The 56,038-nt window shown below is 67.9% G+C and carries 53 protein-coding genes, 1 tRNA gene and 1 pseudogene (1 of these 55 cut by a window edge); 26 read left to right on the forward strand and 29 right to left on the reverse strand.

What is annotated here, in order from left to right:
- A protein-coding gene (locus H6900_00560; GenBank protein ID MCC0071757.1) for a glutamate--cysteine ligase crosses the window boundary here: on the forward strand, positions 1 to 720 show its 3' portion. 651 nt of this gene lie to the left of the window's left edge; only the last 720 of its 1,371 coding nucleotides appear in the window; its start codon lies off the left edge, out of view; it ends in the stop codon at positions 718 to 720.
- 43 nt (positions 721 to 763) lie between these two features.
- On the opposite strand, the gene H6900_00565 is transcribed toward H6900_00560, so the two are convergent.
- Positions 764 to 1,132, reverse strand: coding sequence for a DUF805 domain-containing protein (locus H6900_00565; protein MCC0071758.1), 369 nt, complete (start codon positions 1,130 to 1,132; stop codon positions 764 to 766).
- A 187-nt stretch (positions 1,133 to 1,319) separates the two neighbouring features.
- On the reverse strand, positions 1,320 to 2,879 hold the full coding sequence (locus H6900_00570; protein MCC0071759.1) for a DEAD/DEAH box helicase: 1,560 nt from the start codon (positions 2,877 to 2,879) through the stop codon (positions 1,320 to 1,322).
- Positions 2,880 to 3,202: 323 nt separating this feature from the next.
- On the opposite strand from H6900_00570, the gene H6900_00575 reads away from it, so the two are divergent.
- From H6900_00575 to H6900_00585, 3 genes are all read left to right on the forward strand, one after another.
- Complete coding sequence (locus tag H6900_00575) at positions 3,203 to 4,087, forward strand: sensor domain-containing diguanylate cyclase (GenBank protein MCC0071760.1); 885 nt, start codon at positions 3,203 to 3,205, stop codon at positions 4,085 to 4,087.
- A 210-nt stretch (positions 4,088 to 4,297) separates the two neighbouring features.
- Positions 4,298 to 4,480: a hypothetical protein gene (locus tag H6900_00580; protein ID MCC0071761.1), complete on the forward strand. Its 183-nt coding sequence runs from the start codon at positions 4,298 to 4,300 to the stop codon at positions 4,478 to 4,480.
- A gap of 49 nt (positions 4,481 to 4,529) precedes the next feature.
- Positions 4,530 to 6,128, forward strand: a complete 1,599-nt coding sequence (locus H6900_00585) for a peptide chain release factor 3 (GenBank protein ID MCC0071762.1) — start codon at positions 4,530 to 4,532, stop codon at positions 6,126 to 6,128.
- 446 nt (positions 6,129 to 6,574) lie between these two features.
- Here H6900_00585 and dapE read toward each other — a convergent pair whose 3' ends face one another.
- A complete protein-coding gene (dapE, locus tag H6900_00590) occupies positions 6,575 to 7,720 on the reverse strand; it encodes a succinyl-diaminopimelate desuccinylase (GenBank protein ID MCC0071763.1) in 1,146 nt (381 codons plus the stop codon).
- 251 nt (positions 7,721 to 7,971) lie between these two features.
- Between dapE and H6900_00595 the strand changes: the two genes are divergently transcribed.
- Positions 7,972 to 10,170, forward strand: a complete 2,199-nt coding sequence (locus tag H6900_00595) for a response regulator (GenBank protein ID MCC0071764.1) — start codon at positions 7,972 to 7,974, stop codon at positions 10,168 to 10,170.
- Between the two features lie 638 nt (positions 10,171 to 10,808).
- On the opposite strand, the gene H6900_00600 is transcribed toward H6900_00595, so the two are convergent.
- Positions 10,809 to 11,624 carry an LOG family protein gene (locus tag H6900_00600; protein ID MCC0071765.1) on the reverse strand — a complete coding sequence of 272 codons (816 nt, stop codon included), beginning with the start codon at positions 11,622 to 11,624 and terminating at the stop codon, positions 10,809 to 10,811.
- 85 nt (positions 11,625 to 11,709) lie between these two features.
- On the opposite strand from H6900_00600, the gene H6900_00605 reads away from it, so the two are divergent.
- From H6900_00605 to H6900_00620, 4 genes are all read left to right on the forward strand, one after another.
- Complete coding sequence (locus H6900_00605; GenBank protein MCC0071766.1) at positions 11,710 to 12,621, forward strand: threonine/serine dehydratase; 912 nt, start codon at positions 11,710 to 11,712, stop codon at positions 12,619 to 12,621.
- Positions 12,622 to 12,698: 77 nt separating this feature from the next.
- Complete coding sequence (gene dapD, locus H6900_00610) at positions 12,699 to 13,526, forward strand: 2,3,4,5-tetrahydropyridine-2,6-dicarboxylate N-succinyltransferase (GenBank protein MCC0071767.1); 828 nt, start codon at positions 12,699 to 12,701, stop codon at positions 13,524 to 13,526.
- Positions 13,527 to 13,603: 77 nt separating this feature from the next.
- On the forward strand, positions 13,604 to 14,332 hold the full coding sequence (locus tag H6900_00615; protein ID MCC0071768.1) for an SGNH/GDSL hydrolase family protein: 729 nt from the start codon (positions 13,604 to 13,606) through the stop codon (positions 14,330 to 14,332).
- A complete protein-coding gene (locus H6900_00620; GenBank protein ID MCC0071769.1) occupies positions 14,310 to 14,636 on the forward strand; it encodes a hypothetical protein in 327 nt (108 codons plus the stop codon). Before H6900_00615 ends, H6900_00620 begins: the two co-directional genes overlap by 23 nt.
- Positions 14,637 to 14,690: 54 nt before the next feature.
- Here the strand turns inward: H6900_00620 and H6900_00625 are convergent, their stop codons facing one another.
- The 3 genes from H6900_00625 to H6900_00635 all read right to left on the reverse strand — a co-directional run bounded on the left by H6900_00625 (position 14,691) and on the right by H6900_00635 (position 17,716).
- Positions 14,691 to 16,223 carry a tripartite tricarboxylate transporter permease gene (locus H6900_00625; protein MCC0071770.1) on the reverse strand — a complete coding sequence of 511 codons (1,533 nt, stop codon included), beginning with the start codon at positions 16,221 to 16,223 and terminating at the stop codon, positions 14,691 to 14,693.
- Between the two features lie 13 nt (positions 16,224 to 16,236).
- Entirely contained in the window at positions 16,237 to 16,668 is a 432-nt protein-coding gene (locus H6900_00630) for a tripartite tricarboxylate transporter TctB family protein (GenBank protein ID MCC0071771.1), read from the reverse strand.
- Positions 16,669 to 16,732: 64 nt separating this feature from the next.
- Complete coding sequence (locus H6900_00635) at positions 16,733 to 17,716, reverse strand: tripartite tricarboxylate transporter substrate binding protein (protein ID MCC0071772.1); 984 nt, start codon at positions 17,714 to 17,716, stop codon at positions 16,733 to 16,735.
- A gap of 127 nt (positions 17,717 to 17,843) precedes the next feature.
- Between H6900_00635 and H6900_00640 the strand changes: the two genes are divergently transcribed.
- From H6900_00640 to H6900_00695, 12 genes and pseudogenes are all read left to right on the forward strand, one after another.
- On the forward strand, positions 17,844 to 18,512 hold the full coding sequence (locus tag H6900_00640; protein ID MCC0071773.1) for a response regulator transcription factor: 669 nt from the start codon (positions 17,844 to 17,846) through the stop codon (positions 18,510 to 18,512).
- Entirely contained in the window at positions 18,505 to 19,890 is a 1,386-nt protein-coding gene (locus tag H6900_00645) for a sensor histidine kinase N-terminal domain-containing protein (protein ID MCC0071774.1), read from the forward strand. Before H6900_00640 ends, H6900_00645 begins: the two co-directional genes overlap by 8 nt.
- Positions 19,887 to 20,939, forward strand: a complete 1,053-nt coding sequence (locus H6900_00650; GenBank protein MCC0071775.1) for an ABC transporter substrate-binding protein — start codon at positions 19,887 to 19,889, stop codon at positions 20,937 to 20,939. The genes H6900_00645 and H6900_00650 overlap by 4 nt, the downstream gene beginning before the upstream one ends.
- 124 nt (positions 20,940 to 21,063) lie before the next feature.
- Entirely contained in the window at positions 21,064 to 21,732 is a 669-nt protein-coding gene (locus H6900_00655; GenBank protein MCC0071776.1) for a dienelactone hydrolase family protein, read from the forward strand.
- 303 nt (positions 21,733 to 22,035) lie between these two features.
- Positions 22,036 to 23,232: an integrase arm-type DNA-binding domain-containing protein gene (locus tag H6900_00660; protein MCC0071777.1), complete on the forward strand. Its 1,197-nt coding sequence runs from the start codon at positions 22,036 to 22,038 to the stop codon at positions 23,230 to 23,232.
- A 543-nt stretch (positions 23,233 to 23,775) separates the two neighbouring features.
- A complete protein-coding gene (locus tag H6900_00665; GenBank protein MCC0071778.1) occupies positions 23,776 to 23,958 on the forward strand; it encodes an AlpA family transcriptional regulator in 183 nt (60 codons plus the stop codon).
- Entirely contained in the window at positions 23,955 to 24,851 is an 897-nt protein-coding gene (locus tag H6900_00670) for a toprim domain-containing protein (GenBank protein ID MCC0071779.1), read from the forward strand. Before H6900_00665 ends, H6900_00670 begins: the two co-directional genes overlap by 4 nt.
- Positions 24,848 to 26,365 (forward strand): DUF3987 domain-containing protein, encoded by a 1,518-nt coding sequence (locus tag H6900_00675; protein MCC0071780.1) that lies wholly within the window; start codon positions 24,848 to 24,850, stop codon positions 26,363 to 26,365. Before H6900_00670 ends, H6900_00675 begins: the two co-directional genes overlap by 4 nt.
- A gap of 420 nt (positions 26,366 to 26,785) precedes the next feature.
- A pseudogene (locus tag H6900_00680) lies at positions 26,786 to 26,896 on the forward strand (helix-turn-helix transcriptional regulator).
- Positions 26,897 to 27,406: 510 nt separating this feature from the next.
- Positions 27,407 to 29,188 (forward strand): site-specific DNA-methyltransferase, encoded by a 1,782-nt coding sequence (locus tag H6900_00685; GenBank protein MCC0071781.1) that lies wholly within the window; start codon positions 27,407 to 27,409, stop codon positions 29,186 to 29,188.
- Positions 29,188 to 31,830 (forward strand): DEAD/DEAH box helicase family protein, encoded by a 2,643-nt coding sequence (locus tag H6900_00690; protein MCC0071782.1) that lies wholly within the window; start codon positions 29,188 to 29,190, stop codon positions 31,828 to 31,830. The genes H6900_00685 and H6900_00690 overlap by 1 nt, the downstream gene beginning before the upstream one ends.
- Before the next feature lie 122 nt (positions 31,831 to 31,952).
- A complete protein-coding gene (locus H6900_00695; GenBank protein MCC0071783.1) occupies positions 31,953 to 32,240 on the forward strand; it encodes a hypothetical protein in 288 nt (95 codons plus the stop codon).
- Between the two features lie 198 nt (positions 32,241 to 32,438).
- Here H6900_00695 and H6900_00700 read toward each other — a convergent pair.
- A tRNA-Ala gene (locus H6900_00700) sits at positions 32,439 to 32,514 on the reverse strand.
- A gap of 201 nt (positions 32,515 to 32,715) precedes the next feature.
- A complete protein-coding gene (locus H6900_00705) occupies positions 32,716 to 33,042 on the reverse strand; it encodes a TIGR02300 family protein (GenBank protein ID MCC0071784.1) in 327 nt (108 codons plus the stop codon).
- 126 nt (positions 33,043 to 33,168) lie between these two features.
- Here H6900_00705 and H6900_00710 point away from each other — a divergent pair, with 126 nt between their 5' ends.
- On the forward strand, positions 33,169 to 33,873 hold the full coding sequence (locus H6900_00710) for a M48 family metallopeptidase (protein ID MCC0071785.1): 705 nt from the start codon (positions 33,169 to 33,171) through the stop codon (positions 33,871 to 33,873).
- 32 nt (positions 33,874 to 33,905) lie between these two features.
- A complete protein-coding gene (locus tag H6900_00715; protein ID MCC0071786.1) occupies positions 33,906 to 34,562 on the forward strand; it encodes a GntR family transcriptional regulator in 657 nt (218 codons plus the stop codon).
- A 176-nt stretch (positions 34,563 to 34,738) separates the two neighbouring features.
- Here H6900_00715 and ugpC read toward each other — a convergent pair whose 3' ends face one another.
- From ugpC to pncB, 14 genes are all read right to left on the reverse strand, one after another.
- Positions 34,739 to 35,779, reverse strand: a complete 1,041-nt coding sequence (gene ugpC / locus H6900_00720) for a sn-glycerol-3-phosphate ABC transporter ATP-binding protein UgpC (protein MCC0071787.1) — start codon at positions 35,777 to 35,779, stop codon at positions 34,739 to 34,741.
- Between the two features lies 1 nt (position 35,780).
- On the reverse strand, positions 35,781 to 36,629 hold the full coding sequence (gene ugpE, locus H6900_00725) for a sn-glycerol-3-phosphate ABC transporter permease UgpE (protein MCC0071788.1): 849 nt from the start codon (positions 36,627 to 36,629) through the stop codon (positions 35,781 to 35,783).
- Between the two features lie 10 nt (positions 36,630 to 36,639).
- Complete coding sequence (gene ugpA / locus H6900_00730; GenBank protein MCC0071789.1) at positions 36,640 to 37,524, reverse strand: sn-glycerol-3-phosphate ABC transporter permease UgpA; 885 nt, start codon at positions 37,522 to 37,524, stop codon at positions 36,640 to 36,642.
- Positions 37,525 to 37,593: 69 nt separating this feature from the next.
- On the reverse strand, positions 37,594 to 38,916 hold the full coding sequence (ugpB, locus tag H6900_00735; protein ID MCC0071790.1) for a sn-glycerol-3-phosphate ABC transporter substrate-binding protein UgpB: 1,323 nt from the start codon (positions 38,914 to 38,916) through the stop codon (positions 37,594 to 37,596).
- A 209-nt stretch (positions 38,917 to 39,125) separates the two neighbouring features.
- Complete coding sequence (locus H6900_00740) at positions 39,126 to 39,935, reverse strand: polysaccharide deacetylase family protein (protein ID MCC0071791.1); 810 nt, start codon at positions 39,933 to 39,935, stop codon at positions 39,126 to 39,128.
- A 258-nt stretch (positions 39,936 to 40,193) separates the two neighbouring features.
- Positions 40,194 to 41,495 (reverse strand): FAD-binding oxidoreductase, encoded by a 1,302-nt coding sequence (locus tag H6900_00745; protein MCC0071792.1) that lies wholly within the window; start codon positions 41,493 to 41,495, stop codon positions 40,194 to 40,196.
- Between the two features lie 16 nt (positions 41,496 to 41,511).
- Positions 41,512 to 42,906 carry an aspartate aminotransferase family protein gene (locus tag H6900_00750; GenBank protein ID MCC0071793.1) on the reverse strand — a complete coding sequence of 465 codons (1,395 nt, stop codon included), beginning with the start codon at positions 42,904 to 42,906 and terminating at the stop codon, positions 41,512 to 41,514.
- Positions 42,907 to 43,002: 96 nt separating this feature from the next.
- Positions 43,003 to 43,755, reverse strand: coding sequence for a GntR family transcriptional regulator (locus tag H6900_00755; protein ID MCC0071794.1), 753 nt, complete (start codon positions 43,753 to 43,755; stop codon positions 43,003 to 43,005).
- A gap of 67 nt (positions 43,756 to 43,822) precedes the next feature.
- Positions 43,823 to 45,220, reverse strand: a complete 1,398-nt coding sequence (locus H6900_00760; protein MCC0071795.1) for a DHA2 family efflux MFS transporter permease subunit — start codon at positions 45,218 to 45,220, stop codon at positions 43,823 to 43,825.
- 129 nt (positions 45,221 to 45,349) lie between these two features.
- Entirely contained in the window at positions 45,350 to 45,724 is a 375-nt protein-coding gene (locus H6900_00765) for a hypothetical protein (protein MCC0071796.1), read from the reverse strand.
- Positions 45,725 to 45,728: 4 nt separating this feature from the next.
- The gene (locus tag H6900_00770; GenBank protein ID MCC0071797.1) at positions 45,729 to 45,914 is read right to left on the reverse strand and encodes a Trm112 family protein; all 186 of its coding nucleotides are present in this window, start codon (positions 45,912 to 45,914) and stop codon (positions 45,729 to 45,731) included.
- Positions 45,911 to 46,567, reverse strand: a complete 657-nt coding sequence (locus tag H6900_00775) for an LON peptidase substrate-binding domain-containing protein (protein MCC0071798.1) — start codon at positions 46,565 to 46,567, stop codon at positions 45,911 to 45,913. Before H6900_00775 ends, H6900_00770 begins: the two co-directional genes overlap by 4 nt.
- A 28-nt stretch (positions 46,568 to 46,595) precedes the next feature.
- Positions 46,596 to 47,513 carry a thioredoxin gene (gene trxA, locus H6900_00780; protein ID MCC0071799.1) on the reverse strand — a complete coding sequence of 306 codons (918 nt, stop codon included), beginning with the start codon at positions 47,511 to 47,513 and terminating at the stop codon, positions 46,596 to 46,598.
- A gap of 105 nt (positions 47,514 to 47,618) precedes the next feature.
- Positions 47,619 to 48,911: a nicotinate phosphoribosyltransferase gene (pncB, locus tag H6900_00785; protein ID MCC0071800.1), complete on the reverse strand. Its 1,293-nt coding sequence runs from the start codon at positions 48,909 to 48,911 to the stop codon at positions 47,619 to 47,621.
- Positions 48,912 to 49,002: 91 nt separating this feature from the next.
- On the opposite strand from pncB, the gene H6900_00790 reads away from it, so the two are divergent.
- Complete coding sequence (locus H6900_00790) at positions 49,003 to 49,974, forward strand: NAD(P)-dependent glycerol-3-phosphate dehydrogenase (protein MCC0071801.1); 972 nt, start codon at positions 49,003 to 49,005, stop codon at positions 49,972 to 49,974.
- Here the strand turns inward: H6900_00790 and H6900_00795 are convergent.
- The 3 genes from H6900_00795 to H6900_00805 are packed head-to-tail and all read right to left on the reverse strand — an operon-like array spanning position 49,955 to position 52,000.
- Positions 49,955 to 50,767 (reverse strand): metal ABC transporter permease, encoded by an 813-nt coding sequence (locus tag H6900_00795; GenBank protein ID MCC0071802.1) that lies wholly within the window; start codon positions 50,765 to 50,767, stop codon positions 49,955 to 49,957. The genes H6900_00790 and H6900_00795 overlap by 20 nt on opposite strands.
- Positions 50,760 to 51,521, reverse strand: coding sequence for a metal ABC transporter ATP-binding protein (locus tag H6900_00800; protein MCC0071803.1), 762 nt, complete (start codon positions 51,519 to 51,521; stop codon positions 50,760 to 50,762). The genes H6900_00795 and H6900_00800 overlap by 8 nt, the downstream gene beginning before the upstream one ends.
- Entirely contained in the window at positions 51,518 to 52,000 is a 483-nt protein-coding gene (locus tag H6900_00805; protein ID MCC0071804.1) for a transcriptional repressor, read from the reverse strand. Before H6900_00805 ends, H6900_00800 begins: the two co-directional genes overlap by 4 nt.
- An 80-nt stretch (positions 52,001 to 52,080) precedes the next feature.
- Here H6900_00805 and H6900_00810 point away from each other — a divergent pair, with 80 nt between their 5' ends.
- Positions 52,081 to 53,022, forward strand: coding sequence for a zinc ABC transporter substrate-binding protein (locus H6900_00810; GenBank protein MCC0071805.1), 942 nt, complete (start codon positions 52,081 to 52,083; stop codon positions 53,020 to 53,022).
- 31 nt (positions 53,023 to 53,053) lie between these two features.
- On the forward strand, positions 53,054 to 53,719 hold the full coding sequence (locus tag H6900_00815; protein ID MCC0071806.1) for an SOS response-associated peptidase: 666 nt from the start codon (positions 53,054 to 53,056) through the stop codon (positions 53,717 to 53,719).
- Between the two features lie 94 nt (positions 53,720 to 53,813).
- On the opposite strand, the gene H6900_00820 is transcribed toward H6900_00815, so the two are convergent.
- The 3 genes from H6900_00820 to H6900_00830 form a co-directional block, all read right to left on the reverse strand.
- On the reverse strand, positions 53,814 to 54,464 hold the full coding sequence (locus tag H6900_00820; GenBank protein MCC0071807.1) for a YggS family pyridoxal phosphate-dependent enzyme: 651 nt from the start codon (positions 54,462 to 54,464) through the stop codon (positions 53,814 to 53,816).
- A gap of 52 nt (positions 54,465 to 54,516) precedes the next feature.
- Positions 54,517 to 54,798, reverse strand: a complete 282-nt coding sequence (locus H6900_00825) for a hypothetical protein (protein MCC0071808.1) — start codon at positions 54,796 to 54,798, stop codon at positions 54,517 to 54,519.
- A 155-nt stretch (positions 54,799 to 54,953) separates the two neighbouring features.
- The gene (locus tag H6900_00830; GenBank protein MCC0071809.1) at positions 54,954 to 55,880 is read right to left on the reverse strand and encodes a porin; all 927 of its coding nucleotides are present in this window, start codon (positions 55,878 to 55,880) and stop codon (positions 54,954 to 54,956) included.
- Positions 55,881 to 56,038: the final 158 nt, after the last annotated feature.

Below are 56,038 nucleotides of genomic sequence, written 5' to 3' on the forward strand. Positions count from 1 at the left end.
AAGCCGAACGGCCACAAGTCCTGGCGCTCGCGCATCTGGCGCGATCTGGACCCGGCGCGCACCGGCACCCTGCCCTTCGCCTTCGAGGACGGCATGGGGTTCGAACGCTATGTGGATTACGCGCTCGATGTGCCGATGTATTTCGTCTATCGCGACGGCAAGTATATCAACGCTCTCGGCCAGTCGTTCCGCGATTTCCTGAACGGTCGGCTGCCCGCGTTGCCGGGCGAGGTGCCGACCCTCAGCGACTGGGCCGATCACCTGACCACCATCTTCCCCGAGGCACGGCTGAAGAAATACCTGGAAATGCGCGGCGCCGACGCCGGCCAGTGGCGCAGGCTCTGCGCGCTGCCGGCGCTGTGGGTCGGGATGCTCTATGACCAGACGGCGCTGGATGCGGCCTGGGACCTGTGCAAGCACTGGGACGCCGAAACCCGCGAGGCCCTGCGCGTCGCGGCCAGTGTGGACGGGCTACAGGCCGAAACCCACGGCGTGCGGATGCTGGACCTCGCGCGCGAGGCGGTGGCAATCGCCGAAACCGGGCTCAAGGCCCGGGCCCGTCCGGGTGCGGGCGGGCTGCTGCCCGACGAGACCCACTTCCTGAACGCGTTGAAGGAAAGCGTCGAGACCGGCATGGCCCCGGCGGACGAACTTTTGCAGCATTACCGCGATGACTGGCACAGCGATCTGACCCGGATCTACCAGCAATTTGCCTATTGAACCGGGTCCGGGCGGCGACCGCGCCGCCCGGCACCCTGACGGGTCACATGCGCTTGGGGTTCGGACCGAACATGTTGTCACCCGGCTCGCTGTCGCGGATGTAGAAGAACAGCAGCACCACAAATCCCAGCAACGGGATCAGCATCAGCAACAGCCACCACCCCGAATAGCCGATGTCGTGCAACCGGCGCACGCTGACCGCCAGCGACGGCACGAAGGTGGCCAGCGAAAACAGCCCGCCCAGCACGCCGATGTTGCCGTGCCCGCCGAACAGCATGGAATCGACCAGCCCCAGAACCAGATTCGCGATGATGATGGCCAGCACATACCACCAGAACTCCGAGCGCTGCGCGCGCCCCGAAAAGGTGGCGTATTTCTGAAAGCAGGTCTGAACCGCGGTTTGAAAGTCCATGACAAAAGGTCCCTTGGTGGAAAAAACAAACGAACCGCGCCAAGTGTATTTTGACGCGGCCAAATAGCAACGGGATTTTCACGCCCGCCGGGTCACGCCCCCCGACTGCGGCGCAACGAAAAAGGCCGCGACGGGGGAAACCGTCGCGGCCTTTTCCATGGCGTGGCGGAACAGCGCCCGGGGCGGATCAGCCCGCCTTGGCGCGGAATTCCCGCATCAGGAAATCGGGGACATGATCGCCCATGCCGACCACGGGCTGATCGTCGCGCGGGCCGCGTTCGCGGCGGCCCCGACCGCGCTTGTCGTCGCGCTTGTCGTCGCGCCGGTCGTTCTGGCGGTCGTTCTGGCGGTCGTCGCGCGCCTCGTCTCGCTGGGGCGCGGGGGCTTCGACCGGGGCGGCCTCGACCACGGCGACCACGGCGACTTCGGCCGCCTCGATCGCCGGGGTTTCGACGGGCTTCTCGCGCCGGCGGCTTCCACGCTCGCCGCGGTCCCCCCGTTCGCCCCGTTCGCTGCGCTCACCGCGCTTGCGGTCACCGCGCGCCGGTCTCTCGGTTCGCTCGGGCCGCGACGCGGCCTCGGCGGCGGCTTCGGCGAAGCCTTCGGGCGCCACACCGCGCGGCAGTTGCCGTTGCAGCAGGTGCTCGATCGCGGCCAGATACTTGTCGTCCGAGGGCGTCGAGATGGTGAAGGCCTTGCCCTTGCGCCCGGCGCGCCCGGTGCGGCCGATGCGGTGCACATAGTCCTCGGAATGGGACGGCACGTCAAAGTTGAAGACGTGGCTCACGGCCGGAATGTCCAGGCCGCGCGCCGCCACATCCGAGGCGACCAGCAGCCGGACCGTGCCGTCACGGAACCCGTCCAGCGTGCGGGTGCGCACCGACTGGTCCAGGTCGCCATGGATGGGCGATGCGTCGAACCCGTGCTTTTTCAGCGACTTGGCCACCACGTCCACATCAATCTTGCGGTTGCAGAAGATGATGGCGTTGGTGCAGGCGTCACCTTCAGAGGCGATGAGCGCGCGCAGCATGGCGCGTTTCTCGCTGAAGGCGCGGTCGCGGCGCGTCGGCGTCAGCTCGATCAGTTGCTGTTCGATCGTCTCGGCGGTGGTCGCCTGGCGCGCGACCTCGACCCGGGCCGGGTTCGACAGGAACATGTTGGTGATGCGCTCGATCTCGGGCGCCATGGTGGCCGAAAAGAACAACGTCTGCCGGGTGAAGGGCGTCAATTGGAAGATCCGCTCGATATCGGGGATGAACCCCATGTCGAGCATCCGGTCGGCTTCGTCCACGACCATCACCTCGACCCCGGTCAGCAAAAGCTTGCCGCGCTCGAAATGGTCGAGCAGGCGACCCGGGGTGGCGATCAGCACATCGACACCGCGGTCGATCAGCTTGTCCTGTTCGGCAAAGGACACACCGCCGATCAGCAACGCCTTGGTCAGCTTGGTGTGCTTGGCGTAGACATCGAAATTCTCGGCGACCTGCGCGGCCAGTTCGCGCGTCGGCGCCAGAACCAGCGACCGCGGCATCCGCGCCCGCGCCCGTCCGCGCGACAGGCGCGTGATCAGCGGCAGCGTGAACGAGGCCGTCTTGCCCGTGCCCGTCTGGGCAATGCCCAGAACGTCGCGGCCGGTCAGGGCCTCGGGTATGGCCTGGGCCTGGATCGGTGTGGGGGTTTCATAGCCGGCTTCGGCGATGGCTTTCAGGACCTTGGGGTCCAGCTTCAAATCGGAAAAAGTGGTCATTCGCGTCCGTGATTTGCGGCGTCGGGCCGCAATAAAATGATGGGACGCCCTGTTTTCGCGCCCCGCGGCGATCGGCCTTGTCCGTGCGACTCGCACAGGCTGGTAGGGGCGCCCTAGCGCATTTCCCGACAACGGTCAATCTGGATAGGGGGTTTCGCCCCTTTCCCGGGGCGATTCCGCGCGAATTGGGGCGAAACCGTGACCGGCGGCGCCGCGGTGCCTTGGTTAATCCGCAATTAACCTTCATTTCGCCCCACCGCGTCCCAAAGCCGACCGCAATCGGGCGCCAGAACAGGATCATCCAATCCACAGGACACCCTGTCATGAATGCCCGCGCCGACTTCCAGAGTGAAAGCCTGATCGTCCAGCCCGCGGCCGAGGCCCTCGATATGTTCCACACCCCGATCCAGGCCGTTCTGCCTGCGCCTGCCCAGTTCGACGCGGTCACGAACCTGATCAAATCGGTCTTTCAGGTGCCCGCCGTCGCGGTCGCCCTGCATGGATCGCACGCCACCGCCGAAGGCGGCGTCTACCGCGCGTTCCTGGAAATCCCCCTCATCAAGGAGGACGCGGTGATCGGCGCGCTGCGCATCCTAGACACCTGCGACCGCACGTTCACGGACCACGACTGCCAGTTGCTGGAAGGCTTCGCCAAACTGGTCGTCGATCAGGTGGACCTGTGGTCCGAGGCCAGCCGCGACGTGCTGACCGGCGCAATGACGCGCCGTGCCTTCACCGATTCCCTGCGCAAGACCTTTGCCGCCCGCGCCCGGGCCGGCAACAAGGCGTCGCTGGTGTTCTTCGATCTGGACCACTTCAAGCGCATCAACGACACGCTGGGGCACCCGGCCGGCGATGCGGTGCTGAAGACCGTGGCGCGCACCGTGCTGCGCGAACTCAGGGTCGAGGACAGCTTTGGCCGCATCGGCGGCGAGGAATTCGCGATCATGGTGGCCAACGCCGATGCCGCGACCGCCACGGATGTCGCCGAGCGCGTGCGCCGTGCCATCGAACGCGCCGCCATTCCCGGCTATGACCAGTTGTCCGTGACCGCCAGTTTCGGCGTGGTCGAAGCGACCCATGCCATGCTGGATGTCGAGGACTGGACCGACCGGGCCGACGCGCAGCTCTATGCCGCCAAGAATTCGGGCCGCAACCGCGTCTGCGTCGAGGAAACCAGCTTTCCCCGCGTCGCCGCGTTGAACTGACCGGCGCGGCGGCGCCCCATACCCAGGGTCTTCGGGCCGGGCCTCGTGGTTGCGGGCGCCCGGCCCGTTTCGCATGTTTGGGCGGATTTCCCCACCCCCGCCTTGCGTTCGCCGGTCCGCACACTAAGTCGTGAGGTCAGGATTGAACCCTTTCTTCACGGGACGCGACCCATGGTCACTGCGATGCACAAACTGCGATCGGACCCCGCCATGACCCGCGCCCTGCTTGCCCTCGCCCTTCTGTTCGCCCTGTCGCTGCCTGGGTCGATGGCCCTGGCCTCGGTCCCGTCGTGCCACGACCGGGCCAGCGTCTGCGTCATGCCGCTGCGCATGATGTCGCCCCCGCCCCCGCGCCCGGTGGACCTGGGCCGGCACCCGGGCGAGCGGGTCTGAGCCGCGCGCGCCAGTGGACAGCCTGCGCGCTTTGGGCTATCCGCGCGCCATGCTGGACAACCGCCCCACCCTTCCGCCCGAAATCGCCCGTCGCCGGACCTTTGCGATCATCTCGCACCCCGACGCGGGCAAGACCACGTTGACCGAAAAGTTCCTGCTGTTCGGGGGCGCGATCCAGATGGCCGGGCAAGTCCGTGCCAAGGGCGAGGCCCGGCGCACGCGCTCGGACTTCATGCAGATGGAAAAGGACCGCGGCATCTCGGTCTCGGCCTCGGCCATGTCCTTCGATTTCGACCGATTCCGCTTCAATCTGGTGGACACGCCCGGTCACTCGGATTTCTCGGAAGACACCTATCGCACGCTGACCGCCGTGGACGCCGCCATCATGGTGATCGACGGCGCAAAGGGCGTGGAAAGCCAGACGCAGAAACTGTTCGAGGTCTGCCGCCTGCGCGACCTGCCGATCCTGACCTTCTGCAACAAGATGGACCGCGAGGCCCGCGATACGTTCGAGATCATCGACGAAATTCAGGAAAACCTGGCGATCGACGTGACCCCCGCAAGCTGGCCCATCGGCCAGGGCCGCGATTTCCTGGGCTGCTACGACATCTTGCACGATCGGCTGGAACTGATGGACCGCGCCGATCGCAACAAGGTGGGTGAAAGCATCGAGATCCAGGGGCTGGACGACCCGAAACTGGCGCAGCACATTCCGGCGGCCATGCTGGACACGCTCAAGGAAGAGCTGGAAATGGCGCGCGCGCTGCTGCCCGCCTTCGACGGCGAGCAGGTGCTGAACGGCTCGATGACGCCGATCTGGTTCGGATCGGCGATCAACTCGTTCGGGGTGCGCGAACTGATGCGGGGCATGGCCGAATTCGGCCCGCCCCCGCAACCCCTGAAGACCGACAGGCGCCAGGTCTCGGCCGACGAGGACAAGGTCACGGGCTTCGTGTTCAAGGTGCAGGCCAACATGGACCCCAAGCACCGCGACCGCGTGGCCTTCGTGCGACTGGCCAGCGGGCATTTCCTGCGCGGCATGAAGCTCACCCATGTGCGGGCCGGAAAGCCGATGGCGGTGACGAACCCGGTGCTGTTCCTGGCCGCCGACCGCGAATTGACGGAAGAGGCCTGGGCCGGCGATATCATCGGCATCCCGAACCATGGACAACTCAGGATCGGCGACACGCTCACCGAAGGCGAGATGCTGAAATTCACGGGCATCCCCAGCTTCGCCCCGGAACTGCTGCAATCTGTGCGCGCCGGCGACCCGATGAAAGCCAAGCACCTGGAAAAGGCGCTCATGCAATTCGCCGAGGAAGGCGCGGCCAAGGTGTTCAAGCCGATGATCGGCTCGGGCTTCATCGTCGGCGTGGTCGGCGCTTTGCAATTCGAGGTGCTGGCCTCGCGGATCGAACTGGAATACGGCCTGCCGGTGCGCTTCGAGGGCTCGCAATTCACCTCGGCGCGCTGGATCGCCGGCGACAAGGCCGCGGTCGAGGCGGTGGTCAACGCCAACAAGGGCCACATCGCGACGGATCACGATGGCGACATGGTCTATCTGACCCGCTTGCAGTGGGACATCGACCGCATCCAGCGCGACCACCCGGGCGTCAGGTTGACCGCGACCAAGGAAATGATGGTCTGAGGGAGGGGTTTCGCCCTCGGCCGGCAGCCTTCCAGGCCGCAGCCCTCGGGCGACCGGGCGCGGCGCTGACGCGCCGCGCGCAGGGGGCTTTGCGCCCCCTCTTCGCTGCGCGAATTCACCCCCGCAGGATATTTGGGGCACAAAGAAGGGCGAAACGGCGTGCCCCGATCAGGAACACGCCGCCTTCTTCGCGCACGGCCATCGGCTTCCCAGCCTGTTCCGTTCCACAACTGGACACCAACAAGGTTGACAAAGTCTGAATCGGCCCGCCCCTTCTTTGTGCCAAAAATATCCTGGGGGTGAGGCCGTCAGGCCGAGGGGGCAAGGCCCCCTCACGCGCGCCAGCGCAAGAGGGGGGGACTCGCGCGCAGGCGCGGCGGCGGGCGGGGGCTCGATGCCCACGCCCGCCGCCCCTCCTCGCCGCAGGCCGCGCCGACGGGTCGGGCTCATGCGGCGAAATAGCGCTCCAGGATCCGCCGGTAGACGGCCTTGAGCTGGTGCACATGGGCGACCTCGACCATTTCGTCGGTCTTGTGCATCGTCGCGCCCACCAGCCCGAACTCCACCACCGGGCAGTGATCCTTGATGAAGCGCGCATCCGACGTTCCCCCCGATGTGGACAGCACCGGCCGGTGGTCGCATTCGGCCTCGACCGCATCGGCGACGAGGTCGGTGAACCAGCCCGGCTCGGTGACGAAACTCTCGCCCGAGACCTTGACCGAGACGGCGATATCGACCCCGGTCTCGACCTGCACGCGGGCGGCTTCGGCATGGATCCAGGCGGTCAGGCTGGCACCGCTATGCAGGTTGTTGAAGCGGATGTTCAGCGCCGCGCGCGCCTGGGCCGGGATCACGTTCGAGGCCGTATTGCCCGTGTCGATCGTCGTCAGCGCCAGGGTGGACGGGTCAAACAGCGCCGTTCCCTGGTCCAGGTCGTGGCGCGCCAGGCGGTCCAGCAGCGTCACCAGCGCCGGCAAGGGGTTGCGCGCGCGGTGCGGATAGGCGCTGTGGCCCTGCACCCCCTGCGCCGTGATCCGCGCGGTCATCGATCCGCGCCGCCCGTTCTTCATCATCTCGCCCATGATCGACGGGCAGGTCGGCTCGCCCACCAGACAATGCGTCATGCGCTCGCCCTGACGGGTCATCCAGTCCAGCAATGCGACCGTGCCGTCGGTGGCGTCGCCTTCCTCGTCGCCGGTGATGGCCAGGATCACCGCGCCGTCGGGTGGCGTTTCGCGCACGAAATCCACTGCGGCGGCGGCAAAGGCCGCGACCCCCGATTTCATGTCGCAGGCCCCCCGGCCCCAGATGCGCCCCTCGGCCACCGTGCCCGAGAACGGCGCAAAGCGCCAGTCGGCGGCATCGCCGGGCGGCACGACATCGGTGTGCCCGTTGAAACCGAAGCTGCGATTGGCCCCCTTTGCGCCCCAGCGTGCGAACAGGTTGGCGGTGCCGTTGCGATCGACGCGCGTGCAGTCGAAACCCGCCGCTTCGAGCTCGGCCTGCAACAGGGTCAGGGCCCCGCCCTCGGCGGGCGTCACCGACGGGCAGCGGATCAGGCGGGCGGTCAGGTCTGCGGGATCGAGGGGCATCGCGGGGTCCTTGGCTGCGGTTGCAAGGGTGCTACTGGAACGCTGGCCCGCAGGCAAGCGCGGGGGCCGCACGGCGGCAATTGACGCGCCGCCGCACGCGGGGCAAACTGCACGTTCAGGTTGAGACCCGATATGCGACCGCAGGCTTGCAGGCAGGAACACTTCCTTAACGAGTTTTGGGCAAACGGGTAAGGAACACCGAAGCGGTCGCCGCAAGGCGCGCGCGGCGCCGGACGGAACGGGTGGGCAGGATGAACGACGACAACATCAGCAACGAGACCCGCCTGACACGCATCCAGGCGCTGGTGGTCGATATCCTCAACGATCTGCTGCGCGCGCCCATCGACAAGACCGACCAGTCGGTGCAGCGCGCGATCTCGCGACTGGGCGAATACTGCGTGCGCGACCGTTCGTATGTCTTTGTCCACGACGGGTTGCTGACGAACAACACGCATGAATGGTGCGCCCAGGGGATCGACCCGGCCATCGACCAGTTGCAGGGCCTTCCGATCGAGCTCTATGGCCCGATCGCCGACGCGCTCGATCGGTGCGAGCCGTTCCATGTGCCCGACGTCTCGGCACTGGAGGAGGGCTCGCCCTCGCGCGAGATCCTGGAGTCGCAGGCGATCCGTTCGATCCTGCTGGTTCCCATGCACTCCGAGGGGCAGACCTATGGCTTCGTCGGCTTCGACGGGGTCCGCAACACGCACGCCTTCCTGCCCGGCGAGGTCTATCTGCTGCAATCCGTCGCCGACGTCATCTGTTCGGTGCTGATCCGGCGCGACAAGGACCTCGCGGTGCGCGCCGCGCAGGCCGAACTGGCAGAGGAGCGCGCCTTCCTGGCCTCGATCCTGGCGACCTCGGCGATGGGGATCATCGTGCTGGATTCCGACGGGGTGGTGCGCTTTGCCAACGACGCGGCGGAATCCATCATCGGCGCCACGCGCGAACAGATGATCGGCGCCGCCCACGATTCCCCGACCTGGGCCTATACGCGCGAGGATGGCACGCCCTACGCCCCGGGCGAGACGCCCTTCGACCGCACCCGTGCCACGGGCCAGCCGACCCCGCAGGAACGCTTCGCGCTGCCCTGCCCCGATGGCCTGCGCTATTGTTCGGTCCATGCCGCACCCGTGCTGGGCAGCGACGGCGGCGTGGCCCAGGTTGTCTATGCCCTGCTCGATGTGACCGACCAGGTCGCGGCCGAGCGCGAGAAGCAGGAAGCCCTGGAAGAAGCGCATCGCGCCAACGCCGCGAAATCGAACTTCCTGGCCAAGATGAGCCACGAGATGCGCACGCCGCTCAATGGCGTTCTGGGCGTGGCCGAGGTGCTGGAACGTCTGGTCAGCGATCCGGATCAACGGCGCATGGTCAAGGTGATGCACGATTCCGGCACCTTGTTGCTGAGCATCATCAACGACCTGCTGGACATGTCCAAGATCGAGGCCGACCTGCTCGAGATCGAGGCCGTGCCCTTTGTCCCTGCCGATCTGGCCCAGCGCGTGGAATCGGTCCACACGCTCAAGGCCTCGGAAAAGCAGCTGTCCTTTGCCGTCACCGTGCAGGGCGACGGCCAGGGCGCGCGGCTGGGCGATCCCCACCGCATCCTGCAAATCCTGCACAACGTCATCTCGAACGCGTTGAAATTCACCGAAACGGGCGCCGTCACGGTCGAGCTCGACTGCCGCGACCCCGGTCATATCGGCATGTCGATCCGCGACACCGGCATCGGCATGACCGAGGCCCAGCTTGCCCAGGTGTTCGAGGAATTCGGCCAGGCCGACAGTTCCATCGCGCGCCGTTTCGGCGGCACCGGGCTGGGAATGCCCATCGTCCGCCGCCTGGTCGAGATGATGGGCGGCACCGTCGCGCTGGACACCCGCCTGGGACAGGGCACCCGGGTGACGATCGACCTGCCGGTCGGCCGGACGGATCTGCCGGAAATCCGCATCGCACCGCCCGATCCGGGCGCGTCCACCGCGGATCTGCACGGGCTGAGGGTGCTGGCCGCCGACGACAACCGCACCAACCGCATGATCCTGGGCGCCATGATGGGGCAGATGGGGATCGCCGCGGTGCTCGCCCAGGACGGGACCGAGGCGCTGGCGGCCTATGAACGCGAGGCGTTCGATGTGGTGATCCTGGACATCTCGATGCCCGACGTGGACGGCGTGACCGTGCTGCGCGAGATCCGCGAACGCGAATCCCGCCGGGCCTCTGCCTCGGGGCCCAGGGCGTCCGTGCCGCCGTTGCCGATTCTGGCCTTCACCGCCAACGCCATGTCGCATCAGGTCGAGGCCTATCTCCAGGCCGGGTTCGACGATTGCCTGACCAAGCCCCTGCAACTGGACCGGCTGCAAGGCGCGCTGTCGAAACTGATCGCCGAACGCGGCCGTCGCAGCCAGCCCGCCCGGGGCGGGGTCATTCCGTTGCGCGCGACCCTCGGCTGACCCGCGCGCGATGCGCCGGAACCGTGGCCAGGGCGGCAACCGCCCGGGCCGTGACCTGTCGCGTGGCCCATCGCGCGGATCGCCCCCGAACGGCCGCCTGGGCGGCTGCCCGAGGGGCGGCTTCCGGGGTGCATTTGGTGGCCCAGGCGGGGGGCCATCCGGCTGGGCAAGGCCCCACCGCGCACCGGCCCGTGCGGTGAGGCGGCAACCGCGCCCACCGCGCTCCTGCCATGCGGTTGGGCTGCACCCGCGCCCGCCACGCACTTGCCGGGCGGTTGGGCGGCACCCTCGCCCACCGCGCACCCGCCGGGCGGTGCGGTGTCATCCGCGTCCACCGCGCACCTGCCGGGCGGTGAGGCGACAACCGCGCCCACCGCGCTCTTGCCGGGCGGTGGGGCGGCGCCCCAGGCGGTCGCCGGGGATGCGCCCGTGCCCAGAGGTCACGGCCGGCCCATTGTCGAGGCCCACCCCCGGCCCGCCGTCGCGCGGTCGTCCCCCTACACGCCCGGCCGACGCGGCTGCGCCCCGCGCCTTGCCCGGCCGATGCACGCCCGGGAATGGCGCGGCGACGGCGCGCCCGTCACGGCCCCCCGGCGGCGCGGCGGCCCCGTCCTTGCCATTGCGCCGCCAGGGGGGGATCAGCCCTCGGGCCAGTTGAGAATGGCTTCCAGCGCCTCGTCCGCCGTTTCGACGATGCGGAACAGCGACAGATCCTCGTCCGAGATGGTCCCCGCGTCCGCCAGCATCTGCCAGTCCACCACCCGTTCCCAGAACGCCTTGCCGAACAGGATGAACGGAATGCGCCGCATCCGCCCGGTCTGAATCAACGTCAGCGTTTCGAACATCTCGTCCAGGGTGCCGAATCCGCCGGGAAACACCGCGACGGCGCGGGCGCGCATCAGGAAATGCATCTTGCGCAGCGCAAAATAGTGAAAGTTGAAGCTGAGTTCCGGTGTCACCCAGGCGTTCGGCGCCTGTTCGTGCGGCAACACGATGTTCAGACCGATCGACTTGCCCCCGGCCTCGGCCGCGCCGCGGTTGCCGGCCTCCATCACGCCGGGGCCGCCGCCGGTCGTCACCACCCATTCGCTGCCGCCGCGCTCGAGCGAGATCTCGGTGATGCGGCACGCGAACCGCCGGGCCTCGTCATAAAAGCGCGACAGGTCGGCCAGCATCGGCGTGCGCGCGGCCCCTTTGCGTTCGGGCGCGGGAATGCGCGCGCCGCCGAACAGCACCACGGTCGAGGTCACGCCCGCCTCGTTCATCGCCATTTCGGGCTTCAGCAATTCCAGTTGCAGCCGCACCGGGCGCAGAGCGTCCTGACACAGGAAATCCGGGTCCGCAAAGGCCAGCCGATAGGTCGGCGACAGGGTCTGCGGCGTCTCGGGGATCTTGCGCGCGGCGGCGATGTCCTGCTGGCTGTGGCGAAAGGCATGGGTGCGGGTGTCGGTCATGCGGCGGCTCCTTTCGAGGGTCGGGCCCCTTGACTATCCTTCCTGAGGGCGCGAGGCCAGTCACACAGCCGACAGGAGGGGACGAATGAACTGGCAGGCAGAGATCGAGGCGGCGGCAAAGCGGATCGCGGGGCATGTCCGGCGCACCCCGGTCGCTGAACTGACGCTTGCGGGCCACACGGTCGCGATCAAGCTCGAGCACATGCAGCACACGGGCACGTTCAAGGCGCGCGGTGCCTTCAACGCGCTGATCCAGGGGCCGGTGCCGGCGGGCGGTGTGGTGGCGGCCTCGGGCGGGAACCACGGCGCGGCGGTCGCCCATGCGGCAGCGCGGCTGGGCATCCCCGCGCAGATCTTCGTCCCGGAAATCGCCGGCCCGTCCAAGATCGCATTGATCGAACGCACGGGCGCCACGCTGACGGTCGTTCCCGGCGCCTATGCCGACGCCCTCGACGCCGCGCTCGCGCATGAGGCTCGAACCGGTGCAATGCAGGTTCATGCCTATGATTCCGTGGCCACCCTGGCCGGTCAGGGCACCTGCCTGCGCGAATGGGAGGACCAGGGCCTCGATGCGGACACGGTGCTGATCGCGGTCGGCGGCGGCGGCCTGCTGGGCGGGTCGATGGCCTGGCTGAACGGCCGCCGGCGCGTCGTCGCGGTCGAACCCGAAACCTCCTGCGCGTTGAATGCGGCGCTTGCGGCGGGCGGGCCCGTCGATGTCGAGGTCTCGGGCATCGCCGCCAACGCGCTGGGCGCCCGGCGGATCGGCGGCCTGTGCCTGGACCTGGCCCGGCAGACCGGCACGACCAGCGTTCTGGTCCCTGACAGCGCCATTGCCGAGGCACAGCGCATCCTGTGGCGCGAGGCCCGGGTCCTGGTGGAGCCGGCGGGGGCGACCGCCCTGGCCGCGCTCATCGCCGGGGCCTATGTCCCGGCGCCGGGCGAGTCCCTGGCCGTGCTGTTGTGCGGGGCGAATGTCGCACCCGAGCCGGTCTGACCCCTGACCTGTTGCCGGACCGTCACACAGGCAGTATAGCCCCGGGGCAACACCCCTCTGCGATCGGAGAGACCGCCATGTCGAAAGCAAAGCTGGAAGCCGCCATCGAAGCCGCGTGGGACAAGCGCGACACGATCACCCCCGACACCCGGGGCGAGGCCCGCCATGCGATCGAGGAAACGCTCGATGCGCTGGACAGCGGCAAGCTGCGCGTGGCCGAACGGCAGGACAACGGCGACTGGCATGTGAACCAGTGGGCGAAAAAGGCCGTCCTGCTGGGCTTTCGCCTGAAGGACATGGAAAAGCACGAGGGTGGTCCGCAGGGCGGCACCTGGTGGGACAAGGTGGATTCGAAATTCGCCGACTGGAAAAAGAAGGACTGGCAAGAGGCCGGCTTTCGCGCCGTGCCCAACTGCATCGTGCGCAAGTCCGCCTATATCGCGCCCGGCGTGGTCCTGATGCCCAGCTTCGTGAACCTGGGCGCCTATGTCGATTCGGGCACCATGGTCGATACCTGGGCGACCGTCGGTTCGTGCGCGCAGATCGGCAAGAACGTGCACCTGTCGGGCGGCGTCGGCATCGGCGGCGTGCTGGAACCGATGCAGGCCGGCCCCACGATCATCGAGGACAACTGTTTCATCGGGGCGCGCTCGGAAGTGGTCGAAGGCTGCATCATTCGCGAGGGCTCGGTCCTGGGGATGGGCGTGTTCATCGGCAAATCGACCAAGATCGTCGATCGCGAGACCGGCGAAGTCATGTATGGCGAGGTCCCGGCGGGATCGGTTGTCGTCGCAGGCTCGATGCCGTCGAAGAACGGTGTGAACCTGTATTGCGCGGTGATCGTGAAACGGGTGGACGCGCAGACCCGGTCCAAGACCTCGATCAACGAACTGCTGCGCGACTGACGCCTGCCGCGCCGCGCGCGATCTGGGGGGCCGGCCCGGCGGGCTGGCCCCTTTTCCCGTCCGAAAGCCCCCCTGCGATGCTGGCCAGCCTGCCCGTCCGACTGATCCTTGCACCGGCGCTGATGGCGCAGGCCGTGGCGGTGCGGCGGCGCGCGCTGGTCCTGCCCGAGCCCGAGGGCCCGCGCGCCGGGTTGTCCGGCAGCGGGCCGGTCCTGCGGTTGCTGATCGCGGGGGACAGTTCCGCCGCCGGGGTCGGCGTGGCGCATCAGCAGCAGGCGCTGTCGGGCCAATTGGTCGCCGCGCTGGCGCCGTGGTTTACCGTGGCCTGGCGGCTCGAGGCTCAGACCGGCGACACCAGCGCGGACACGCTGTCCCGGCTGCGGGCGCGACCCGCCGAACGCTTCGACATCGCCGTCACCGCGCTGGGGGTGAACGATGTCACCCACCAGGTGCCGCTGCGCCGGTTCCGCGCCCGGCAGGCGGCACTGGCCGCGCTGTTGCGCGATCGCTTCGGGGTGCGCGCGCACTGGCGCGCGGGGCTGCCGCCGATGCACCGCTTTCCCGTGCTGCCGCGCCCGCTGCGCGACGTTCTGGGCGCGCAGGCGCGGGCCTTTGACCGGGTGCTTGCCCAGACCTCGGGTCCCGGGCTGCATCACCTGCCGTTTGACGAAACCCGGCTTGACCCGGCGATGATGGCGGGCGATGGCTTTCATCCCGGCGCCCCGCTCTATACCCTTTGGGCGCAGGACCTGGCTGCCGCGATCACCGCCCAAGGAGTGCCCGATGACCGAGAAACCCAAGCGTAGGCAACAGGTCTATACCCTTCTGGTCCAGGTCGGTCGAAAAGAGGGGGACGGGCTGCCCGATGGCAGCACCGGGGCGGGGCTGTTGTGCTATGCCTCGGGCGTGGACGAGGCCGAGGCGGTGCGCGAGACGGTGGCGATCCTGAAGCAGGCCGATCTGGCGCCGCTGGATGTCACGGGGTATGGCACGCTGGACGAACGGCTGGCTCAGGGCGACGAGATCGACCCCGAGGAACGCGCCCTGATGCAACGCGCACTGGACGAGAACGCGGTCATCGTCGCCCAGATGACCCCCTTCGACGATTGACGCGGCGGTCGGGACCCACCCACCGCCGCCGCGCCGCCTGACCGTTCCGGGCCCTCAATCGACGGTCGCGCCCTCGGCATCGCGGCGCATTTTGGCACGCAGCGCCTTGCCGACGACGATCGGCAGCAGGAACCCGATCACCGCCACCGCCCACAGCCCGATCGCCAGCGGCGAGCCGAGAAGCGTTCCCCAGTCGCCATTCGAAATGGTGATCGCGCGTCGCAGGTTGTTTTCCATCGTGTTGCCCAGCAGCGTGCCCAGGATGATCGGCACCAGCGGCACGTCGAGCTTGCGCAGCACCCAGCCGAGCAGCCCGAAGCCGATCATCAGCAGCAGGTCAAAGCTGGACCCGGAAATGCCGTAGATGCCGACGAAGCTGACCATCGCGACAAAGGGCATCAGCAGGCGCGGCGGCACCATCAGCACCCGGGTGAACAGGCCGACCATCGGGATGTTCAGCGCCAGCAGCACGAAGTTGGCGATGAACAGCGCCGCAATCAGGCCCCAGACGACATCGGGGTTCTGCGCGAACAGCAGCGGGCCGGGGGTGATGTTCAGCGACAGCAGCACAGCCAGCAGCACAGCCGTGGTGCCCGATCCCGGCACGCCCAGCGCCAGCATCGGCACCAGCGCCCCGCCGGCGGCGGCGTTGTTGCCGGCCTCGGGCGCGGCGACACCGCGCGGATCGCCGGTGCCAAAGGTGCCCTTGCGATCGACCAGCTTCTTTTCCACCGCATAGGACAGGAACGACCCCAACGAGGCCCCCGCCCCCGGCAGCACGCCCGCGACAAAGCCGACCACCGACGCGCGCAGCATGGTCGGCGCGGTCTGCTTGAGCATCGCCACCGGCGGGGTGATGCGACCGATGCGGATCTTCGCGTTGTCCGCGCTGGCCGCGCCGTGGCGGTGCTCCAGGAAAATGAACACTTCGGACAGCGCGAACAGGCCGACGATCGCCACCAGAAAGTCGATGCCGTCGTAGAGATGCACCTCGCCGAAGGTCAGGCGCGGCACCCCGGTCTGGGTATCGACGCCGATCACCGACAGCCCAAGGCCCAGCATCGCCGCGAAAGCCGATTTCGCCTGGTTGGTCGAGGCGACGCCCCCCAGCGTGGCAAAGGCCAGCGCAAAGAGGGCAAAGTATTCGGCCGGGCCGAACAGCAGCGCAAAGCGCACCAGTTGCGGCGCCAGCAGGATCAGGCCCCAGGTGGCGATGAAGGCCCCGACAAACGAGGCCACGCCCGACAGCGAAAGGGCCTCGCCGGCCAGGCCCTTTTTCGCCATCGGATACCCATCGAGGCAGGTCATCATCGCCGGTTCGTCCCCGGGGATGTTCAGCAGGATCGAACTGATCCGCCCGCCATACATCGCCCCATAGTAGACCGAGGTCAGCAGGATCATGGACGCGGTCGGCCCCAGCCCCAGGCTGAAGGCCAGCGGGATCAGGATGGCGACACCGTTCGACGGGCCCAGGCCCGGAAGCGCGCCCATGATGGTGCCCAGAAAACAGCCCAGCAGGGCCAGGAGAAGGTTCTGCCAGGTCAGCGCGATGGCGAACCCGTCGGCAAGGGAACTGAAGGTGTCCATGGCGGGTGCCTCGTCAGAAACCGAACGGGCCGCGCGCCAGCGACAGACCGAACAACAAGTGGAAAACGACGTAGATGCCGATCGAAATGCCGATCCCCGCGATCACCGACTGCACGACCGTGCTGCCCAGTCGCCAGCTGAGATAGGCGGCGGCCAGCGCCGTCGCAAAGACGAACCCCACCTTGGGCAGGAATTCGGCGTAAAGGATCATCACCACGGCGGCGGCGGCGATCTCGGCCAGACGGCCCGGCGCGGGCCACTGCGGCGCGCTGTCGGGGCGCAGCAGGATGACCAGCGACGCCAGCCCCAGGATCGCCGCGACGATCAGCGGAAACGCCTTTGGCCCGACCGTGTCGGACAGGAAGCTTTCCTGTATCTGCAAGGTCGCCCAGGCATAGAAGATGGCCAGCCCCAGGCCGAAGGCCCCGAAGATGCGGTCGCTCATGATCCCCTCCCCTCGAAAGACGGGACCGGGCGGCGTGGGGCCGCCCGGCCCGGATCGTGTCTCGTTACTGAATGATGCCGATCTCGCGCGAGATCCGCTGGATCTGCGCGACCGAATCCGCCACGAACGCCTGGAACTCGGCCCCTTGCAGGTTCAGCGGTGCCAGGCCGTTCGCCAGCATGACCTCTTGCCACGCGGGCGAGGCATAGAGATCGCCGATCATCCGAACCCAGCCCTCATAGGCGGCATCCGACATGTGGCCCGGACCGTAGAACCCGCGCCAGTTGGCGCCGATCGCGTCCACGCCCTGCTCGCGCGCGGTGGGATACTGGGCAAACGCGCCGTCCAGCCGTTCCGGCGACAGCACCGCGATCACCCGGATATCGCCCGATTCGACGAAGCCGCGCGCTTCGCTGAGGTCGCCGGTGAAGGCCTGCACCGATCCCGCCAGCAACTGGGTCACCGCCTCGCCACCGCCGTCAAAGGCGATGTAGCGGACCGCGCGCACGTCATCGATGCCAAAGGCCGAGGCGGCGATCAGCACCTTCAGGTGGTCCCAGCCACCCACCGCCGAACCGCCCGCAACGGCGATCGTCTCGGGGTGGTCGCGCATCTGCGTCAGCAGTTCGGGCAGGGTCTGGATCGGGCTGTCGGCGGCCACCGCGATCACGCCGTAATCGGCCCCGATGGACGCGATCCAGCGCACCTGGTCCATCGTGTTGCCCGGGAATGCGCCCTGCGCCAAGCGGGTCGCCGTCGCCGACGAGGCCGCGACGATCAGGTTGTCGTCGGAATCGCGTTCGTTCACGACCTGCGCATACGCCACGCCGCCGCCGCCGCCGGCCAGGTTCGCCACCTGCATCGTGGCCTGGATCATGCCCAGTTCCTGCAACATGCGGCCGACCTGGCGGCAGGTGAAATCCCAGCCGCCGCCGGGGTTGGCGGGGGCAATGCATTCGGGGTTGGACGGGGCAAAGCCCTGTGCCAGGGCCGGGCCGGCCACCAGGCCCAGGCCCAGCGCGGCAACCGCCGCGCGGATCATCGTCATCGTCATATCGTCTTCCTCCATCGCCGGTTCTGCGCCCCGTGCGGGCGCCAACGCGCCGCAAACAGTTACCCGTTGAACCTGTCACCAAACTGTCAGACACTTCACGGGCGGCAGGACTGGGGGAAAAATGCGCGTGCTCTTGGTGGACGATGCCCGGGACCTTGCGGATGCCACCCAGACCCGGCTGCGCCAGAACGGCATTGCCTGCGATGTCGCCGAGACCGTCGCAGAGGCCGGCGACCACCTGTCGGTGCAGCGTTACGACGCGGTGATCCTGGACATCAACCTGCCGGACGGCAGCGGAACCGCGCTGTTGCGCGCGATGCGGCGCGAGGGGCGGAGCGAACCCGTCATCATGCTGACCGCGCAATTCTCGGTCGATGACAAGCTGTCGGCCTTTGGCCTGGGCGCCGACGACTATCTGGTCAAACCCTTCGATCACCGCGAGTTGGAGGCCCGGCTGCATGTCCTGCACCGACGCGACGCCAGCGACCGGTCCGGAGCGATCGTTCTGGGCAGCCTGAGCTTCAACCCGACCGCCGGCACCGCCACCCTGGCTGGCCAGCCGCTGGACCTGACGCGGCGCGAATTCTCGTTGCTGGGGACGCTCTTGCGCGGGCGCGGTCAGGTCTTTTCCAAGGAACGCCTGATCGAGGATCTCTACGCCTTCACCGACGCCGACGTGGGGGTGAACGCGATCGAACTCTACGTCGCGCGTCTGCGCAAGAAGCTGACCGGCAGCGGGGTCGAGATCCGCACCCTGCGCGGCCTCGGCTACCGACTGGACCATGCCTGACGCCGCCGCCCAGCCCCCGGCCGCCACGCTGTCGCTTTCGGCCCGGCTGGCGCTGGGCATCACCGCGTTGCTGGTGGTCGGCGGGCTGGCGCTGGCGCTGGCCGCCTTTGCCTATGGGCGCACCGCGGCGCGCGACGCCTTCGACCGGCTGCTGGTGGGCGCGGCGAATGACATCGCCTCGGCCATCGCGGTCGAAAACGGGCAGGTCGTCGTCGCCCTGCCGGTATCGGCCTTTGAACTGCTGGCCCTGGCCCAGGACGACCGCATCGCCTATCAGGTGCGCGACGTGGACGGCCGGGTCCTGACCGGCTACCCCGACCTGCCCCGCCCCCCCGAAGGCGCACGTTTCTACGACGCCCCGTTCCGCGGAGAGCCGGCGCGGTATCTGCGCCTGACCCGCCGCTTCGCCGAACGCGCGGTCTCGGGCAGCGTCGAGGTGACGGTCGGCCAGACCCTGCGGGCCCGCACCGACCTGGCCTATGACATCACGCGCAAGGCGCTCTATGGGCTGGCGGTCGGCGGGATCGCGATGCTGGCACTGGCGCTGCTGGTCGTGCGCTCGGCGCTGAGGCCGCTGGACCGGCTGGCGCGCGAACTGTCGCAGCGCGACCCGCAGGACCTGACGCCGCTGGTCGCCTCGCCCCCGCGCGAGGTCGCACCCATGGTCGGCGCCGTCAACGGCTTCATGGCGCGGCTGGACAAGCAGCTGGACATCCTGCGCAACCTGATCTCGGACACCGCACACCAGTTGCGCACCCCGGTCGCGGCCCTGCGCGCGCAGGCCGATCTGGCACTGTCCGAGAAGGACCCGGTCCGCCGGGCCCGCGCGGTCGAACGCATCCACAAGCGCAGCCTCAGCCTGGGGCGGCTGCTGGACCAGATGCTGTCCCACGCGCTGGTGGTGCATCGCACCGGCTCGATCCGCCGCGAACGTGTCGATCTGCGCGATGTGGCGCTGGACCTGGTCGAGGCTGGCGACCACCCGGCGCTGGCGGCTGGCACGCGGCTGACCCTGGCGATCGGCGACAGGCCCGTCCCGGTTCTGGCCGATCCGCTGTCGCTGCGCGAAGCCGCCAGCAACCTGCTGTCGAACGCGCTGAACCACGGGCACCCCCCCATCACCATCGGCACCAGCGTCGAGGGGGGGATGCACCTGCTGTGGATTCTGGACGCCGGCCCCGGCCCCTCGGACACGGTGCGCGCCGCGCTGGGCCAGCGATTCCAGCGCAGCGCCGCCTCCAGCGGCCAGTCCGCCGGGCTGGGGCTGGCAATCAGCCGTTCCGTGGCCGAGGCCTATGGCGGCTGCCTGCGGTTCGACCCCGTCCCCGGCGGGTTTCGCGCCGCGCTGGTGCTGCCGGCCGAGGGGGGCGCGTCATGAGAGGGGGGGCCTGCCTCGCCCTGCTGGCCGCCGCCCTGCTTGCCTGGCCCGCCCCCGCGCAAGAGGCCGTTGCGCATTTTGGCTCCGCGCACGATCCGCACCCGCTGGTGCTGCGCACGACGACCGATGTCGCGGTGCTGAGCCCCGCCATCCGCGCCTTTCTGCGCGATCGCCCGGCGCTGGGCCTGACCTACGAGCAATGGGGATCGAACGCGCTTTATGACGTGACGCAAGCCGATTGCGCGGCGGGGCAGGCCGGGGCGGACATGGTGATCTCATCCGGCGTGCATCAGATGATCCGGCTGGTGAACGACCGCTGCGCGTCGGCCTGGCGATCCCCCGCCACGGCGACCTTGCCCGCCGATCTGCGCTGGCGCGACGAGATCTGGGGCATCTCGCGCGAACCCGCGGTGATCGTCTACAACCGCCGCCTGGTCCCGCCCGAGGCGGTGCCGCGCTCGCGTTTCGCGTTGCTGGACCTTTTGCGCCCCGAGGGGACGGCCTATGCCGGCGCCGTGGCGACCTATGACATCGAGGAATCCGGCCTGGGCTATCTCTTTGCCTTCATGGACAGCCAGCAGGCCAGCACTTTTGGCGCCCTGATGGAGACCTTTGCCCGCACCGGCGCGGTGGCCACATGTTGCTCGGCCGAGATCATCGACGGGGTCGGCGCGGGGACCTACCGGATCGCCTATAACGTGCTGGGCTCCTATGCGGCCCTGGCGGCGCGCCAAAATCCCGACCTGGGGCTGGTCCTGCCCAGCGACTACACGCTGGTGTTGGCGCGCGCCGCGCTGTTGCCAGGCCCCGCCGGCCCCCGCCCCGAGGCCGGCGCGCTGCTGGATTTCCTGCTGTCGGGCCCCGGCCAGACCGCTCTGGCGCAGACCAACCTGGTCATGGGCCTCAGCCCCGACCAGATCGACCCAGGCGACGGCGACCTGTCGGTGCCGATCCGCCTGATCCCGCTGTCGCCGACGCTGCTGGTGGCCATGGACCCCGCCTATGAGACCCGCTTCATCGCCCGCTGGCGTGCCGCCTTTGGCCCATGACCCCGCGCGCGCCCTGCCCCGGCGGGCGCGCGGCCGCCTTTCTCTGGCCGGCGCGGACGCCTAGGATCGCAAAGCGCGCGCGGGCGAATCGGGCGCGCGCGTTGTCTGAACAGGGGAACAGCACATGACCAACATCGACCTCACCGCCTCCGACGGGCACCGCCTGGGCGGCTGGCTGGCCACCCCGCAGGGCACGCCGCGCGGCGGCATCGTCGTGGTGCAGGAAATCTTCGGCGTGAACAGCCATATCCGCGCGATCTGCGACCGGCTGGCGGACCAGGGATACCTGGCCCTGGCACCGGCGATCTTCGACCGGATCGAACGCGATTTCGAATGCGGCTATTCCCCGGACGACGTCGCCCTGGCCCGGGGGTTCATCCCGCGCTTCGACATGGAGGCCTGCCTGCGCGACGTCGCGGCCGCCCGCGACCGCGTGGCCGAGGCCGGCAAGGTGGGCATTGTCGGTTTCTGCCTGGGCGGTTCGGTCGCCTATGCCGCCGCCGCCCGCCTGCCGGGGTTGTCGGGCGCCAGCAGCTTTTACGGCGGCATGGTCAACAAACTGGCGCAGCAGCCGCCGGGCTGCCCCGTCCAGTTCCACTACGGCGCTGACGACACGGGCATTCCGCCCGAGAATTACGAAGCCGTCCGCGCCGCCCTGCCCCAGGCCGAATTCCACGTCTACGAAAACGCCGGCCACGGATTCAACTGCGACCAGCGCGCCAGCTACGCGCCCGAGGCTGCGGCGCTGGCGTGGTCGCGCACGCTCGACTTCCTGTCCCGCACCGTGGGCTGACGCCTCGACCTGCGGCAGGGCCCAGGCCCCGGATGGGCCGTCGCGCCCATCCGACCCACGCCCCCACAGGGGTAGTGCATCGACCGAAGGCCATAACCCACCGGCCCCGCAGGGCCCGCAAATTCAGAGGTTTTCAGTGGAAATCTGGTGGAGCCAAGGTCCGCCATTCCACGTTCCTGTGTGGTCCGACAAGTTCCTTTATATTCTTGAATACTTGTTACTTTTCTACATTCACAAATCCCCTATTGTCCGGCATAGTCCCGCTGCTTCCCCCAATAAATGGGGGAAAGGATGGGGGAAACGATGCCGGCTCACCTGACCCGCCGACCCGAGAAGGCCCTGACCGCCCAGACGGTGAAAAGCGCAACCGCGCCGGGGAAGTATTTCGACGGGCACGGGCTCTACCTGCGTGTCGAACCGAACGGGACCAAGTTCTGGGTGCAACGCATCGTCATTCGCGGCAAGCGCAGCGAGATCGGGCTGGGGCCGGCGACGCTGGTCTCGCTGGCCGAGGCTCGCGCCGCCGCGCTGGACAACCGCAAGCTGGCGCGGGCTGGGGGCGATCCCTTGCAGGCCAAACGCGAGGCGGCGGCGGTGCTCACCTTCGAGGAAGCCGCGCGCAAGGTCCATGCGCTGCACCTGCCGACTTGGCGGAACGAGAAGCACGGGCGGGACTTCATTACCTCGCTCGAACTCTACGCCTTCCCCCGGCTGGGCAAGCTCAACGCGGCTGACGTAACCACCGCGGACGTTCTCGGGGTTCTCATGCCGATCTGGACCGAGAAGGCCGAGACCGCGCGCCGGGTGCGCCAGCGTATCGGCACGGTCATGAAATGGGCGATTGCGCAGGGCTGGCGACAGGACAACCCGGCCGAGAACATCAGCAAGGCGCTGCCGAAGGTTGCCAAGGTACAGGCCCATCGCAAGGCGCTGGGCTATGGCGAGGTGGCGGGCTGCATCGCCGCGGTGCAGGCGTCGCGGGCCGGGATGGCGACGAAGCTGGCGCTGGAATTTCTGGTGCTGACCGCCGCGCGGTCGGGCGAGGTCCGCGAGGCGCGCTGGTCGGAAATTGACCTTGCCGCCACGGTGTGGGAGGTGCCCGCTGACCGCATGAAAATGAAACGCGCGCACAGGGTGCCCCTCTCGGCCCGCGCCATCGCGATCCTTGAGGCTGCGAAGGGGCTGGACGACGGGTCCGGGCTGCTGTTCCCCGGCACCAAGCAGGGCCGCCCGTTGTCCGACATGACCTTGTCCAAGCTGGTCAAGGAACTCGGCTTCGATGCCGACGTGCACGGCTTCCGCACCAGCTTCCGCACCTGGGCACAGGAGCGCACGACCTTCCCGCGCGAAGTGGCCGAGGCCGCTCTGGCGCACCTGTCGGGCGACGCTGTGGAGCGGGCCTATGCGCGGTCGGACGTCTTTGAGAAGCGGCGCGGGATGATGGACCGCTGGGCGGCGTTCCTATCGGAGAAGTCGGAAAAGGTGACGAGGATCGGGTGAAAGCTCGCGGCGGACGACTTAGGAAAGAAAAGGATTGACGAGGCGTCTCAAAGGGGCCAGTTTCCTATAGTGCAGAGGCATGTCCAAAGCACAATATCTGGCCTATCCTGCGGAGCCGCGGTGCTGGCCACAAGGCGTGGCGCTCTGGGAGAGCTGAAACGTCGCGAAACCCGCCTAAATTATTCTGCGGTACGTCCTGACCCTTGACGAACGATCAAGGCAGGGGCACACCTCGATAAAATCGGAGACGATGTTTCCGCCACGGGGCCGATCCGAGGCCCCGTTTTGCGTTTCTAGCGCCCAGAGCCCTGCCCGGTTGTTCCGCGCGGGGCCTTTTCGTTTACACGGCAGAAACCCGCGCCGCGGCCCTCTTGCTGTGCCTCTCACGCTCGCAGCCGCGCGCCGTCGAACTTGAACCAGCGTCCGGCGACCGCGGCTGTCGTCGAACCTGACACGCGCCCTGCGCGACCCTAGCCGCATCCTCACCTCCCCCGCCCCGCCCGGCCCCGCCGCGCGGGGCTTTTCCTATTGGAGCGTTCCAACATGGTTGAACGACACTTCCGCTTGCCGGCGGTCAAGGAGCTGACCGGACTGAGCCGCAGCACAATCTACAGCTTGATGAGCGAGAACAAGTTTCCGCGGCCGATCAAAATCACCGGCAAGGCGGTGGCATGGCCCGAAAGCGTTCTCGAACAATGGCTCAAGAGCAGGGGGGCGGACGAATGACGGAAGCACACCCCCTCACTCTGGCACTGGGCGGCCGATGGCATGGCCGCTACGGCACCGCGCCCTGCCCGATCTGCCAGCCCGAGCGGCGCCGGGACCAGAACGCCCTGACCCTTGCGGACGGCGCCGCCGGCCTGCTCTTGTCCTGCAAGAAAGCCGGGTGCAGCTTCCGCGACATTCTGGCGGCGGCGGGCGTCGTGCCGGGCGACTACGCGCGCCCCGACCCCGGCACCCTCGCCCGGCGCGACGCGGAACAGCGGCGCGAGGCCGAGAGACGGGAGCGGCAGGCCCGGACCCTCTGGGCCGAGGCGCTGCCGATCCCCGGCACGCCTGCCGAGACATACCTGCGCGGCCGGGCCATCACCTGCGCCCTGCCCGATACCCTGCGCTTCCATCCGGCGTGCTGGCACGGCGCGACCGCGACCCGTCTGCCGGCCTTGATGGCCCGGGTGGACGGTGGCGCCAGTTTTGCGGTGCATCGGACCTTCCTGCGCGCGGATGGGCTGGGGAAGGCGGAAGTGGCGCCCGGCACAACGAAGCTGATGCTCGGCGCGACGCAGGGCGGCGCCGTGCGGCTCGCTGACGGGCAGGGCGTGCTCGCGGTCGCCGAGGGCATCGAGACCGGTCTGAGCCTGTGCAGCGGCATCCTGAGCGGCCCCGTGGCCGTCTGGGCTGCGCTGTCGTCGTCCGGCGTTTCTCGCCTCCGCCTGCCCAGCACGCCGGGGCAACTCATCGTCGCAACCGATAGCGACGACAACGGCGTCGGCGCCGCCGCAGGCAATGCCCTAGCCGAACGCGCCGCCGCGCTGGGCTGGGCCGTGACCCTGTTCCCCGCCCCGGCCGGCCGCGACTGGAACGACGTCCTGCGAGACATGAAGGGGGCCGCCGCATGAACGCCCCGAGCATCAATCCGGCCTTCCCACCGGCCGCCCAAGCCTTCGCAGCCGAGGGGCCGCAACCGCTGATGCGGGAAATCCCGCCGGGCCATCCCTACCCGGTCGCCGCGCTGGGGCCGCTGCGCGCGGCCGTGGAGGCGGTGCAGGACAGGACGCAGGCGCCGGTTGCCCTTGCCGCCCAGTCGGCCCTGGCGGTCGCCTCGCTGGCCGTGCAGGGTTTCGCGGACGTGGAGGCGCTGGGCGGCGACGCGCCCTGTTCCCTTTTCTGCCTCACGATTGCCGAAAGCGGCGAACGCAAATCGAGCTGCGACCGGCTGTTGATGCAGGGCGTGCGAGACCACGAAAAGGCGCTGGCCGAGACCTATCGCGCCGATCTGGCCGAACACGAGGTTGCCCGCGACCTCTGGGCCGGCAAGCGCAAGCGCCTCATGGCGGACGCCACGGCGGCCGACAAGGTGAAGGCGGCGGGCGCCGAGGCTGACCTGCGCAGCCTCGGGCCCGAGCCACGACCGCCGCTCTATCCGGGCATCACGGCACAGGAGCCGACGCTTGAAGGCCTGTTGAAGCTCTATCAGACGGGCCGCCCCTCGCTGGGCCTTTTCTCGGACGAGGCGGGCGGCTTCATCGGCGGGCACGCCATGAACAGCGACAACCGGCTGAAGACGGTTTCGGGATTGTCGCAGCTCTGGAACGGCGACACGATGAACCGCGTGCGGTCGGGCGACGGGGCATCGAGCTTTCCGGGCCGTCGGCTGGCGATGCACCTGATGGCCCAGCCCGTCGCCGCCCGCCCCTTGCTGGCCGATCCCGAGGCCTCGGGGCAAGGGTTCCTCGCCCGCTTCCTGATTACCGAGCCGCCCAGCGCCATCGGTACCCGGCTGCGGCGTGGCCACAGCCCTGCCAGCGACGCCGCGCTTGAGGCATTCCGGGCGCGCCTCACCGGCATCTTGCAAACGCCCCTGCCCACAGGAGACACGCCTCAGGAACTGGCCCCGGTTCGCCTGACGCTGTCGGCTGGTGCCAAGGAACTCCTGTGGCGCTTCTACGAGGCCGTGGAACGCGCGCAAGCCGGTGGCGGGAGCATGGAGCATGTGCGCGCTTACGCCAGCAAGGCCGCGGAACAGGCGGCGCGCATCGCTGGCGTGCTGACGCTCTGGGCCGATCTGGACGCACCCGAGGTAACGCCGCAGGCAATGGGCTGGGGCATCGAGCTTGCGCAATTCTACCTTGGCGAGGCGCGCCGGCTGGCCGAGGCGGGCCTTGTGTCGGCGGAAACCGCGAAAGCGGAAAAGCTGCGGCTCTGGTTGATGGACTGGCCGCATGAGGACGTGCTGCCGCGCGAAATCCTGCAACTGGGTCCGAATTCCCTGCGCGAGGCCAAGGCCCTCGCCGGCCCCCTGGCGATGCTGGCGCGCGCTGGCCACCTGGCGCCCCTTCCCGCGGGGGCCATCGTTCGCGGCCGCGCACGCAAGGAAGCCTATCGCATCGTGAGGGTGCCCGATGCTGTTTGACGTGCAGGCAGCTCTTGCCGAAATCTTGGGGACCGAGGCCGCTACACTTGCTACACTCGCGACAAACCGGGGCGGCGTAGCGGGTGTAGCGAGTGTAGCAGCGCCGCATCCCCCTCACGACGCCGCTTCCGGCCAGGTCCTGCCCGCCCGCGCCAAGCGACCGGCCAACACGGCGCCGCATAGTCCGATCCCCTCGGCGCGTGGCCCGGAGACGTTCCCGAATGGCTTCTGTCACCTCACGGGGAGGCCGCGCACCTGGTCGGGGAAAGTCGTCTCGCTGGACGACTGGCGGCGGCTCACCGACTGGGAGCGGGCGGGGCCGGCCGGCAGGCTGTTTTGCGGAACCTGCCGCGCTTGGGTCGCCCCTGACAGCGGATGCCGCGAACCGGGATGCTGGAACTGGAACGGCGAGGCGCCGCGATGCTGACAGGGCGGGGCCTTGCCGCGCTGCGCAAGGCGGCGGGCATGACGCAGGGCCAGCTTGCGGCGGCGGCTGGCATTGGCCGTCACGCGGTCAGCTATTGGGAGACGAAGCCGGTTGTGGACCGGAACGGCTGGGCCGTGAAGCGGATCGCCGGAATCATCGGCCTGCCGGATTATTATCCACCAAACGCGCGCGCGCGTAGGAGTATTACTCCCGATCCAGCGCCTGCGGACCTTGAAGCCAAGTTGCGGAACTGGCACGCACGGCGGCGCATCCGTTGCGGCGCCAAGACCCGCAAGGGAACGCCCTGTCGCTGCAAGTCGGAACCCGGCAAGCGACGGTGCAAATTCCACGGCGGGCTCTCCACCGGCCCGAAGACACCAGAAGGCCGCGAGGCGATTGCCGAGGCGCAACGGCGGCGCTGGGCGAGGTGGCGGGCGGCGCAGGACGGCGGCTCTCCGTAGGGAGCGAGCAACGCCGCGCGTTGGCTGTCGCAATCCGCGAAGACATACCCGCGCGACCGCCCCGCCCCTCCGAGCACGACAACCGAGGGTTTCGCTTGCCTGTCGTGCGCGGCAAGTGGTCTAAGGTTGGAAAAATCAGGGAGCTGGCGGCCGATGACGGAACTGGTGTTCAAGGGCAAGGAATTCGTTTGGAACCACCACCTTGCGGTGCCGTTCCGGCCCCTTGAGATGCAGGCGGACAAGGGGATTGGTGCGCCCCGGCTGGACGGGAACCTGATCGTGCAGGGCGACAACCTGCACGCGCTGAAGGCGTTGTTGCCGATGTATGCGGGCAAGGTCGACTGCATATTCATCGACCCGCCCTACAACACCGGGAACGAGGGCTGGGCCTACAACGACAACGTGAACGCGCCGATGATCCGGGAATGGCTGGACGCCAACCCCATCGGGATCGAGGACGGGCTGCGCCACGACAAATGGTGCGCGATGATGTGGCCCCGGCTGCGGTTATTGCATGAGTTGCTGGCTGAGAACGGAACAATCTTCGTTTGCATCGACGACAATGAAGTTGACCGGCTCATCTCATTAATGTCTGAGATATTCGGCGATGAACACTTTGTTACAACGTTTATTTGGAAAAAGCGCACAGGTTCAAATGACTCTACGAATGGCGTGACGCCGGATCACGATTTTGTTGTCTGCTTCGCAAAGTCCAAAGCGGCGTTTGCCGGAGTATCAAAGAGCTTTGCTAACTACTCTAACCCGGACAACGACCCACGAGGGCCGTGGATGGCAGATAACCTCACATGCAATAAGACCTGCGCCGAGCGACCAAATCTTTGCTATCCGATTACTGATCCCGAAACAGGCCGAGTTTTTCAACCAAACCCTAACAGGGCATGGGCTTATGAAAAGTCTCGAATGGATCAAATAATTGAGGAAGGTAAGGTAATTTTCCCAAAACGAGAGGGTGGAACACCAACCTACAAGCGCCACAAGTCCGAGCTACGTTCTACAGAACGTCCTTTCAGCAGTTTTGTTGATACGGAGATAAACGCGGAAGCAACCAAACAACTCCGCCAAATATTTGCTGAACAAGTTTTCGACTATCCAAAGGGCGTTGGGCTGGTCAGACAATTCATTGAACAAGTGACTGCATCGGACTCAATCATACTCGACTCCTTCGCCGGGTCTGGCACCACGGCCCATGCCGTGCTGGAAGCCAACAGGCGCGACGGCGGCAACCGGCGCTTCATCCTTGTGGAGATGGAGGATTATGCTGACCGGCTGACCGCCGAACGGGTGCGCCGCGTGATCAAGGGCTATGCCTTCACCGGAACGCAAAAGACGGAACTCTTGCGCGAGCGGCTGAACTGGCGGGCTATCGAGCGCGCGAACGATCTGGTGGACAAAGTGCAGGGGATCGAAAACCTGCATGGCCATGAATACGACCGGATCACGAAACAGGTGAAGGACGGCGAGTTGATCGTCACCGGCGAAAAGCGGGTGGAGGATCGGGCCGAGGGGCTGGGCGGTGAATTCACCTATTGCACGCTGGGCCAGCCGGTGGAGTTGGACCACATCCTGACCGGCGAAGACCTGCCCGCCTTCGACGCGCTGGCAGGTGTGCTGTTCCACATGGCGACCTCGCAACCACTCGACCCCGCCACGCTGGACGAGGCCAAAGCCTATGTGGGCGAGGCGAACGGCACCCATGTCTGGCTGATCTACCGCCCCCACCTCGACTGGCTGAAATCGCCCGACGCGGCCCTGACCCTCAGCTTCGCGCGCAAGCTGGCCGAGGCGCAGCCCGACGCGCGCCACCTTGTCTTTGCCCCTGCCCGCTATGTCAGCCAACGGATGCTGGACGCCGAAGGCTTGCCCGTGGAATTTGTGCCGCTTCCCTTCGCGCTCTACCGGGTGGAACGGACCTGATGCGCACGCTCGATTATCAGGCGCGGGTTCTGGATACGCTGGATGCGTATCTGGACGAGTTGAAGGCCGAGAAAGCCAAAGCCGACAAACGCGAGAAGCTGTTGGCAGAGATGGGTGACGATGCCGAGGGAATGCAGGTGCCTGACTTCACTGCGAAAGCGTGGGAGGCGATGAAAGCCGAAACGCGGGAATTCAGGATCAAGGACCGCAAACTTCAGGATGGAACTATTGCGCTCTTTTCCCCGCGCAAGGATGGCGTGGGCCGCGCGGTGCCGAACGTCACGTTGAAGGTGCCCACGGGCGGCGGAAAGACCTGGCTGGCGGTCAACGCGGTCAGCCGGATCATGGGGCGGTATCTGGCGAAGAACACCGGGTTTGTTCTGTGGATCGTGCCGAACGAGGCGATCTATTCGCAAACGCTGAAGGCGCTGAAGGACCGGCAGCACCCTTATCGGCAGGCGCTCGACCGCACGGCGGCTGGGCGGGTCAAGGTGATGGAGAAATCCGACCGGCTGGACGCGCGGGACGTGGACGCGAACCTGTGCGTGATGATTCTGATGCTGCAAGCCTCTGTGCGGTCTGCCAAGGAGCAACTGCGGATGTTCCGCGACAGGGGCGATGTGCACGGGTTCTTCCCGCCCGAGGGGGATCAGGCGGCACATTCTAGGGAACTGGCAGCTGTCCCGAATCTCGACGGCTACACCGGCATGTTCCCGATGGTGAAGGACTCGCTCGGCAACGCGCTACGCAAGATCAGGCCAGTTGTGGTGATGGACGAAGGGCAAAAGGCCACGTCCGAGTTGGCGCATGACACGCTTTACGGCTTCAACCCGATCTTCGTTCTGGAACTGACCGCGACGCCCAAGGATGTGGCGGCGAAGGGGACGAAGCCGGGCCGGGCCGCGAACCTCTTGGTGGAGGTGACAGGACGCGAGTTGCACGCCGAAGACATGATCAAGATGCCGCTGAACCTCGACCCAAGGCAGGGCGCGGATTGGCGCGGAACGCTCACGGCGGCGCTGGGCAGGCTGAACGCCCTGGACGCCGAGGCGCGCGCCTACGGGGCAGACAGGGGCGCTCTGGGCTATATCCGGCCCATCATGCTGGTGCAGGTGGAACGGACGGGCAAGGATCAGCGGGACGGGCAGCACATTCACGCGGATGATGTGAAGGAATGGCTGCTGACAGCGGGGCTGGATGACGCCGAAGTGGCGATCAAGACCGCCGAACAGAACGACCTCAATCAGCCCGAGAACCAAGACCTGTTGTCGCCCCAGAACCGGGTGCGGGTGATCGTGACCAAGGCGGCGCTGCAAGAGGGCTGGGATTGCCCCTTTGCCTATGTGCTGTGTTCGCTGGCGGCGGCATCAAACCAGTCGGCCATGACGCAGCTTGTGGGCCGCATCCTGCGTCAGCCCTATGCGCTGAAGACCGGCAGGGCGGCGCTGGACGAATGCTACGTGGTGACGCATCACGCGGCGACCCGCGACGTGGTGGAGGCGATCAAGACCGGGCTGGAACGCGATGGCCTGGCCGATCTGGTGATCGAGGTTCCGCAAGAGGCCGGAGCCTCCAACCCTGGAACGGCGCGAAAGATCGAGCGTCGCGCCGAATTCAGGAGCCTGCAAGTCTATCTGCCCAAGGTCCTGCGGGTGGACGATGGCGCCATGCGCGACCTCGACTATGAAACCGACATTCTGGCGGCTATTGACTGGCGCGACTATTCCCCGGCGGGCGTGGTGGCCGACATACCGGACAACCCTGCACACGTGGCAGCGCAGTTGCAGCGCATTGCCCTGTCCGATGTCGAAGAAGATGGATACTTCCGAGCCGAGGTTGTCGCCCCTGCGGCGGAAACGCTGCGATTTGACGCACCGTATGCCGTACGAATGATTTCCGACCTTGTGCCCAACCCCTTTGTGGCGCGGGGGATTGTGGCGGACCTGGTGGCGGGGCTGGAAGCGCGCGGCTTCGATGCGGCCAAGCTGGGCGATGCATCGGGCGTGATCATCGACCGGCTACGGGTGGCCTTGACCAAGGAACGCGATGCCCGTTCCGAGGCCCTTTTCCGCGCGGCGGTGAAGGCCGGTGACATTCAATTTCGGCTGCGGCTGGACGGGAACAATTGGCGGATGCCCGACCACATGCTGACCACGGAACCGCCGAACTCGCCCCACCTGACCGGCGCGGATGGCGGCGCTTTGGACCGCAGCCTGTTTTCCCCTGTGTTCCGAAACGAGTTGAACGGCGAAGAACAGAACGTCGCCGTGCACCTGGACGGGGATGGCACGGTGAAGTGGTGGCACCGCAACGTGGCGAAGGCGAGCTACGGAATGGGGCTGCAAGGCTGGAAGCGCGGGCGCATTTATCCCGATTTCATCTTCGCGACCGGCGGCACGGCGGGCGCCGGGCGGATCGTGGTATTGGAAACCAAAGGCGACCACCTTCAAAACCCCGACACCGACTATAAGAGGGCCGTCCTGGACTTCCTCACGCAAAGCTTTTCTTGGGATCACGCGGTGCCTGCGGGACAGCTACAGTTAGCCATGACCGGCGAGACGGTGGAATGTGCGCTAGTGCTCATGGAGGACTTGCCTAGCGTCCTGCCGGCATTGGTTTCCGGCGCATACAATCTGCCGTGACCGCCAACCCGAACCTGGGGCCGCTGGCAATGGCGATCCGGGGCGCAAAAGGACCCAGCTTTCGTTTTACTTGCGATCCAGAGGCGTAACCCGTCTGTGGCCCCTAACTGTGGAGGTTCACCATGCCCGCCCCCGATCCTACCGGCCTGAGCTACTACGAGACGTCGGACGGCAGGCCTTTCGTCAGCGCCGAAATCTGGCCCAGCACCGGCCTTTTCGCGGGCAACCGCCGTCACCGACTCGCGCGGCTGAAGGCCGTGACGCTCAAGGTCCGCTTTGACAACTGGACCTGCCCGACCTGCGGCGAGCCGGTGCCGCTCTGGCGGCGGGCGGATGCCGTCTATTGCTCGACCGGGTGCCGGAAGCGGGCGGCGCGTTACCGAAGGGCGGGGGGCGCCTGCGAATCCTGAGGCCTTGGGCGACAGGACCGGCGCCCCTCGGTCGCCCGTCGTAAACCCGAAGATTCCGTACCGGAACACCACCCGCATCTCTTCAGCCGCACCACCGCGCAGACCACGCATCGCCGGCATAATGGGGGAAAGGCCGGGGGAAAGAGAAAACGCACAGGCCTAAATCCCGTTTGTTTTCATATACTTAGAGGTCAATATTGGTGGAGCCAAGGGGAGTCGAACCCCTGACCTCTTGAATGCCATTCAAGCGCTCTCCCAACTGAGCTATGGCCCCACCGAGGTGCATCCCGCCGCAATTCGCGACCGTCTGCGAGGGGCGGTTTAGGGCCTCGTGATGGCGAGATCAAGCGAAAAAACGCGGCCCGGCGCAGTCTTTTCGGAACCCGATCGGCCAGCGCAGAGGCCCGCGCCCGGAAATGAAAGACGCGCGGGCAGCCTGGCCACCCGCGCGTCCGAACCGGCGTTTCCGCCTGGTTCAGTTCTCTTCTTCGTCGCCCGCGACGTCGCCCAGTTCGTCGAACGAAACGGTGTCGTCGTCGTCCTCGTCCTCGAGCAGTTCATCGTCATCGACCGACACATCGTCGTCGTCCAGCAGCACGTCATCCGAATCGATGTCTTCGGTCTGACCCGCCTTGACCTTGGGCGATTCGGTTTGCGGTGCGACACTCCCCTTGCGGCCGGGAAGGTCGATCTGGACAACCTCGCCGGTATAGGGGCTGATGATCGGCGACTTGTTCAGGTCGTAGAAACGCTTGCCGGTGGTCGGGCAAAGACGCTTCACGCCCCATTCTTCCTTGGGCATAGATTGTCCCCCAATGCTTGGATCGACGCCGGTTGCCACAGTTGGAATGGGTTGTCAAAGCCTTTCCGCCGATGTCTTGTGCGCCGGGCGGTCGCCGGCCGCCCGCAATGCCCGAAAGCTCCTGCCATGACGCAACCGCCCCCCTTCATCGACCTGCCCGGCGACCGGCCCCTCAGGGTGCTGCTGCGTCGCTCCAGCCGGGCCCGGCGCCTGGCGCTCAGGGTGTCGCGCCTGGACGGGGCGGTGACGCTGACCCTGCCCGCGCGCGCCACGCTGCGCACGGCGCTGGCCTTTCTGACCGAACGCCAGGCCTGGCTGACCCAGGCGGTGGCAGGGCTGGAAGCGCCGATCCCCGTGGCCACCGGCACCGCCCTGCCGGTCGAGGGGGTGCCGCTGATCCTGACGCCGGCCGCCGTCCGCGCCCCCCGAATCGACGGCGATACGCTGCTGGTTCCCCAGACGCGCCCGGTCGCCGCCAACGCCCTCGCCTTCTTGCGGCACCTGGCGCGCGACCGGCTGGCCAGCCGCATCGCGGTCCACGCGACCGCGCTGGGCCGTGACGCCGGCAGGCTCACGCTGCGCGATACGCGCTCGCGCTGGGGGTCGTGCACGGCCTCGGGCGATCTGATGTTCAGCTGGCGCCTGGTGATGGCCCCGCCCCGGATCCTGGACTACGTCGCGGCGCACGAGGTCGCGCATCTGGCGCAGATGAACCACTCGCCCGCTTTCTGGGCCGAGGTCGGCCGCCTGTTTCCCGCCCATGTCGAGGCCCGCCGCTGGCTGAAGACCCAGGGCAGCACCCTGCACCGCTACCGGTTCGAGGGCGCTTGACGCCCGCGACCCCTTGTGATCACGCTCAGCCCATGCAACGCCCGCTCCGCCCGTCTGCCGATCACTCGACCCTGTCGGCGCATGACCGCGTCTATCGCTCGCTGCGCACGCAGGTGATGCACGGCGAACTGGCGCCGGGCCTCGCGCTGACCCTGCGCGGCCTTGCGCGCGAATTCGGCGTCAGCATGACCCCCGCGCGCGAGGCCGTGCAGCGCCTGGTGGCCGAGGGGGCGCTCAGCATGTCGGCGTCAGGGCGCGTCACCACCCCCGAACTGGGCAACGACCGGATCGAGGAACTCGCCTCGATCCGCGCACTCCTGGAACCCGAACTGGGCAGCCGCGCCCTGCCCCGCGCCCATTCCGCGCTGATCGACCGGATGGAGGCGATCAACGCCGCCAACACCGACGCCGTGCAACAGGCCGACGCGGTGCGCTACGTCCGCACCAACCTTGAATTCCACCGCACGCTGTATCTGCGCGCCCAAAGCCCGGCGATGCTGGCCCTGGTCGAAACGCTCTGGCTGCAACTCGGCCCGACGATGCGCGCCCTTTACGACCGCCTGCGCCGCAACACGCCCCCGCCGCATCACCGGATGATCCTGGCGGCCCTCAGGGCGGGCGACGACCCGGGGCTGCGCCTCGCGCTGCGCACGGACGTGACGCAAGGCCTGCGCCACCTGACCCAGTAACCCGATCTTTGTGCCCGAAATATCCCGGGGGGTGTGGGGGGCAGCGCCCCCCACTGGATCGCCCGAGGGCTGGAGGCTGGAAGCCTCCCGGCCGAGGGCGAAACCCCCGCCCGGCCTCGATCGATCCTGCCCCAGCCAACCCTGGCCTATCCGACCCTGGCCTATCCGACCCTGGCCTATCCGACCCGCCGCCCGCTCGCGCTGTTGAACGGATGCAGGGCTGACAGCGGCGCCGACAACGCGACCGCCGCACCTTCGGTCACCTCGGGCAGTCCGGCCACGCGCACCGTCACCACCTGCCCGCTCCCCTCCAGCGCAACGTAGACGTGGCTCTCGGCTCCAGCCGGTTCCAGCAGCGCGACCGTGCCCGCCAGCGCCAGCCCCTCGCCCGCGCCCAGCCGCAGATCGTCGGGCCTGACCCCCAGCAGATCGGTGCCCGCGGGCAGGCTGCCCGGCGCGGTGCCCCGGTCGCGCAGATAGGCCATGTCGATCAGGTTCATCGCCGGCGAGCCGATGAACCCCGCCACGAACACCGTTTCCGGGCGGTGATACAGGTCCATCGGCGTGCCGACCTGTTCGATCCTCCCGCCGTTCAGCACCACCAGCCGGTCGGCCATGGTCAGCGCCTCGAGTTGGTCGTGCGTCACATAAAGCGAGGTGGTGCCCAGCCGCTTCTGCAATTGCCGGATCTCGACCCGCATCTGGACGCGCAGCTTCGCGTCCAGGTTGGACAGTGGCTCGTCGAACAGGAACACCGCGGGTTCGCGCACCAGCGCCCGCCCCATCGCCACCCGCTGCCGCTGGCCCCCCGACAGGGCGCGCGGCTTGCGGTCCAGATAGGCGGCGATCTGCAACATCTCCGCCGCCTCCTGCACGCGGCGGTCGATTTCGGGCTTGGCGACGCCCTGGTTGCGCAGCCCGTAAGCCAGGTTGTTGTAAACCGTCATATGCGGGTACAGGGCATAGTTCTGGAACACCATGGCGATATCGCGCTCGGCCGGTTCCAGGTCGTTCACCAGCCGTTCGCCGATCGTCAGCCGCCCCGACGATATCCGCTCCAGCCCCGCCACCATGCGCAACAGCGTGGACTTGCCGCAGCCCGACGGCCCGACCAGCACGATCATCTCGCCGTCGGCAATATCGAGGCTGACGTCCGACACCGCCTGAACGCCGCCGGGATAGACCTTGGACAGGGCCTCCATCACGATGCGGGCCATGTTACTTCTCCGTCTCGGTCAGGCCCTTCACGAAGAGCCGTTGCATGAACAGGATCACCAGGATCGGCGGCAGCGCGGCCAGCACCACGGTGGCCATCACCAGATGCCACAGCGGTTCGCTGTCGGCGCCGGTGACCATCCGCTGGATCCCCATGACGATGGTGTAATAGCTGTCATCCGTGGTGATGAGCAGCGGCCAGAGGTATTGGTTCCAGCCATAGATGAACATGATGACGAACATCGCCGCGATGTTGGTGACGCTCAACGGCACCAGGATGTCCTTGAAAAATTTCCACGGCCCCGCGCCATCGACCCGCGCCGCTTCCAGCATTTCCTCGGGCACGGTCATGAAGAACTGACGGAACAGGAAGGTCGCCGTGGCCGAGGCGATCAGCGGGATCGACAGGCCGGCATAGGTGTTCAGCAGGTGCAGGTTCGCCACCACCTGATAGGTCGGCACGATCCGCACCTCGATCGGCAGCATCAGCGTGACGAAGATGATCCAGAAAAAGAAGATCCGCCCCGGAAAGCGGAAATAGACGATGGCAAAGGCCGACAGGAGGGAAATGGCGATCTTGCCCACCGCGATCATCATCGCCATGACGAAGCTGTTCCACAGCATGATCCCGATCGGCGGCGCGCCCGCGTTCGAGCGCCCCTCGAAGATCACCGTGCGGTAATTCTCCCATCCGTGCGCGCCGGGCAGCAGCGGCATCACGCCTTGCAGAAAGGTCCCCGGCGCGTGGGTCGAGGCGATGATCGCCACATAGACCGGGAACACCACCACGGCGACGCCCAGGATCAGGATCAGATGGGCCAGAAGCGTGCCCCAGCGGTCGTTCTCTACCATGCCCGCCCCCTCAGTAGTTCACGCGCCGTTCGATCCAGCGGAACTGAACCACGGTCAGGACGATGACGATGCCCATCAGGATCACCGATTGCGCGGCCGACGACCCCAGGTTGTTGCCGATAAACCCGTCGCGAAAGACCTTGTAGACCAGGATATTGGTGGCCTGCGCCGGGCCGCCCTCGGTGGTGGCGTGGATCACGCCGAACGTGTCGAACATCGCGTAGACGATGTTCACGACCATCAGGAAAAAGGTCGTGGGCGACAGAAGCGGAAAGATGATGGTCCAGAACCGCTTTGTCCGCCCGGCGCCGTCGATGGCGGCGGCTTCGATCAGCGACTGCGGAATGGATTGCAGCCCGGCCAGGAAAAACAGGAAATTGTAGCTGATCTGCTTCCAGGCGGCGGCCAGAATGACCAGCGCCATCGCGTCGCCCGCGTGCAACCGGTGGTTCCAGTCATAGCCCAGCATCTCCAGCATGTAGGGCAAGATGCCGACCGACGGGTTGAAGATGAACCACCACAACACCCCGGCCACGGCCGGCGCGACCGCGTAGGGCCAGACCAGAAATGTGGTGTAGAGATCGCGCGAGCGGATCATCCGGTTCACCATCACCGCGAACAGCAGCGACACCGACAGGCTGAGCAGCGTCGTGCCGATGGCGAAAAGGGCGGTCGTCTTCATCGAATCGACATAGGTCGGATCGGCGAAGAGACGCTCGAAATTGCGAAACCAGACAAATGTGGTGCGCAGCCCGAACGGGTCCTGGCGCAACAGGGACTGCCAAAGCGCCTGGCTGGCTGGCCAGACAAAGAAGATCAGCGTGATGATCACCTGGGGCGCCAGCAGGGCATAAGGCAACCACCGGCTGGAAAAGGTCATGCGCTTGGTCTGCATCCCGGGCTCCGGACAGGGCGGTGCAGGATGGGCGGGGACCGCCCATCCTGCGGTGTCGCGGTCGTCAGATCACTGCATCGTCGCCTGGAAGTCGCGCAGCAGGGCATCCCCGCGCGAGACGACGTTGTCCGCCGCCTGCTGGGCGGTTTCGGCGCCGGTGATCATCGCCTCCATCTCCTCCGAGATGACATCGCGGATCTGCACGAAGTTGCCGAACCGCAGGCCGCGCGAATTCTCGGTCGGCGGGTTCAGGTTCATCTGCTGGATCGAGATGTCGGCACCCGGGTTGGCGTCGTAGTAGCCCTGCTCGCGGGTCAGGTCATAGGCCGCCTGGGTGATCGGCAGATAGCCCGTGTTCTGGTGCCACCAGGCTTGCTGCTCGGGCTGCGAGAGGAACTCGAAGAAGCGCGCAACGCCCTCGTATTGGGCCTGGGACTGTCCGGTGAGAACCCACAGCGTCGCCCCGCCGATGATCGAATTCTGCGGCGCGCCCGCCACGTCGTCGTAATAGGGCATCATGCCGTAACCGACGTTGAAGGTGGCGTTCGACAGAACGCCCGCGCGCCCGGCCGAGCTTTCCATCATCATCGCGCATTCGCCCGAATAGAACTTGGGTCCCGCGTCCGGACCCGCACCGCCGCCTGCCCAGCTGAACACGCCTTCGGACTGCCAGCGCGCCAGGTTTTCCCAATGGCGGATCAGGGGCGCCTGCTGGTTCAGCACCAGTTCGGTGTCGAACCCGGCAAAGCCGTTCTGCTGCGTGGCCAGGGGCAGGTTGTGCCAGGCCAGGAAGTTCTCAAGATGCACCCAGCTGGGCCAGCGGGTGGTGAAGCCGCAGCTTGCCGCGCCCGAACTGATGATCTGGCGCGACATGGTTTCCATGTCGGCCCAGGTGCGCGGCGGCGTGTTCGGGTCCAGACCGGCGGCCGCGAAGATGTCCTTGTTGTAATACAGGATCGGCGTGGACGAATTGAACGGGAAGGACAGCATGTTGCCGTCGGGGTCGGTGTAATAGCCGACGACGGCCGGCAGATAGGCCGCGGGGTCGAAATTCGCGTGGTGGTCGGCCATCAGCTGATAGATCGGATACACCGCGCCCTCGGCCGCCATCATGGTGCCGGTGCCGACCTCGAACACCTGCACGATGGCGGGTTGCTCACCGGCGCGGAACGCGGCGATCGCGCCGTTCATGGTTTCCGCGTAGGTGCCGCGAAAGCTGGGCACGACGACGTAATCGGACTGGCTGGCGTTGAAATTGGCCGCGATCTCCTCGACCAGTTCGCCCAGCCGGCCGCCCATCGCGTGCCACCACTGGATTTCGGTCTGCGCCGAGGCCGCGGCGGGCGCCACGAGCGCCAGCGCGGTCGCGGCCAGAAGGCTGTGTTTGAACATGAAAACCCCCATTGGTTGTATCGTCTGTCATTGCGCACAAAGGCGAAATACCGCGCCGGACGAGCAGACCGGCGCGAATTTCTGCACTTTGATGCGATAATATTCGTTTGTGAAGCCTGTATGTCAGTGCGCGAACATTTTTACCGTCGACTCAAAAGAAAAGGCGCGACCCCTGAGGCCGCGCCCATCCTGCCGTCCGATCCGGGGCCTCAGCCCTGGTAATCCGTCCCCGGTGCGCGCACATAACGCAGCCCGCGCGGCCCCCAGCGTCCCCAGCCCAACAGCTCGGACATGGTGACCGCCGTCAAGCCGCGCGCCTGGATCCCCTCGATCGCGGCGGGCACGGCGCGGATCGTCGGACCGTGAATGTCATGCGCCAGGATCACCGCGCCCGGGCGCGCGCCGCGCACCATGCGCTGCGACACCACGCTCACCCCGGGGCGGCGCCAGTCCTCGGGATCGACCGACCACACCACGGTGGTCAGCGCGCGCTGGTCGTGCAGCATCTGCATCTGCCGATGGGTAAAGGCGCCATAGGGCGGGCGCATGGTCACCGGCAGCGCGCCGACGGTGTTCCAGACGACCTCTTGCGTGCGGTCGATCTCGCGCAGGACCGAGGCATCCCCCAGCCGCGACAGCACCGGGTGCGACCAGCTGTGATTGCCGATCTCGTGCCCCTCGGCAACGATGCGATGCAGGATTTCGGGGTAGCGCCGGGCGTTCTGGCCGATGACGTAAAAGGTCGCCTTGGCCCGGTAATGCGCCAGGATATCCAGCAGCATCGGCGTCAACGTCGGATGCGGGCCGTCGTCAAAGGTCAGCGCGACCCGCGGCGCATTGGTCTGGACATGCGTCAGCGACACCACGTCGTGACCCCGCGCCAGGCGCGGAACCGGCGGGTTGGGCACGGCAGGAACCGTCTGGGCCCCGGCGGATGAAACGGATCCCGACAACGCCGCGCCCCCCAGGCACGCCGCAGCCAGGCCGGACAGCAATGTCCGGCGATCAAGATTGGTCACACTGTCCCCCGACAGTTGTGTTGGCAGCTACCAAAGTCCTAGGCGCAGCACGAAAGCGCGAAAAGGTGAATCTCCCCATGGGCTTGCCGTGGCAGTGGGTTGCGGCACGAAAACCACAGCGCGGCGCGGATTCGGCGCGTGGTCGGCGGCACCCCGCGCTGTCAGCCGGGAGCCCCTTGGCCGCAAAGCGCGGATGTTCGCGCCAGGGTTGCGCACCCGGCGCAAGACACCGCGAACCGGAGGCGAATCATGCCGTCGTCACAACCTGTCGCGCAACGAGAACCACAGCATCGCCGCCACCATCAGCGGCCAACGCAACGTCGCGCCGCCCGGAAACTGCGGGCTGGGAACCGAGGCCATGACGTCAAACCGCTCGGCCTGCCCGGCGATCGCTTCGGCCATCAGCTTGCCGCCCAGCGTTCCCATCGCCACGCCGTGCCCGGAAAACCCCGAGGCCGACAGCACGTTCCCCGCCAGCCGCGCAAAATACGGCATCCGGTTGTAGGCGATCCCCAGCGTGCCGCCCCAGGCGTGGGTGATCTCGATCCCCTTGAGCTGGGGAAAGATCGCCTCCATCGGCGCGCGGACCTTGGCGGCGATGTCCTTGGGAAAGGCATAACCATAGGACTCGCCACCACCGAACAGCAGGCGGTTGTCGTCGGAAAAGCGGAAATAATTGATGACGAATTTCGAATCCGCCACCGCGTGATTGCCGCGGATGACGTGGTTGCGCTCGGCCTCGGTCATCGGGCGGGTGGCGGCGATGAAGTTGTTGATTGGCATCACGCGCGATGCCAGCGCGGGCTCGATCCGGCCGGCGTAACCGTTGAGACCCAGCGCGACGAACCGCGCGGTGATCTGCGCGGCATCGGTGTGAACGCGCGCGGGGTCGGCCTTTGTCAGCGCGACCACGCGCGCGCCCTCGTAGATGCGCACGCCCGCGGCCTGGGCGGCCCGCGCCAGCCCCAACGCGTAGCGCAGCGGGTGCAGATGCCCGCCCCCCATGTCGATATCGCCGCCGTGATAGACCGGCGAACCGACCAGCGCCCGCATCTGCGCCCGGTCCAGCGGCCGGATCTGGTGATAGTCGTAGTCCCGCGCCAGCTTTTCGGCATAGGCGTGGAACTCGGGCACATAGCGCGCGCGATGCGCGGCGTGGATGATTCCGGGTGCATAGCCGGCCTCGGGCGCGTGGCGGGCCGCCAGATCGCGCGTCACGGCGACCGAGTCCAGCGACAGGTCCCACAGCGCGCGCGCCACGGTCCGCCCGACCATCCCCTCGAGCGCGCCCTGGTCCAGCCGCTGCCCGGTGCCCACCTGCCCGCCGTTGCGACCTGAGGCGCCGAAGCCGACGCGCTGCGCCTCCAGCACGATCACGTCATAGCCTCGCTCGGCCAGATGCAGCGCCGCACTGAGCCCGGTGAACCCGGCGCCCACGACGCAGACATCGCACGACAGCGCCCCGATGGCGGCCGGAAACGGCGGCAGCATGTCGGCGCTGGCGGCATACCAGCTGTCAGGGTAGGTGCCGGGGCGGTCGTTCGCAGTCAACAGGTCCATGGCGCGGGTCCCCGGCTCACTCGGCCACCAGCATCCCCTCGGCCTTGAGCTGGGCATAGGCTTCGTCCAGGGCCTTGGTTGCGCGGTCGATCAGAATGTCGATCTCGTCGGGGGTCATGACCAGCGGCGGGGCGATGATCATGCGGTCATAGACATGGCGCATGATGACGTTGTTGGCAAAGCAGCGCTCGCGGGTGATCAGCCCCGCCGCGCCCTGCTCGCCGGCGAAGCGGGCGCGCCGCCCCTTCACCGGGGTCAGCGCCAGCGACCCCATCATCCCCACCAGCGCGGTCTCGCCCACCAGCGGGTGATCCGCCAGCGCGTGCCAACGCGCCGCCAGATGCGGGTGCGCCACGTCGCGCACATGCTCGACGACGCCCTCGTCCTCCATGATGCGCAGGTTCTCCAACGCCACGGCGGCGGCAACCGGGTGGCCGGAATAGGTGTAGCCGTGGTTGAATTCGTCGGACGCGATGACGGCCGCAACCTCGTCGCAGACGATCGACCCGCCGATCGGCGCATAGCCCGAACTCAAACCCTTGGCGATGGTCATGATATGCGGGCGGATGCCGAAGGTCTGGCTGCCAAACCAGTTGCCGGTGCGGCCGAATCCGGTGATGACCTCGTCGGCGATCAGCAGGATGCCGTATTTGTCCACGATGCGCTGTATCTCGGGCCAATAGGTCGCGGGCGGGATGATGACTCCGCCCGCCCCCTGCACGGGTTCCGCGATGAAGGCGCCCACGCGGTCGGCACCGATTTCAAGGATCTTGTCCTCAAGCGCGCGCGCGCGCGCCAGGCCGAAGGCGTCCGGCGTCAGGTCGCCCCCTTCGAGATACCAATAGGGCTGGTCGATATGCACGATGCCCGGGATCGGCAGGTTGCCCTGCTGATGCATCGGCACCATGCCGCCCAGGCTGGCCCCGCCGATGGTCGATCCGTGATAGCCGTTCTTGCGGGCGATGATGACGCTGCGCTCGGGCTGGCCCTTCAGCGCCCAGTAATGCCGCACCAGCCGGATGTTGGTATCGTTCGCCTCGGACCCGGACGAGGCAAAGAACACATGGTTCAGATCCCCCGGCGCCAGGTCGGCGATGCGCGCCGACAGCGCGATGGCGGGCACATGGCTGGTCTGGAAAAAGGTATTGTAATAGGGCAGTTCCTCGATCTGGCGCGCGGCGGCCTGCGCCAGTTCCTTGCGCCCGTAGCCGATGTTCACGCACCAAAGCCCCGCCATCCCGTCGATGATCGAGGACCCCTCGCTGTCCGTCAGGTAGACGCCGCTCGCCCGGGTGATGATCCTGGCACCCTTGCGCGCCAGCGCGTCGTTCGTGGTGAACGGATGCATGTGATGCGCAGCGTCCAGGGCCTGAAGTTCGGCGGTGGGCAGGTGATTGGTGATCTGACGCATGGCAATGGCTCCTTCTTGCCCCGGCAGGCGGGGCCCCCCGGGGATTCGCCCCAACCTACGCCCGCCCGCGCCCGGCCGCAACGTAATTTGATCAAATTAATCCCGCCCCCGGCCCTTCTTTGTGCCGCAAATATCCTGGGGGGTGAGGCCGTCAGGCCGAGGGGGGCAACGCCCCCTGCCCGCCCGCAACAGCGCCTGGTGCAGATCGGCGCGCACCCGGTCGATCCCCTGGCGAATGTCGCCCTCGATCGCGGACACCAGCGCGCGCCCGTCGCCCGCCCGCATCGCCGACAGGGCCTCCTTGTGCAAATCGGGCCCGATCGCTCCGTCCGAGGTCATCACCACCCGCAGCGACGGCGCAAAGCGCAACCAGAGCGATTGCGTGAGCGAGGTCAGAATCGGGGCCCCGGCCACATCATACAGCGCGAAGTGAAAGCGATAGTTCCCGGCCAGATAGCCGCGTGTCTCGCCCGCGGCGATGGCGACGTCCAGCGCCTGGTCCAGCGATTCGATCCGGTCGATGTCAGCCGGGGTCAGCCGTTCCATGGCCAGGGCGGCCAGCCGCGGCTCCAGCGCCAGACGCGCAAAGGCCAGCTCCTCGACTTGCGAAGGGGTCAACCTGGGCACCGAGACGCGGCGATTTTCGTGCAGGATCAGCGCGCCCTCGGCGGTCAGGCGGCGAATCGCCTCGCGCACGGGGGTCATGCCCGCGCCCAGCGTTGCGGTGATGCCCTGGATCGTCACCTTCTGGCCTGGCTCCAGTTCGCCGAACATCACCATGTCGCGCAGCCGCCGATAGGTGGCCTCGTGCTCGGGCAGCTTGCCGGGGGCGTGATCGGTCGGGGCCATGGAACCTGCGCGGAAATCTGATCAAATCCCGCCCTAGATAGACCAGTCGGGGGCCCTTTGCCTAGCGTCAACCGGCCTGCCGGGCCAGCAGCGCCCCGCCCGCGTCGCGCGACAGGCGCGCGAAATAGGGCACCGACAGCAAGGCGACCAACGCGACCAGCACAAAGACCGGCGCGAATTCGGTCGCGCTCAGGGTGGCGCTGCCCGTCCAGGCCTGCGCCCCCGACAGGCCGAACGCCGCCAGCGTGATGCCGACCGACCGCGCCAGTTGTTGCGCGACCGAGTTGAACGAGGTCGCGGAGCTCATCCGCTCGGCGGCGACATCGGAATAGGCCATCGCGTTGATCGCGGTGAACTGCAACGACCAGCCGACGCCCGCCACGAACAGCGGTAGCACCACCAGCGGCCAGGGCGTGGTCGCGCTGAATGCCATCGGCAGCAGCATCAGCACCGAGGCCAGAATCCCGTTCACCACCAGCACGCGGCGAAAACCGAAGCGGTCGAGAATCGGCTTGGCCGTGAACTTCATCGCCATCGCCCCCGCGCCCGAGGCAAAGGTCAGCGCCCCCGACTGGAACGGGGTCATCCCGAACGCCAGTTGGAACAGCAAGGGCAACAGAAAGGGCCGCGCCCCCGCGCCGACGCGAAAGAACGTGCCCCCCAGGGCGGCGATGCGAAAGGTCGGGATCCGCAACAGCGTCAGGTCGATCAGGGGCGCCGCGACCCGACGCGCGTGTCGCGCATAGGCCAGCACCAGCGCCAGACCGCCCAGCGTGAAGACCGCGCTCCACAGGGGTTGGGCCAGGCCCAGACCGGCCAACGTGATGCCCGTCAGAAAGGCCGCCAGACCCGGCCCCAGCAGCGCAAAGCCGACGGCATCGAACGCGCGGACGTCGTCCGAGCGGATCGTCGGGATGAACAGCGTGACCAGCACCAGGCCGGCGAGGGCAATGGGGATGTTGATCCAGAAGATCCAGCGCCAGCTCCAGTAGGTGGTGATGAACCCGCCCAGCAGCGGGCCCAGCACCGGGCCCACCAGCGCCGGCACCGTCAGCCAGGCCAGGGCCGAGACCAGGTCCGATTTCGCCGTGGTGCGCAGCACGATCAGGCGCCCAACCGGCACCATCATCGAGCCGCCGATCCCCTGCAACACCCGGGCCGCGATCAACGCCTCCATGCTCGAGGACATCCCGCAGGCAATGGACCCGGCGGCAAAGACGGTGATCGCCCAACGAAACACGCGCCGCGCCCCGAACCGGTCCGCCGCCCAACCCGAGGCCGGGATGAAGATGGCCAGCGCCAGCAGATACGAGGTCATCGCCAGTTTCAGATGGATGGGCGAGGTGCCGAGGTCGCGCGCGATTTCGGGCAGCGCGGTGGCGATGACGCTGGCGTCCAGCGTTTCCAGCAGCAGCGCCACGGCCACGATCAGGGGCATCGCCCGCGCGCGCAGCATCGCCCGCATCCCGATGTCGCGGTTCCGCGCCGGGCTCATGCGCGGCGGATCGAGGAGAGACGGGGAACGATCACGGTGGCGGACTCCTTCCCCGGCAACATATTGCACATGTGAAAGAGGGGTCAAGCCCCGGCCCGCTCAGCCCTCGGGGTAGCTGGCGCGGCACTGTGCCTGCGCCGCCTGCGACCGCCGGTCGGCGGTGGCAAGCTGGCGCTCCAGCAGCGCGATGCGCTCGCGTTCGAAGCCGCGGTCGATGGGGTGGCGGATCTCGGCGATGTCATAGTCCCAGCGGGTGCAGGTGGTGGTCCCGCCACCCGGGGCGGCGCAGGGCGTGCTTTCCAGCACCGGCACGCGCACCCGTTCGATCGCATAGCCCCGCGACAGGTTCTGCTGGTGCTCCCGCAAGGCCCGGCGCGTGTCGCGCGCCTGTTGATCGGCATCGGCCAGGCACAGTTGCAGCGGCGAACACCCGGCCAGCACCAGCAAGAGGATCGTCAGGGTGGCGTGTTTCATCGCATCACTCCAGTTCGCGGGCCTCGGACGCGATCATGATGGGGATTCCGTTGCGGATCGGAAAGGCCAGATGGGCCGTGGCCGAGATCAGCTCTTGCGCCGCCGCGTCGTAGCTGAGCCGCCCCTGCGTCACCGGGCAGACCAGCGATTCCAGCATGTGGCGGTCGGTTTCGCCGGGGCCGTCGGTCATTGCAGAACGTCCTTTTCTTCGCCACGACCTCGGCCACGCAGCGCGAATTCCATCAGCGTGACCAGCGTTTCGCGGCGCGTTTCCAGCGACGGGGCCTCGAGCAGGGCCTGGCGTTCCTCGGGCGGAAACGGGCACAGCATGGACAGCGCGTTGATGAGCATCTCGTCCTCGGCGTCCTTGAGGCTGGGCCATTCCGCCGACAGGTTCACGGCCTCGAAATACCGCGCGAGCAGGTCGAGAAACCCCACGCGGTCCAGCCGCGGGTCCTGTTCCGCCCGCCCGAGATCGCGCGCGAATGTGTCCCATTGCACCCGGCCGCGCCGATACGGGGCCGGCCCGGTGCCCAGATCCTCGATCAGGCGAAACCGCGAAACGCCGATCAGGGTGATCATGTAGCGCCCGTCCTCGGTTTCCGAGAAACTGGTCAGGCGCCCCGCGCAGCCGATACTGTGCAGCCGGTCCCCGCCACCGGCGGGCGTGACGCGCGGCTGGATCATGCCGATGAGACGGGTTCGGGTGGCCAGGCAATCCTCGACCATCGCCAGATAGCGCGGCTCGAAGATGTGCAAAGGCAGCCGGGCACGCGGCAGGACCAATGCGCCCGGCAAGGGGAACAGCGGGATCGTGTCTGGCAGGTCCGACGCGCTCAGCATGGCGTGGATGATACCGCCCCCGTGTCCCTCAGGCAAACAGCATCGAGGACAGACGGCGGCGGCCCTTCTGGACCAGCGGATCGTTGGGCTTCAGCGCGTCGAAGATGGTGAACAACTGCGCCTTGGCGGCGCCGTCGTTCCATTCGCGATCGCGGCGGAACAGCTCCAGCAGGGTGTCGATGGCACCGGCGATGTCACCCTTGGCGTGCAGCGCCTGCGCCAGATCGAAGCGCGCCTGATTGTTGGCGGGATCGCCCTCAAGCACCGCGCGCAGATCCTCGACCGGGCCGGCGTTGGCGGCCTGATGCGCCAGCGCCAGTTGTGCGCGCGCGGCCTCGACCTCTTTCGCGGCGGCGATGGCGTCGGGGGCGTTGTTCAAAAGCGCCTCGGCCTGATCCAGGGCGCCCAGCGCGATCTGCGCCCGCGCCAGACCGCCCAGCGCCACGGCATTCTCGGGTTCCTCGCCCAGAACGGCGGCGAAGATCTCGGCGGCTCCCGCGGCGTCGCCTTCACCGAGCACGGTCTCGGCCTCGTCCAGCGCGGCGCCCAGGCCGCCGTCGTCGCCGCCCAGTTCCACCAGTTTCTCGACGAATTTCTTCAGTTCCGAGGCCGGCAGCGCGCCCTGAAAGGCATCGACCGGGCGGCCCTGGTAAAAGGCATAGACCGTCGGAATCGACTGGATGCGCAACTGACCGGCGATCTGCTGGTTCTCGTCCACGTTCAGCTTGACCATCCGCACCTTGCCCTTGACGGCATTGACGGCGGCTTCCAGCGCCGGGCCCAGCGTGCGGCAAGGACCGCACCAGGGCGCCCAGAAATCGACGATGACGGGAACCTCCTGGCTCGCGTCCACGACGTCTTGCATGAATTCGGCTTCGCTCGTTTCCTTCACCCAACCGCCGGCGGCGGGGGTCGCATCCATCTGGCCCAGCATGGCATTCTCCATTCGCAGGTCCGACCGCGGTCGGCTTTGCCCCTTATATGCGTTGCCTCGGCCGCCGTTCCAAGAGGCCAGCCGCATGACACCGCGCCGCACCCGGCGCGGGGCGCGTCAGACGATCACATCCATCGCGCGTTGTTCCCCGACCCCAAACACCCGCTTGTAGCGCGCGACCTCGTCCGCCGGGCCCATCGCCTTGGACGGGTTGTCCGACAGCTTGACCGTGGGCCGCCCGTTGGCCGAGACCGCCTTGCACACCAGCGAGAAGGGCGCGAGCGCGTCGCCGTTGGCGAGGCCGCGGAAATCGTTGGTCAAAAGCGTGCCCCAACCGAACGAGACCTTGACCCGACCGGCAAAGCGGGCGTGCAGGTCCTCGATCTTTTCGACATCGAGTCCGTCCGAAAAGATCACCAGCTTTTTCGCCGGATCCTCGCCACGGTCCTTCCACCAGCGGATCGCCACCTCGGCCGCCGCCGCCGGATCGCCCGAATCGATGCGGATGCCGGTCCAGCCGGCCAGCCAGTCCGGGGCGTTCTTCAAGAACCCCTCGGTGCCGTAGGTGTCGGGCAGGATGATGCGCAGGTTGCCGTCGTGTTCTTCGTGCCAGTCGGACAGCACGCGATAGGGGGCCTCGGCCAGTGCGGCGTCGGTTTCCGCCAGCGCGGCCATCACCATCGGCAGTTCGTGCGCGTTGGTGCCGACGGCCTCGAGATCGCGACGCATGGCGATTCGGCAGTTCGAGGTGCCGCTGAACGCATCGCCCAGCCCCTCCATCATCGCCTGCACGCACCAGTCCTGCCACAGAAAGCTGTGCCGGCGGCGGGTGCCGAAATCGGCGATCTTCAGCCCCGGGATCTGCCGCAGGCGCTGCACCTTGTCCCACACCCGCGCCATCGCCCGGGCATAGAGCACCTCCAGCTCGAATTTGCCCATGGTCTTCAGAACCGCGCGCGAACGCAGCTCCATCAGGATCGCCAGCGCCGGGATTTCCCACATCATGACCTCGGGCCAGGCGCCTTCGAAGGTCAGCTCATACTGGCCATCGCGCTTTTCCAGCTGATAGGGCGGCAGGCGCAGGGTCTCGAACCACTCCATGAAATCCGAACGGAACATTTGCCGCTTGCCGTAAAAGGTGTTGCCCCTGAGCCAGGTGCTTTCGCCGCGCGTCAGGCCCAGACCGCGCACATGGTCCAGTTGCTCGCGCAACTCGCCCTCGTCCACCAGGTCGGCCAGGCGCACCCGCGTGCTGCGGTTGATCAACGAAAACGTCACCCGGGTGTCCGGCCGATTGCGAAAGATCGACTGACACATCAGAAGCTTGTAAAAGTCCGTATCAATCAGCGACCGGACGATCGGGTCGATCTTCCAGTTGTGATTGTGGACGCGGGTTGCGATATCGACCATCGGGCCCCTCCTGCCGGCGAAACGGGCGTTCCGCCGTTCATAGCGGCTGAGAGGCCAGGCTGCAAAGCCCGAAAGGGCGGAAAGGATCGGCATGACGCGGCCCGACATCGGCGTGATTGGCGCGGGCGCCTTTGGCACGGCGCTGGCAATTGCCCTGGCGCAGGCCGGAAAGCGCGTGGCCCTGTGGGCGCGCGATCCCGCCCAAGCCGAGGCGATGGCTCGCCAACGCGAGAACGCGGCCCGCCTGCCCGGCGCCCCTTTGCCCCCCCGCCTGACCCCGACCGCCGATCTGACCCAGGCCGCGCAGGCCCCCATCCTGCTGCTGGCGGTGCCCACCCAGACGCTGCGCGGCGTGGTCCGGACGCACGCCCGGGACCTGACCGGCCGAACGCTGGTCGCCTGCTGCAAGGGCGTGGAACTGGGCACCGGCCTGCTGCCGACGCAGGTGATCGCGGCGGTGATCCCCGGCGCGCCGGCGGCCGTGCTGACCGGCCCCAGTTTTGCCGCCGACATCGCGCTGGGCAAGCCCACGGCCCTGACCTTGGCGCTGTCTGGCACGGGCGGCGAGACGTTGCAGGCGGCGCTGGCGACGCACAACCTGCGGCTCTATCTGTCCGATGACCCGGTCGGCGCGCAATGGGCGGGGGCGCTGAAGAACGTCATTGCCATTGCCGCCGGCCTGACGATCGGCGCGGGCCTGGGCGAAAGCGCCCGCGCCGCGCTGATGACGCGCGGCATGGCCGAGATGGCGCGCCTGGCAACCCAGCGCGGCGCGCGGGCGGAAACGCTGTGGGGGCTGTCCGGATTCGGCGATCTGGTGCTGACCTGCACATCCGAGAAATCGCGCAATTTCCGCCACGGGCTGGCGATCGGACAGGGCGCGGCGCCGGACCCGTCGCAGACCGTCGAAGGCGTGATGACCGCCCACGCCATCGCCGCCGATGCCGACCCCGACAGGCTGCCGGTGACCTGCATGGTCTCGGCGCTGCTGAAGGGCGCGGTGTCGCTGGACCTGGCCAAGGACCTGCTGTTGTCGCGCCCGCTCAGGCGCGAACGCGGCTGAGAATAGCCCGGCGCAGGGCCGCGCCGCCCAGCGTCCCCGCGAAAAACGCAGCCGAGGCCGTGACGATGCTGGGCCCGGCCGGCGTGTCCAGCACCAACGAGGCAGCCAGCCCCGCCACCACCGCCAGCGCGGCCAGCGCCACGGCGGCCATCGCCATCCCTTCGGGCGAGCGCGCGTAGACGCGCGCGGTCGCGGGCGGGATCAGCAGCATCGCCCCGATCAGCAGCGCACCCACCACCTTCAGCGCCACCGCGACGACGATCGCCAGCGCCAGCACCAGCACCAGGTGTTCGCGCCGCGGATCCAGGCCCAGGCTGCGCGCCAGGTCCTCGCTGATGGTCGCGCTCAGCAGGGCCTCCCATCGCCACGCCAGCAACGCGAGCACCAGCCCGACCCCGGCCGCAGCGGACCACAGGTCGGCCGCGCCGACGGTCAGGATGTCGCCGAACAGCCAGGCCGACAGATCCACCCGCACGCCGGGCAGGAACGAGACCGCCACCAGCCCCAGCGCCAGCGCCGAATGCGCCAGGACCCCCAGCAGCGTATCGACCGCCCAGCCCCGTCCCTGCAACGCGGCGATGACCAGTGCCATGACCAGCGCCGTCACCAGCGTGCCCAGCGTGACCGAGATGCCAAAGGCCAGCGCCAACGCCACGCCCAGAATGGCGCCATGCGCGGTGGCGTCGCCGAAATAGGCCATACGCCGCCAGACCACGAAACACCCCAGCGGCCCCGCCGCCAGTGCCAGCAGCAGCCCCGCCGCCAGCGCGCGCAGGACAAAGGCGTCAATGATCATGGTCGCAGACCTCGTGGTCATGGGGGTGGTCGGGATGGTCGGCACCGTGGTCGTGGTGGTGCTGATAGAGGGCCAGCGCACCCTGCGAGCCCAGGCCGAACAGCGCGCGGTATTCCGGCGCGTTCGACACGACCGAGGGCGTCCCCTCGCAGCAGACATGCCCGTTCAGGCAGACCACACGGTCCGAGGCGCTCATCACCACGTGCAGGTCGTGGCTGACGCTGAGAACGGCACAGCCGATGGCGCGGCGCACCTCCTCGATCAGGCGATAGAAGGCGGCGGTTCCGGGCTGGTCCAGGCCCTGCGTCGGTTCGTCCAGAACCAGAAGCTGCGGATCGCCGGCCAGCGCGCGCGCCAACAGCACGCGCTGGAACTGCCCGCCCGACAGCGTGGCCATTTCGCGCGTCTCCAGGCCGGGCGCACCGACCCGTGCCAGCAAGGCCGCGACCTCGTCGGCGCGCAAGCGCCGGTTCAGGCGCAGGAACCGGGACACCGGCAACGGCAGGTTCGCATCCAGGTGCAGGGTCTGCGGCACATAGCCGACCCTGAGCCCGGGCGCGCGCCGCACGGTCCCCCCGGACAGCGGCACCATGCCCAGAAGGGCCCGCAACAATGTCGATTTTCCCGAACCGTTCGGGCCGACGATGGTGACGATCTCACCCGCGCGCAGGGTGAAATCGACGTGATGCAGCACCGGCGGCGCGTGCCCATAGGCCACGTCGAGTCCGCGCGCCTCGATCAGCGGGATCATGGCGCGGCCCCAGTCTGGCACAGGGCGCACAGACCCAACGCCTCGATCGTCGCGCGCTCGACCTGAAATCCGTGCCCCTCGGCGCCACTTTGCAGCACGTCCCGCAGGGGGTCGGCCGGGATCTCGGCCACCGCGTCGCAGCCCCGACAGATCAGGAAGGCGGCGCTGTGGTCGCGGCCGGGGTGGGCGCAGGCGGCAAAGGCGTTGAGCCGCCGGATGCGATGGGCGAGCCCGTTTTCGACCAGGAACTCCAGCGCGCGGTAGGCGACCGGCGGCTGGTGGCCAAAACCGTCCTCGGACAGGCGCTGCAACACGTCATAAGCCCCCATCGCGCCATGCCGCTCCAGCAGGATCTCCAGCGCCCTGCGGCGCACCGGGGTCAGGCGCAGGCCCCGCTGCCGGGCCAGGGTTTCGGCCTCGGCCAGAGCGGTGTGGACGCAGCGGTGATGGTCGTGCGGCTCAAAGGCGGGCGTGGACATGGCAGGGTCTTGCCTCTGGTTATGTTATAATATAACTTAGTTACAGTATAACACTCCTGCATGCAGAGCCAAGCCCCACCATGATCCTTCGCCCAGCCCTGATCGCCTCGATCCTCGTCACACCCGCCCTGGCCCAGCCCCCCCGCGTGGCCGCCGACACGCCGATCGTGCAATCGCTGGCCGCGCAGGTGCTGGGCGATCTGGGCACGCCCGACCTGCTGCTGGACCGGGGCGCCGATCCACATCACGCGCAACTCAGGCCCAGTCAGGCCCGGGCGCTGTCCAGGGCCGATCTGGTTCTATGGTCCGGCGAGGGCATGACACCCTGGCTTGAGCGCCCGCTCGCGACCCTGGCCGATGGCACCGTGCTGGACCTCGATCAGGTCGCGGGACTGCGCCTGCAACCCTTCCAGCCGTCGCCGCTGCTGGACATGAGCGATCCCGACACCGACGAGGCCGACCACGACCACGACTACGACCACGAGGGCCACCACCACGAAGGCACCGACCCGCATGTCTGGCTGGACCCCCAGAACGCGATCGCCTGGCTGGATGCGATCGCCGCGCGCCTGGCGGCGCTGGACCCGGCGAATGCGGCCACTTACCGCGCCAATGCCGATGCCGCGGCCCAAGGGATCCGCGCCCTCAGGGACGAGATCGCCGCGACGCTCGCACCGGCCAGCGGCACAGGATTGGTGATGTCGCACGATGCCTATGGCTATTTCGCGACAGCCTTTCCGCTGACGGTGCTGGGCACCATCAGCCTGGGCGATGCCAGTGACCCGGGCGCCGCCCGACTCGCACGGTTGCGCGCGGCCCTGGCCGAGGCCGGCCCCGCCTGCCTGTTCCCCGAATCCAACCACCCCGCGCGCTACGTCGCCCTGATCGCCGAGGGCACGGCGCTGCGCATCGGCGCCCCGCTCGACCCGGCGGGCACGACGCTCGACCCGGGGCCGGATCTCTACGCGCAAACGCTGCGCGCCCTCGCCCGGGCCATCGCCGATTGCGCCGAGGCCCCTTGACCCGGGGGCCAGTGCGTGGCCCCCTGTCCGGATGTGCGGACGTATCGCCATCACCCTGCCCCATGACGCGATGACGCGGCTGTTCGCGGCAACCCCCGCGAACGATCTGCCCCCCGTGCCGCGCTACAACGTCACCCCAACCTCCGCGCTGGCGGTGGTCGTCGCGCAGGGGGGCAACCGGCGCTACGGGGCGATGCGCTGGGGGCTGATCCCGCGCTGGTACAAACACCCCACCGACGGCCCGCTGCTGTTCAACGCCCGCGCCGAAACCCTGGCCGAGAAACCCGCCTTTGCCGAGGCCGCCCGCAAAAGGCGCTGCCTGATCCCGGTTTCGGGCTTTTACGAATGGACACGCGACGGCGACACCCGCCTGCCCTGGTATGTGACCCGCGCCGATGGCGATCCGATGATCCTCGCCGGCGTCTGGCAGACCTGGACCGACCCCCAGGGCACCCGCCTTGCCACCTGCGCCGTGATCACCACCGCGGCACAGGGCCCCATGGCCGCGCTGCACGACCGCGTGCCGGTGATCGTTGAGACAGGCGACTGGCCCCTCTGGCTGGGCGAGGCCGGCCACGGCGCGGCCAGGCTGATGCGCCCCCTGGCCGACGACGCGCTCACGATGCACCGGGTCGGCACCGCGGTGAATTCCAACCGCGCCGAGGGACCCGAACTGATCGACCCGCTCCTCGACTGAGGGGGTCTTTGTGCCGGAAATATCCTCGGGGGTTTCCAAAGGGGGCAGAAGGCCCCCTTTGGGCGGGGGGTGCGGGGGGCGGCAGCCCCCCGCCTTAACCCGTCCGCGACCCGAACAGCGCCGAGCCCACGCGCACATGCGTCGCGCCCAGTTCCACGGCGGTCTCAAAGTCGTCGGACATCCCCATCGACAGACCCGCCAACCCGTTCTGCGCCGCCAGCACCGCCAGCAGGCGGAAATGCGGCGCCGGGTCCTGATCGGCGGGCGGGATGCACATCAACCCCTCCAGCGGCAGGCCAAGTGCGCGCACCCTCGCCACCAGCGCCTCGGCCTCGTCGGGCAGCACCCCGGCCTTCTGCGGCTCGGCGCCCGTGTTGACCTGCACGAACAGCGCCGGGCATCGCCCCAGGTCGTCGGCCAGCCGCGCCAGCGTTTCCGCCAGCTTCAGGCGGTCCACGGAATGGATCGCGTCGAACAGCCCCATCGCGACGCGCGCCTTGTTGGTCTGCAAGGGCCCGATCAGATGCAGCGACACGCCCGCGAACCGGGCCTGAAAGGGGGGCCACCGGGTCTGCGCCTCTTGCACGCGGTTCTCGCCAAAGAGTCGCTGACCCTGCGCCAGCACGGCCTCGACCTTTTCGGGCGGCTGAACCTTGGACACGGCGATCAGCGTGACGGAACCGGGTTCGCGCCCGGCGCGCAGTTCGGCGGCGCGCAGGCGTTCGGTGATGGCGGACAGGGTCATTCGGGCCTCCTTCGTCGCGGGAAGCAAGCCATAGCGCGGCCGGAAAGGAAAGTCAGTCCTCGCCCAGCACCACGCCGGCCGATACCCCGCCGACCGACAGGCGGTTGTCGTCGGGCAGGTTGCCGACCACCACGCTGACATCGAACCGGAACCGCAGCCCGTTGTCCGCCTCGTGCGAATAGGTCGTGGTATAGCGCCCCTCGTAAAGCGCCATCATCTGCCCGCCGGGGTGGGCCGGATCCTCGCGATAGGCGACCCCGAATCGCCCGCCGACGGAATAGCTGACATCGGCAAGGGCCGGCGCGCTGGCCAAAAGCAGGGCCAGCAAGCTCACGGGAATCGGGGGCGGGCAGGAACGCAATCGCATGGGCAAAGCCTAGCACCCGCGACCCGGCGGCGAAATCCCCGCCGCCAGTCATGAGCGGACCCCCGCGCATGACAAAGGCGGGCCCGGGGGCCCGCCTGCGTCTCGCGTCCGATCCCGGCGGATCAGAAGGTGAAGGACACGCCGACCGACGCCACCGTGGTGTTGGTCACGCCGCCGATGCGTTCCGCGCCGGCGGTCAGGGTCGCGCCGCCGCCCAGGCCATAGCCGTAGTTCAGGCCATAGGTGCCATCGCCGTTCACGCGCCCGACATAGGCGTAGAAATCGCCTCCGCCCAGGCCGACGTTGCCCGAGACCGACCAGTTGGTGATGCCGGCGCTGCGCGCGGCGATCGCGCCGACGCCCCAGGCGCCGCCGTCATAGTGGCCCGACAGGGTCCACAGCGACGCGCCACCGGTCCAGCTGCCGACGAGGGTCTGCGTGGCATAGCCGGCCGCCACAGTGACCGCGCCAAAGCTGGACCGGACGCCGATTTCGGTCGCGGCGCCGCGGTCGTGCGACACCGCGATATTGGTGTTGCCGATCGAATAGGTGACCATCGCGCGCTGCGCCGGGGCCGCGCCGACCAGCGGCTCGACCTGCACCGCGGTGTCCAGCCCGGCCGAGTCGCCGCACCAGATGCCGCCTTCATAGCCGACCATGCAGCCGCCCAGCCAGCCGTGCGAGGCCCCGGCCGCGACGATGGCGCCGTCCATGTTGCCAAAGGTCAGGCGCAGGCCGCTGGCCTCGACCCACACGCGCGAGCCCGAGAAGGTGCCGGTCTGGTTGCTGTTGAAGATCACCGGCGTGCCGCCGCCCATCTGCATCCGCGCGCGGGTCCAGGCGCCGAAGCTCAGGCCATGGTCCGCTTCGATGGCGACGTTGAAGTCCAGCGTCAGGCGGTGTTCGATCTGATAGTTCGAACCACCCGCGATCCCGGCGCTGTTATACTCGACCCCCATACGGCCTTCGCCCGAGATGGTCAGCGCCTGGGCGTTGGCCAGCGTGGTCGAGGCAATGAGCGCGGTGGTGGCAAGAAGAAGCTTTTGCATGGTGAACCTGTCTTGGCAAAGCATTGTGTCCCTGCCGCCATGTTGCTCAGGCCCGGGATCTTTCACAGGCCCCACGCGTTGCCGATTCGCCTTTCCGGCCACCCTGTTGCAGGCGCGCCATAGTTTCCGCGACCGGAGTCGCGAAACTGTCGCCCAGG

The sequence above is a fragment of the Rhodobacter sp. genome (assembly GCA_020637515.1).
Lineage (GTDB): Bacteria > Pseudomonadota > Alphaproteobacteria > Rhodobacterales > Rhodobacteraceae > Pararhodobacter.

Excerpts from the sequence above, each read along its gene's own strand:
- H6900_00805 (MCC0071804.1), bottom strand. The coding sequence starts at position 52,000 with ATGTCCACGCCCGCCTTTGAGCCGCACGACCATCACCGCTGCGTCCAC.
- H6900_00660 (MCC0071777.1), top strand. The coding sequence starts at position 22,036 with ATGCCGGCTCACCTGACCCGCCGACCCGAGAAGGCCCTGACCGCCCAG.
- H6900_00640 (MCC0071773.1), top strand. The coding sequence starts at position 17,844 with ATGCGCGTGCTCTTGGTGGACGATGCCCGGGACCTTGCGGATGCCACC.
- ugpC (MCC0071787.1), bottom strand. The coding sequence starts at position 35,779 with ATGGCCCGCATCGTGATGGAGGCCCTGTCCAAGGTCTATCCCGGCGGC.
- H6900_00655 (MCC0071776.1), top strand. The coding sequence starts at position 21,064 with ATGACCAACATCGACCTCACCGCCTCCGACGGGCACCGCCTGGGCGGC.
- H6900_00705 (MCC0071784.1), bottom strand. The coding sequence starts at position 33,042 with ATGCCCAAGGAAGAATGGGGCGTGAAGCGTCTTTGCCCGACCACCGGC.
- H6900_00815 (MCC0071806.1), top strand. The coding sequence starts at position 53,054 with ATGTGCGGACGTATCGCCATCACCCTGCCCCATGACGCGATGACGCGG.
- H6900_00770 (MCC0071797.1), bottom strand. The coding sequence starts at position 45,914 with ATGACCGACGGCCCCGGCGAAACCGACCGCCACATGCTGGAATCGCTG.
- H6900_00605 (MCC0071766.1), top strand. The coding sequence starts at position 11,710 with ATGAACTGGCAGGCAGAGATCGAGGCGGCGGCAAAGCGGATCGCGGGG.
- H6900_00580 (MCC0071761.1), top strand. The coding sequence starts at position 4,298 with ATGACCCGCGCCCTGCTTGCCCTCGCCCTTCTGTTCGCCCTGTCGCTG.
- H6900_00810 (MCC0071805.1), top strand. The coding sequence starts at position 52,081 with ATGATCCTTCGCCCAGCCCTGATCGCCTCGATCCTCGTCACACCCGCC.
- H6900_00830 (MCC0071809.1), bottom strand. The coding sequence starts at position 55,880 with ATGCAAAAGCTTCTTCTTGCCACCACCGCGCTCATTGCCTCGACCACG.
- H6900_00675 (MCC0071780.1), top strand. The coding sequence starts at position 24,848 with ATGAACGCCCCGAGCATCAATCCGGCCTTCCCACCGGCCGCCCAAGCC.
- H6900_00685 (MCC0071781.1), top strand. The coding sequence starts at position 27,407 with ATGACGGAACTGGTGTTCAAGGGCAAGGAATTCGTTTGGAACCACCAC.
- H6900_00615 (MCC0071768.1), top strand. The coding sequence starts at position 13,604 with ATGCTGGCCAGCCTGCCCGTCCGACTGATCCTTGCACCGGCGCTGATG.
- H6900_00650 (MCC0071775.1), top strand. The coding sequence starts at position 19,887 with ATGAGAGGGGGGGCCTGCCTCGCCCTGCTGGCCGCCGCCCTGCTTGCC.
- dapD (MCC0071767.1), top strand. The coding sequence starts at position 12,699 with ATGTCGAAAGCAAAGCTGGAAGCCGCCATCGAAGCCGCGTGGGACAAG.
- H6900_00765 (MCC0071796.1), bottom strand. The coding sequence starts at position 45,724 with ATGAAACACGCCACCCTGACGATCCTCTTGCTGGTGCTGGCCGGGTGT.
- pncB (MCC0071800.1), bottom strand. The coding sequence starts at position 48,911 with ATGGTCGATATCGCAACCCGCGTCCACAATCACAACTGGAAGATCGAC.
- H6900_00575 (MCC0071760.1), top strand. The coding sequence starts at position 3,203 with ATGAATGCCCGCGCCGACTTCCAGAGTGAAAGCCTGATCGTCCAGCCC.
- H6900_00820 (MCC0071807.1), bottom strand. The coding sequence starts at position 54,464 with ATGACCCTGTCCGCCATCACCGAACGCCTGCGCGCCGCCGAACTGCGC.
- ugpB (MCC0071790.1), bottom strand. The coding sequence starts at position 38,916 with ATGTTCAAACACAGCCTTCTGGCCGCGACCGCGCTGGCGCTCGTGGCG.
- H6900_00630 (MCC0071771.1), bottom strand. The coding sequence starts at position 16,668 with ATGAGCGACCGCATCTTCGGGGCCTTCGGCCTGGGGCTGGCCATCTTC.
- dapE (MCC0071763.1), bottom strand. The coding sequence starts at position 7,720 with ATGCCCCTCGATCCCGCAGACCTGACCGCCCGCCTGATCCGCTGCCCG.
- H6900_00565 (MCC0071758.1), bottom strand. The coding sequence starts at position 1,132 with ATGGACTTTCAAACCGCGGTTCAGACCTGCTTTCAGAAATACGCCACC.
- H6900_00585 (MCC0071762.1), top strand. The coding sequence starts at position 4,530 with ATGCTGGACAACCGCCCCACCCTTCCGCCCGAAATCGCCCGTCGCCGG.
- H6900_00670 (MCC0071779.1), top strand. The coding sequence starts at position 23,955 with ATGACGGAAGCACACCCCCTCACTCTGGCACTGGGCGGCCGATGGCAT.
- ugpE (MCC0071788.1), bottom strand. The coding sequence starts at position 36,629 with ATGGTAGAGAACGACCGCTGGGGCACGCTTCTGGCCCATCTGATCCTG.
- H6900_00745 (MCC0071792.1), bottom strand. The coding sequence starts at position 41,495 with ATGGACCTGTTGACTGCGAACGACCGCCCCGGCACCTACCCTGACAGC.
- H6900_00775 (MCC0071798.1), bottom strand. The coding sequence starts at position 46,567 with ATGCTGAGCGCGTCGGACCTGCCAGACACGATCCCGCTGTTCCCCTTG.
- ugpA (MCC0071789.1), bottom strand. The coding sequence starts at position 37,524 with ATGCAGACCAAGCGCATGACCTTTTCCAGCCGGTGGTTGCCTTATGCC.
- H6900_00570 (MCC0071759.1), bottom strand. The coding sequence starts at position 2,879 with ATGACCACTTTTTCCGATTTGAAGCTGGACCCCAAGGTCCTGAAAGCC.
- H6900_00715 (MCC0071786.1), top strand. The coding sequence starts at position 33,906 with ATGCAACGCCCGCTCCGCCCGTCTGCCGATCACTCGACCCTGTCGGCG.
- H6900_00645 (MCC0071774.1), top strand. The coding sequence starts at position 18,505 with ATGCCTGACGCCGCCGCCCAGCCCCCGGCCGCCACGCTGTCGCTTTCG.
- H6900_00690 (MCC0071782.1), top strand. The coding sequence starts at position 29,188 with ATGCGCACGCTCGATTATCAGGCGCGGGTTCTGGATACGCTGGATGCG.
- trxA (MCC0071799.1), bottom strand. The coding sequence starts at position 47,513 with ATGGAGAATGCCATGCTGGGCCAGATGGATGCGACCCCCGCCGCCGGC.
- H6900_00600 (MCC0071765.1), bottom strand. The coding sequence starts at position 11,624 with ATGACCGACACCCGCACCCATGCCTTTCGCCACAGCCAGCAGGACATC.
- H6900_00625 (MCC0071770.1), bottom strand. The coding sequence starts at position 16,223 with ATGGACACCTTCAGTTCCCTTGCCGACGGGTTCGCCATCGCGCTGACC.
- H6900_00755 (MCC0071794.1), bottom strand. The coding sequence starts at position 43,755 with ATGGCCCCGACCGATCACGCCCCCGGCAAGCTGCCCGAGCACGAGGCC.
- H6900_00695 (MCC0071783.1), top strand. The coding sequence starts at position 31,953 with ATGCCCGCCCCCGATCCTACCGGCCTGAGCTACTACGAGACGTCGGAC.
- H6900_00760 (MCC0071795.1), bottom strand. The coding sequence starts at position 45,220 with ATGCGGGCGATGCTGCGCGCGCGGGCGATGCCCCTGATCGTGGCCGTG.
- H6900_00710 (MCC0071785.1), top strand. The coding sequence starts at position 33,169 with ATGACGCAACCGCCCCCCTTCATCGACCTGCCCGGCGACCGGCCCCTC.
- H6900_00665 (MCC0071778.1), top strand. The coding sequence starts at position 23,776 with ATGGTTGAACGACACTTCCGCTTGCCGGCGGTCAAGGAGCTGACCGGA.
- H6900_00750 (MCC0071793.1), bottom strand. The coding sequence starts at position 42,906 with ATGCGTCAGATCACCAATCACCTGCCCACCGCCGAACTTCAGGCCCTG.
- H6900_00635 (MCC0071772.1), bottom strand. The coding sequence starts at position 17,716 with ATGACGATGATCCGCGCGGCGGTTGCCGCGCTGGGCCTGGGCCTGGTG.
- H6900_00595 (MCC0071764.1), top strand. The coding sequence starts at position 7,972 with ATGAACGACGACAACATCAGCAACGAGACCCGCCTGACACGCATCCAG.
- H6900_00620 (MCC0071769.1), top strand. The coding sequence starts at position 14,310 with ATGACCGAGAAACCCAAGCGTAGGCAACAGGTCTATACCCTTCTGGTC.
- H6900_00790 (MCC0071801.1), top strand. The coding sequence starts at position 49,003 with ATGACGCGGCCCGACATCGGCGTGATTGGCGCGGGCGCCTTTGGCACG.
- H6900_00800 (MCC0071803.1), bottom strand. The coding sequence starts at position 51,521 with ATGATCCCGCTGATCGAGGCGCGCGGACTCGACGTGGCCTATGGGCAC.